The following is a 57,671-nucleotide window of genomic DNA, read 5'->3' on the forward strand; positions in this document are numbered from 1 at the left end:
GTATGGTTTCAGGATCTATTTCACTCCCTTATTCAGGGTTCTTTTCACCTTTCCCTCACGGTACTGGTTCACTATCGGTCTCTCAGGAGTATTTAGCCTTAGCGGATGGTCCCGCCAGATTCACACAGGGTTTCACGTGCCCCGCGCTACTCAGGATACTGCTATGATTTATACAACCTTACCTATACGGGACTATCACCCTCTACGGTACCTCTTTCCAAAGGTTTCTAATTCAGCGTACAATCAATATCGCAGTCCTACTACCCCATAATTGCCGTAACAACTATGGTTTGGGCTGCTCCGCGTTCGCTCGCCACTACTTACGGAATCACTCTTGTTTTCTTCTCCTACGGGTACTTAGATGTTTCAGTTCCCCGCGTTCGCCTCCCGATAAATATCGGGATACTATACCTTCAGTATAGTGGGTTGCCCCATTCGGATATCTGCGGATCAATTCGTATGTGCCGATCCCCGCAGCTTTTCGCAGCTTATCACGTCCTTCTTCGCCTCTGAGAGCCTAGGCATTCCCCATACGCCCTTACATAACTTATAATACCTTTAATCAGATATGAGAAGACAGATATTAGACCTTAGAATATATTAAATACTCCTATACTCCTAATCCCTACACTCTCAAATCCAAATTCTAATTTGCTCTTTTACTTTAATTCTATCTACAAGATTTTCATCTTGCTCGTATTTGCTTTATCTCAATATGTCAATGAACTTTTCGGCAAGTCGTCACAGATAAGTGTTTGCACTTATGCTGCTTCGACCTTTGGCCTCGTGGAGAATATCGGAGTCGAACCGATGACCTTCCCGACTGCATGTCGGGACGATCCAGCCCCTAATGGCTGATTTCCTTCAATCTTATATGAACTTTCATCTCTTATGTGGAGAATATCGGAGTCGAACCGATGACCTCCTGCGTGCAAGGCAGGCGCTCTAGCCAGCTGAGCTAATTCCCCTCTTGAATCCCGAATGTCGAACTCAGAATCTTGAATGTAGAATTCTCAACTTCCAGAATTTCCTAACAATATATAATCTATGAACTTTCTTTACCGCGCTAAAAAAACGTGGCACCGATACGCAGTCCTACTTCTAACTTCCTACTTCTATCTCCGTACCGCTAATTTCCCGTAGTCTCGGGCAGGCTCCCTTCGATATCCCGATAACTATCGGGACCAGGATAAACCTCTCTCCTCCCTCGACTTGTAGTCTCGGGCAGGCTCGAACTGCCGACCTCTACATTATCAGTGTAGCGCTCTAACCAGCTGAGCTACGAGACTGTCTCTAAAATTACAAGTCTCCGCTACCTCTTACAGACTTTTTCAACCTGTAACTTGCAACATGCAACCTGCAATTGCTTTTTTTTATTGACAGCATAAGCAAAATTATTCCTTTCAAATTCGCTCGTATCGAACATCCCGTTTCTCTAGAAAGGAGGTGTTCCAGCCGCACCTTCCGGTACGGCTACCTTGTTACGACTTAGCCCCAGTTACCAGTTTTACCCTAGGCAGCTCCTTGCGGTCACCGACTTCAGGTACCCCCAGCTTCCATGGCTTGACGGGCGGTGTGTACAAGGCCCGGGAACGTATTCACCGGATCATGGCTGATATCCGATTACTAGCGATTCCAGCTTCACGGAGTCGAGTTGCAGACTCCGATCCGAACTGTGATCGGTTTTATAGATTCGCGCCTGGTCACCCAGTGGCTGCTCTCTGTACCGACCATTGTAGCACGTGTGTAGCCCAAGACGTAAGGGCCGTGATGATTTGACGTCATCCCCACCTTCCTCACGGTTTGCACCGGCAGTCTGGTTAGAGTCCCCGACATTACTCGCTGGTAACTAACCACAGGGGTTGCGCTCGTTATAGGACTTAACCTGACACCTCACGGCACGAGCTGACGACAACCATGCAGCACCTTGTGAATTGTCCGAAGAAATAACTGTTTCCAATTACGTCAATCCACATTTAAGCCTTGGTAAGGTTCCTCGCGTATCATCGAATTAAACCACATGCTCCACCGCTTGTGCGGGCCCCCGTCAATTCCTTTGAGTTTCATTCTTGCGAACGTACTCCCCAGGTGGGATACTTATCACTTTCGCTTAGCCACTGATCCTTGCGAACCAACAGCTAGTATCCATCGTTTACGGCGTGGACTACCAGGGTATCTAATCCTGTTCGCTACCCACGCTTTCGTCCATCAGCGTCAATGATGTGTTAGTGACCTGCCTTCGCAATCGGTATTCTATGTAATATCTATGCATTTCACCGCTACACTACATATTCTAATCACTTCACACATATTCAAGACCGCCAGTATCAAAGGCAATTTTACCGTTAAGCGGCAAACTTTCACCCCTGACTTAACAGCCCGCCTACGGACCCTTTAAACCCAATGATTCCGGATAACGCTTGCACCCTCCGTATTACCGCGGCTGCTGGCACGGAGTTAGCCGGTGCTTATTCCTACGATACCGTCATCAAGGTACGCGTACCTCTTATTCTTCTCGTAGAAAAGCAGTTTACAACCCATAGGGCAGTCTTCCTGCACGCGGCATGGCTGGATCAGTCTCCCGACCATTGTCCAATATTCCTCACTGCTGCCTCCCGTAGGAGTCTGGTCCGTGTCTCAGTACCAGTGTGGGGGATCTCCCTCTCAGGACCCCTACCCATCGTTGCCTTGGTATGCCGTTACCATACCAACTAGCTAATGGGACGCATGCTCATCTTATGCCGCCTCAACTTTAAGATAAAATAGATGCCTATTCTATATACCATGGGGCATTAATCCAAATTTCTTCGGGCTATTCCCCTGCATAAGGTAGATTGCATACGCGTTACGCACCCGTGCGCCGGTCTCTAAGGAGCAAGCTCCTTATACCCCTCGACTTGCATGTGTTAGGCCTGCCGCTAGCGTTCATCCTGAGCCAGGATCAAACTCTTCATCGTTTATTCTTAAATATCTATTTAGAACATCCGATACATAAAGCATTTCCTACTCAAAATAATTTTGCTTAAATCTTCCTAATGATCAAAACTTACTCTCGTAAATTTTATCCTTAGTGCTGTCAACAATATTTCAAGGAACTTTCCTAAATTCTTCTTATCTTTTCGCTCTCTAATAAAGCGGCTGCAAAAGTAAAACGTTTTTTTAAACTCACCAACTTTTTTGCCTACTTTTTTTAAAGAACTTTCCGCTTCATCCCTCATCATCTCTCCTGTTCAAAGCGGCTGCAAAAGTAATCCGTTTTTTCAAACACACAAACTTTTTACAACATTTTTTAAAAGAACTTTTTCTCGCTTTTCAACTACCAAATCATCTCCCTCAAAGCGGGTGCAAATATAAAACCACTTCCCTGCCAAATCCAAATATTTTTAAACCTTTTTAGCCCTTTTTTACATCTATATTGAAGATGAATTAGTTAGGAAACAAAAACAGGTATGAAATTCCCGGATCCTTTTAATTTTTACCTTTTCAGGTTTAAGAGACTGTCTAGAAATCTACCTGAAGAAATTCCAAACCAACCCGAAACGCACTATAAAATCACGATAAGGGTAATTCGGGGCGGAATAATAATTATACCCGGTCAACGAAGAATTGAAGTGTTCCGCCTTAAAATATATACGGGTTTGCCTTACCCGGGCGTTGACAAAAAAGTCCAATAATGGAAAACCTCCTATTTTTTCCCGGGTTTGTGTGTAAAATTCGCCTAACAACGGATTGAATCCATCGGCATAATATTCGGTAAAATATTTGAAGGTGACTCCCGTTTGCAGGAACATCGCCTTTTTAAATACGTGGTTAGAGTAGTATAAGGTATTCCTGGTAATGAGCTCGGGGGTATTCATCACCAAATCATCCTGTGTTACATTTTGATACATTATAGTATTGCGCAAGGCAAATTTCCCGAACCGGAACTCATTTTCTCCCTTAATTTTAAGATAATTTACGGTGCCGCTATATTGTGCAGGTCGCGAAAGCACCAAATTGGGCTGCTCTCCGGCATCGGCAGTTTCATAAAAATAGGTGTAATTATCTATGGTGGAATAACTGGCCGTAACACTTCCCCACTTCTTCGACTTCAGGGTTCCCCCGAGAGTATATACTTTTTCGGTACCAAAATCATCATCGTTCTGCCAATTGTAGTTTTGATACTGGCTCATATAGAGCAGAAAATTGAAATTAGGCATACGCGCTACGGAAGAGATAAATCCGGAGAGCTTCAGATCGTCATTAATATCGTATGAGGCACTTCCGTTAAAGATATTACCACTCAGGTTTCCTACCATATTTACTTCCAGATCCGCATTCAGATTAACTCTTCCTATGGTCTTTGTCCATTCTCCCCCTATGGCAATTTCATTTCCCTTCAACTGATTCCCTATGATACCATCTTCGGTGTAAAGTATGGTTTTAAAGTAATAATTATAATTGTACAGACTTGCTTTGAATTTCAGATCTCCAAATATCCTGTCTCCGTAATTAAGACTCAGGCGATTATACATGGTCTTTAACCTCGCCCTGTCCTCAATATCGGATGTTTGGTAAGCATCTCCGAAATAATTCTCTTTAACGGAATTCTGAAGGAACTTATAAAATTTTGTTTCATACTGAAACTCATGTCCGAATGACAATTTGGAGAAAGCCTGTCCCGGACGTACTAAAAAATATTCCTGGTCCAGAAAGTAACGTTTACCTATCAGAAGATTTTCCGCATCCTCAAAAAAAACGGCCATACGGGCACGATCCGAAAACTCAGGGTCACCGGTCTCAAATTGCCCCCTGTTAGAGATACCTCCGTTCTCCTGGTTCAGAATATCCTGAGAGGTGAAATGCGCCCTCATTCTGTATTTTTCATTCTCTGTGGTATAATTGGCCGTAAGACGAAAATTCCCGGTACTCGACAGTGTATGTTGATACTTTCCTAAAGAACGCAAACCTTTATAGGCAATGGAAAGGTTAAATCGCCTGGATGTATTCATCGTAATAAAAGCATCTAGCAATTGCCCCTGTTCCATTGTGGTTTTGAAAAACAGGTCGGTAGTAGGTGTAGGCACACTATAATAGCTTATGTCTTCGGCCTCCATATAATTAAAATGCTTGGAACGGGCACCGAGTTGCGGATACAAACCGGTTGTCCTGAAATTACGCACCAGGGAATTATAAGTCTGCCCAACATTGGAAAAAGGGAGGAGTTCGAAATTATCTTTTCTCAGATAGTTGTACATGTACTCCTTCTGAAGAGTCAATGAAGTATCCAGATATGTGGTATCTCTTCTGTATGAAATGATTTTGTAGTCCGTTATAGATGGTAAGGTATCCCCCGGAGATTTTGGTTTTGATCTCAGCGAACGGGAAACGGTATCCTTTTCTCTCCCGGGAGTGCTTTCTTCCTGTCCTCTAACCACCAGGCTGAAAAGCATCAGGATATATACAAAAAAAATATGCTTCATTGAAAACGGGTTCCTTAATGTACAGAATAACGCCTGTTTAACCATGTTCTTGTATTGCACCAGAGAAACTATAGCCGCGCATAAGGACAAAGGTAAATTTTTTGGCAGAATAAGGAAGTGATTTAAGAAACTAAAAAAAGGTTAAACCGGATCCCGGATTTCCGGAAACAAAAAGCCGCCGTAAATTTTATTCCGGTGGCTTTTTTTAAATGAGTTCAATTGTATTCCCGGAAGAACCCGGGGCTTCCCACTATCCGACTAAGGATACACACATCCACACCCCGTTTCTCCGGGTTGGCAGATCCGAATCGGTTCGTTGCATCCGGGGCCTCCGGGACCTCCGGTATCATCGCACTCGCATATACCGTTAACACAGGTAGATCCGGCAGGACAACTGCCATCGGCTGCACAGAAAGAAGCATTACATCCCCCTGAAGCTCCCAAAATCCTTTTTTGATTTTCTTTACTGACTTCCCGGATACCTTCCAGGTTTAAAATATTTTTCAACATAATATTACTATTTTTAGTAAGATCTTTTTTAAAAGAATCACTCAGCGCCCGTTCCACATGCATCTACATGGATAAGGCAATCCGTTCTGCCACAGGGTGACCCTTGTAAAGGTTCCAGACAACATCCACTATACCCGTTCCAGGTATACGGATAGGTTCCGTCAGGGCAAAGTGTTCCACCAGATCCCTTTATAAATCTTTGTTGGTCCCGGTCAATTTCCCGGACTCCGTTTAATTGTAAAAGTTGTTTCAACATAATTATTCATTTTAGGTTAAACATAAAATATGGATTGATAATTCGAATACATAAAATGAAGACTTAAGAACTTCATTTCCCCAAATAACTATTAAGCACAAGGAGAGTCCATAGGGAGACGACATAACGGATCGCCCCATTCTCCTCCACAAATAAGACATTGTTCTTCGGTATTAGGCCAGATGGAAGTTCCTTTACCGGCTATGGATCTTTGCTCACTGGTGCCCAACATTCCCCAAGAATGGGAATTCAGAAGTTTTTTTAACATAAGTAGTGTTTTTAAGTTTCATAAAAAGCTTATGGTATACATGTATTTTTTCGGGGAGATCGTATAAAATAAACTATGCGCCAGAACATGCCGGATGTGTTGGCAACACACACATGCCTCTACAACAAACATGATTCGGAACCTCACAATAAAAAGAATCGGGCTCTTCACATAGGTTCCCTCCTCCTCTTCCTATGATTTTCAATTGTTCCTCACGATTCAGCACGCTGAAGGTTTTAATGTCCAGGATTTTCATAGTGTTCTTGTCTGTTTTAAAAGAAATAAAATTTTCGTCTTTTTAAAGATACGATTTTTTTCCTTTTACGCCTATCATTCAACTACATAAACTCTCAATGATCGCCTTCAAGAAAGAATTTCAAATCCTTAATTGCAAAATCTGCCGGATATATACAGCCATGAAAGACAGTAGCCGGAGTATAATTTATCTTGTTTTCCTTACACCAGTGATAATGTCTGTAGACCTGTTGCCTGTACTTATAAACATCTTCATTGCTCACTTTCCCATATTTATCCTGCCATTCCTTAAGATCAAAGCCCGACATATACCACTCATTCAATGCTATTAATACCTTTTGCCTTTCGTTCTTTTCATACATTTCCAAAACCCTGTAACATATGTCCAGGTATGGGTTTTTGTCATTTTCCGGATTCACATTAAAAAGTACAGCGCACTCCAGGCCCTTCGGGGATTCCCGGATCAGGTCCAGGTAGTTGAGAAATGCACTTTTACAATGTATGCAGGAAGGACTCAGTATTCCATATATAACTTCACCTGTATTTTCTTCTCCCAGCTTTAAGACCTCTAAACTCTCCAATGAAGCCTGATCTACTTTATCTCCGTCTTCCAGAACCGCCCGAAATACTTTTCTGTTCCTTTTGAATTTTAAGAACTCGACTTCCACATTTTCCAGCTCTCTTAATTTAACCAATTTTTCTTTGCTCCATATCCATCCCAATGCAGTCAACGCCAATGTTAAAATAAGGAAGGATAAGGAAGCAACATCGAATGTATAATAAGAGGAAAGCAAAAGTACTCCCAACTGTACGTATAACAGCAGGCTAATTCCCAGACAAAGCATACACCATTTTTTAATTACGACAGCCTGGTAATAGATCGAGTATAATGAAAACAGAACTCCTCCCAAGACGATGAAAAAGGTCCATACAGAAGTAAAACTCTCAGGAACAGCAAGAGAGGTAAGGACAAAAGAGACAAAATATATCAAACACAAATCGCTTAACGTAACAGAACCCAATATTTTTGCCGCGCGCGAAGACAATACTTCTTCACAGCTTGTCTTGTTCCCGGCATTACATATTTTATGTACTGTTCCGGAAAAAAATCCGAGTGTTTCCCTTATGGCGAGTATACTAATAAAAACACCCATTCCGCTTATCAACAGAAATGCTATTGCCGGTAGTGTGTAATTACCGGTCATTAATCGCAGTATTACCGCAAACAGGGCGGTAAAAAGAAAAACATAAGACAAGCCGGAAACAGAAAGCCTGAATCTGCTCCCTTTAATTTCATTGGGTTCAACAGCCAGGATTATTCCGGACCACAATTCCAGAAACTCATCTACTCCTATTTCCTCTTTATTCTTTTCCTCATAAATCCTGATTTTATCCCCGGATTTCCGGGCATAAACTATATTCTGATCCCCATCTTCACCGGTAACGGCTATAAAACTTTCCGGAAGTTGATGGAGTTCTTCTTTCGGAACCCTGACCACCACATTCTCTATTTTCCAATAATGCAAGGAATCCGAAATAGCATACAGGCTGGGATAATCCGGATGAGAGGTCAGTTGTTTCGTAAATTCATCAAAAGTTACCTGGTAGTTATTGTCCCGGATAAAACGGAAGATGTGGTGGAAGGTTTGCTTCATGTTTTGGTAAAGATCGTTTTTGAAAAACACAGTGAGAATAAAAAAGAAAATTACCTCTTTTCTACCAAAAAACAAAATAGCAAAAAATATCATGAGATCAGCATCCTTATCGCTTTTTTTAGGAAATTAATGGGCTGACCGCTCACATAACTTAAAAATGAAAAAGTCCGTATACGGATTACCAGTTAATGGTCTCTATGTTTCAAAAGCAAGAAAGCCCTGTTTCTTACGAAACAGGGCTTTCTTGCTTTTAAATTTTTAACATCTATTAGTATCCAGGATTCTGTACCAAGTTAGGATTTCTTGCCAACATTTGTTGAAAGAATGGTAATTGCCACCTAAAGTTACCTGCTTCAAGCAATAATGCAGCTGAGGGAGTCCCACTTCCATCGATTAACTCACCTGTGGATTCTCTTACTACATCATCTCCCCATCTTTTTAAATCAAAAAATCTCTGATACTCAAAAGCGAACTCAAGACGCCTCTCCAACTTAATTGCATCAAGTAGGTTTTCCCCAGATTCTCCTCCCGTATAAGTATTATATCTCTCATCCCTTAATTCATCGAGAGTACTTAAGGCTTCTGCCTCCATCCCCAAGAAAAACTGAGCCTCAGCTTTATTCAGTAATGCCTCCTCAGACCTCAAGAGTTTATAATTGACAATTCCATTGAACTGATTTGGTTTTCCAAACAATTTCTTTATTCCATTGTATGTCTGTCCCCCTCCGGATACTGTATGGATATAAGCCTCTTTTCTTATGTCGTCAGAAGCAAACTTATTCACAAACTCTAAAGTAACTGCATACTCTGGTACAATTCCATCTGTAGGACCTTGTCCCCAAGTAACTCCGATTTGATTATTAAGTTCTCCTGCACCCGGTAAGTTGGGAATATAAAAGATAAGCCCGGAATCACTCTCATCTGTCCATACTTCTTTAACATCATCTCTGGAAGCTATCGGTGTCGTTACTTCATTCGCATAATCAATAGATTTCTGGTAATTTTCATTTCCTCCCATATAAAGGTATACCCGTGACAACAATAATGCTATGGTTTCCTTATTAAACCTTCCTATTCCATTATCCGAATCTATATCATCATATGCCTCCAAAAGATCTGTCAAAATCTCGTTATAAGTCTCGGAAACAGTTAACCTTGCAGGAGTAATCCGAGGATCTGCTTCTTTAACATAACCTACGCCAAGAGACGCATTCGCATCCGAAGATTGTGTTGGTATTTTCCCATAGACCCTTACTAAATCAAAATGGGCAAATGCTCTCAAAGCCAATGCTTCTGCCCGGATATTTGCTCTGGATTCCCCTTGAAAATCGTTTGCTTCCAAATAATATAAAACCTGATTTGCTGAGTAGACAACATTATACGCATCATTATACAAAAAAGTAATAATCGCCCCCTGATTGTACGTATACTCGTGAAGGTTTCGTTTAGTAAACCTCCCTCTTTGAGTCATTATAACATTATCGGAAAGAACATCCGGAATAGACAACATTGATCCTTGATCTGCACTTCCATAATACCCCGCTAATGTCAGGGCATAATACGCTCCTCTAATACCATTCTCAAAATCGGATGCCGTAATAAAGGCATTATCCGTCTGAAGAGAATCATACGGCAATTGGTCCAATTCACTATCACAGGATCCTAGCAGAAGTATTGAAAACGCCAGAAGCCATAAGTTTACTATATAGTTTTTCATCATTTATTTTTTTAATTATAAACTAATATCAATTCCAAAAGTATACATTCTCCTTTGCGGATAACTATAAAGAGTCACCTCTCCTGGTGCTACTGTATTTTCATAACTAACGCTCTCCCCGGATGAAATACCTACCTCAGGATCTCCGAAAAAGTTAGTGAATGTTAGTAAATTTTGTCCCTGTACATAAAACCTAACCGACTTGAAGGGAGTTCTTTCAAGCACATTTTCACTAAGATTATAGGATAAAGTAATATTCCGCATACGAATGTAATCTCCTTTTTGTAACCACCTATCCGAAGTTTGTCTGGCTTCAGCAGCATACAAAGGACTGGGATTAACATTGGTATCTCCTGGTTGCTTCCAATAATTAAACGCCTCTTCAGCCTGATTAACTCTCGGAGTGAATCCATCATTCACCAGGTTAGCTCTAACCTGATTATAAATATAGTTTCCCGATCTATAAACAAAATCCGCTCTTAGACCAAAACCTTTATAATTAAAATCGGTATAAAATCCTCCCTCGAAATCTGCTATGGTAGACTTACCGGTCATGACACGATTATCTCCTTCAGGCATATCCTCCCAATAATAAGTATTACCGTCAGCACCATAATATAGGGGACGACCATTATCCGAATCTACCCCGGCATATCTTATCAGATAAAATTCATTAATAGGGCTTCCTTCCTTCCAGTTAATATAAAAAGCATCCGTCGGTTCAATATCATTACTTTCACCCGGTGTTTCTGCTTCAGGCAACCTGACTATCTTATTATCCAAAAAAGAAATATTTGCCCCTATCGCCCAACGCATGTCATTTTTTCTAATTATATCTCCCGACAGATCAATCTCAAGACCACTGTTTTGTATCTCCCCTACATTACTATTAATAAATTGTAAACCACTTTCGTATGGTGTAGGCACTCTGAACAGAAGATTATCTGTAGTTTTTTTATAGTAATCTATTGCCCCTTTTAATCTATAGTTGAATAAACTAAATTCCATACCTATATCGCTCATTGCCGAAGATTCCCATTGCAGATCAGGATTTCCTATATTATCAGGTCTCGTAGCCTGTCCACCGGGATAACCGGATTCATATGAAACCGTATTCTGGTTAGCATATCTTCCGATATTCCTATTTCCCGTGGTACCATAGGATACCCTGAGTTTTAAATCATTAATAGCATCTACATTAAAAAAGTCTTCTTTAGCAATATTCCAAGCTCCACTGACGGAATAGAAAAGTCCCCATTGCTTATCCTGACCAAAGTTAGAAGAACCATCATAACGAAGTGATCCTCCTACTATGTATTTTTGTTTGTAATCATAGTTTGCAAATAACCCATAAGAAACTAAAGCCAATCTGTTTCTTTCCGTATAAGCATCATTAATTCTCCCAGCATTGGATACTGTAGATAATTCTGCTGAAGGGTAACCCGCTGAACTCATAAAGCCCCGGTTAAATTCGTTGAAGTTAAATTCATATAACCCGGAAGCCTCTAAATCGTGATCTTCCGTTTGCAATCTATAGGTTAGTAAATTTGACAATGTATAATCAACACGGCGAGTATTTCTATCGGTTTTGCTCCCAGGGAATTCAGAATCTCCAATAAGCTGGTCAAGCCTATTTCCCGGCAACATTTGCGTCTCACGAACTTCATTCTGACTATTAACCGCTCCACTAAAACGATAGTTCCAGTTATCATTAAACTTAATATTAGCTGCAAGATTGGCCAATGTTATATTATTGACAACCATTTCCAGGTTAGTCTGTACATATTCAATAGGATTTAATGATGTACTAGTCCAATTCCATTGCGGGTTCCCATTAGCATCCAAAACTACATTCCCATCGGCATCAAGCTGATACATAGTTTCGTATCCGTTTATATCATAGGCTGCTCTAAAAGGATTTTGTGCATTATTCCTGTCTCTGGTTGCATCAGCTAAACTCCTTGAATGACCTACTCCAACACTAATATCCAACCAATCATTAGCCTGAAACTTAGTATTTGCACGGGCATTTGTACGTTCAAAACCAAATACATGATCTAATATCCCCGTGTCTCTATCGTGACTTAAGGAAACGAAATAATCTACTTTTTCTTCACCTCCGGAAATAGAGATATTATTAGATTGTACAATTCCCTGCCTTAAAACTTCATCTCTCCAATCTATTCCATTTGCTATTAATCTAGCCCTTTCTTGTGGAGTTGCTGTATAACCCGGTAAACTTTGTGCTGCCGTTACTCCCAAGTCTCCTAATTCCTTTTCAAAATTCAACTTAGAGGTTGCATTCATTATGTCAAAATTCAATGGTATTTCGTCTGTAAAACCATATCTCGAATTCAACCTAATAGTCGCATCCTGGTTTTTTCTTCCGCTTTTAGTAGTAATAATAACTACCCCGTTGGCTCCCCTGGACCCATAAACCGCAGTTGTTGCCGCGTCTTTTAGTATCTTCACAGACTCTATATCATTACCAGAAATGGCATTTAACTGGTCTTCTCTCAATGGAGCACCATCCACTATATATAAAGGATCCGCCCCTCCCTGAGTTAAGGAACCTTGCCCCCTAATCCTCACAAAAGCATTTTGTCCTGGTTTACCATTAGCTCCTATTACAGACACCCCCGGAGCCTTACCCTGCAACATATTATCTACGTTTGTGGTTGGCACCATCCGTTCAATTTCCTCACTACTAACCGTGGAGACGGCCGACGCAAGCTGTTCCTGCCTTTTAAAAGAGTACCCCGTAACTACCACCTCTTCCAAAGCTTGAGTGTCTTCTGTCATTTCCACATTAATAACCATTCCGCTACCTACAGTTTTTCTGGTAGCAGTCATACCTATATAGGTAAATACCAACACCTGTCCTTGGTTGACGGTAATACTATAGTTCCCGTCAAAATCAGTCTGGGTACCTGTATTACTACCGTCAACCACAATATTCACACCGGGCAATGGCATTCCTGTCTCATCAGTAACCTTACCCGTGATTGTTTTCTCCTGTGCAAAGGAGACATGTACGACGAACGCTAATAAAAGCGTCAAAATCTGAGTAATTTTTGATCTCATATTACATATATTTGATTTAGCTTAATAGCAAATATCTTAAAATATATTTAAAAATAACAAAAAATTAACAAAACTGAGTCTTGATTTTTTTAAGACTTAATTGTCACAAATTAAAAAGGAACTTTCTTATTTCCACTATAACACTGAACCTCAGAATAATGAAAAAAAATTAAGATTTTCATTGTTCAGAAATAAAATCCAAATTATATGTTAAACAAATATCTACATAAAATACTCGAGGCCGGGACGGATGAGGCAGGACGAGGATGCCTTGCGGGGCCGGTAACAGCTGCAGCAGTGATATTACCGGAGACGTTTACTAATGATATCTTAAATGACTCCAAGCAGTTATCCATCCTTCGCAGGGACTTACTCCGGCCCGTCCTGGAGCAACAGTCATTATGCTATGGGGTCTGTCATGTATTTGAAGAGGAAATAGACGAGATCAATATTCTCAACGCTTCCATAACGGGAATGCACCGGGCTATTGCACAACTTTCGGTTGTTCCGGAATTTATTCTTGTAGACGGCAACCGTTTTAAACCTTACGGAAAAATTCCGCATGAGTGTATTATTAAAGGAGATAGCAAGTATATGAGTATTGCCGCGGCGTCCGTACTGGCCAAAACCTACCGGGATGCTTATATGGATAAAATCCATGAGGAGTTTCCCATGTATAACTGGAAGAAAAACAAAGGTTACCCCACTAAAGAACACCGGGAGGCAATCCGGAAATACGGGATAACCAGGTATCACCGGAAAAGCTTTCGCCTATTGCCTGAGCAGCTCAAGCTGGACCTGTAAAACGACAAAACCCGGACTCCTTATATATGGAACCCGGGTTCTGATCTAACAATTAACACAACAAAGGTCGTGTATTACCATATTTTTACTCTTTTCTCCGGCTCCAGGTACATTCCGTCTCCTTCTTTTATATTAAATGCTTCGTAAAAAGCATCTACATTGAGAAGAGGCTGCGTAGCCCTGTATTGCGCGGGAGAGTGCGGGTCTGTTTTAATCTGGTTTTTCAATCCTTCCTCCCTTATTTTGGACCTCCATACGGTTGCCCAGGACATAAAGAAGCGTTGTTCCGGGGTATATCCGTCTATCGGTCCCGGGTTGCCATGCTCTTTCAGGTATAGCTGCAGTCCGTCATAAGCGGCATTCACACCACCGAGATCTCCTATATTTTCACCAAGTGTAAATTTACCGTTTATAAATATTTCGGGTAACACTTCTATACTGCTGTATTGCTCTGCCAGATCATTCCCAAGTCCCTGAAACTGTTCGAGATCCTTATCCGTCCACCAGTTTTCCAGGTTTCCGTCGGCATCGTATTTAGCGCCCTGATCATCAAAGCTATGGGATATCTCATGGCCGATAACTGCTCCTATTCCTCCGTAATTCACGGCCGCATCGGCAGTAAAGTTAAAGAACGGAGGTTGCAGAATGGCAGCCGGGAATACAATTTCATTATAGGAAGGATTAAAATAAGCATTCACTATCTGTGGCGCCATATACCATTCGCTCTTATCCACGGGTTTCCCCAGTTTTTCTATACTCCTTTTAAAATTCCAGTTAGAAACATTCTGCATATTCTCCATATAAGTCCCCCCGTCGTCAGCAGTTTTCACCTCGAGTTCGGAATAATCCTTCCACTTATCCGGGTACCCTATTTTTACGGTTGTCTTATTGAGCTTTTCAATGGCCTTCGCCTTGGTTTCTTCGTCCATCCAGGGCAATGACTGTATACGCGACTCATAGGCGCGGATCACATTGGCGATCATCTCTTCGGCCTGAGCTTTGGCTTCGGGCGGGAATTTCTTTTCTACGTACAATTTCCCAAGGGCTTCACCCATGGTACGGTTAATGACCTGCAAAGCTCTTTCATCACGGGGTTCCTGTTCTTTGGTTCCCTGTAATGTTTTTCCGTAGAATTCCCAGTCTGCGGTCTCTATTTCTTCCGACAATCTTCCAGCAGCACGGTTCAGGGCTGTCCATCGCAGGTATGCTTTCCAGTCTTCCAGGTTGTTTTTTGCCAGGTATCCGGGTAACTGTTTAAAGTATTTCACTTCGCTGATGATCACAGTATCCACATTAACGCCAAGCGAAGAAAGATAATCATCCCAGTTTATCACGGAAGCCATCTTTTTAAGATCGGTGACGGAAGTGGGATTGTACCTCTTTTCCGGTTTTCTGCGTTCTACTTTATCCAGTCGCGGTTCGGCCATACCGGTCTCAAAAGCCAGTATCCTTTCGGCTTCTTTATTTGCCGTTTCTTCATTGTAATCTATGAACCGGAGCATCCGGGCTATGTGTACTTTATACTTTTCCCTTTTTTCTTTGGAATCCGCATCGTCACCTACATAATAGTCTCTATCGGGCAATCCCAGGGTTCCCGCACCGAGATAAGCTACATTTTTATTACTGTCTTTGGCATCTGCCCTTACTCCTATACCAAAGAAACCTGCACCTCCGTAAGGCTCCATTTCCTGGAGATAAGCCTGAAGTTCTTCTACGGATCCAATGGCGTCTATCTTTTCCAGATATGGTTTAAGCGGCGCTACACCCTGAGCATTTCTAGAGTCCATGTCCATTATGGTCTCATAGAGATAAACGGCTTTGGCCTGGTCAGAACCGGCATCGAGAGTGGTGTCGTTTACCGCTTCCTTCAATATTCCCAGGGCATCGCCATTTGTCTTTTCCCTGAGTTCAAGAAAACTTCCCCACCGCGTTTTATCGGCCGGAATTTCCGTGGAATCCAGCCATTTGCCATTTACAAAACGGAAAAAATCATTTTTAGGCGCAACCGTGGTATCCATATATTCCAGCCTTATACCCGGAATCTTCTCCACTTCCGCCGTTTCTTCTTTCTTCTCCTGCTTACAGGAAGCAACGAGGCCTAAGGTCAAAGCCCCCAGGAGTATACGATTAGTATATGTTTTTCTCATTTATGATACTTTTTTTGATTAAGCACCAGCAAGTTAATAAAAAAACATTTTACACGCTCTTTTGTTACATTATTAACCAGGGCAAACACATTATGTATGAGAGGAGCGGTAATTGGTAATCCGCAAGCGGTAACCGTGTTATAGTTCGGGGTTGAGGAGTTAGAGGGATTATTTCTTTGTTACAGGTTACAGGTTGGGCAGGTTCCAGTTACAGGTTCAGTTTTAGGCAAAAAACAAAGCGAGGTGGCTGAGTGTCCCGGCTCTGCCGGGATGTATCGAAGCCACCGGGATTCCAGGTTGTCCTCCATTATTAACATTTTGCCTTCCTCTATCCTTTCTGCCTTAAACTATCCATCAGTTTGTCATCCGTATCTTTTTTGATCTCTATCAATTGCGGAATATCATCATTTGGCACGGCAATGGAAAGGACATAATGCCGTATTTTCCAATCCCCGTCCTGTTTAACCAGCACCCCGGAACCCCGGCATATTTTCATTTGGGTATCGAGAAGTTCATCGAACCATGCCGTTGTTTCGCCCGCTCCTACGTAAACATTCCGTTCCAGGGCAGTAAAGTTCCAGGCCTTTCCTCTCTCAAAATAAGGTCTTGCAAAGTCCCGGAATTCCTTTCCTTTCCAGTTTTCCGTAGCATCCGTCCCTATGAACACCGCATCAGAAGTCATATAACCGAAATACCTGTCGAAATCCACATCTGCCGCGGCTTTATGCCATGCATCCAGCAACGTATTTATGTCTTTTGTATCCTGGTTCTGAGCATGTACTCCGCAAACCAGGAATATCCCGGCCAGAACAATTATTAGTCTTCTCATTTTTTACTCCTGTTTTTTATTCTTTTATTCCGGTACTATCCACCTGTATACTGTCCACCCGCACACTGTCCAATCTTAAGGAATCTCTTTTCGCCAGGGGTTTATTGGACATTTCAGTGAGAAATTCATCGGTTATACTACCTCTCATCATTACATTTAATTGCCGGTCGAAGTCATTAAATGCTTCCAGTATCTTCAGTTTTTGTTTCATCAGGTACTCTTCGGGGACGGGGTCGGGGGCTTCCAGCCGGGTCTGCAACAGATAAGTTTTCACCACGCTCAGCCTGCTTCGAACCGAAGGATTATCAAATTTCTCCGGGAAATCGCCATCCGCAAGTTCCTTTTCTTTTTTCAGAAGATCATCCAATTGCAATACCACATCCCCGCCTTTCTCTTCTCTAAACTCACGTATAGCCTTATTCAATTCTACATATTGCGCCCATTCGTTTATTTCTTCTGATTTTTCTCCTTCAAACTGCCTCAATTCCGGAAGGTTTATGTGAAGCTCTGTTTTTTCTTCCTGGCCGGCATCTTTGTTTTCTTTCTTTTCTTCTTTGCATGAAACCACCATAAACACGGCAAACACCCAATAAAATTGTCTTGTCATTTTCATCGTATACGGATACATTATACGAAGATAAGGCATCCTAAAAACATATGGCGGATTTATATGCTTTTTGAAGCAAAAGTTTTTGGCTAAATAGTATCTTTGGCCTGAAACTTAATTTCGATTTTTATGACTCCGAAAATCCTGATTATAGGTGCATGCGGGCAAATAGGCTCCGAATTAACCCTGGCTCTCAGGGAATTACACGGAAGCGAACAGGTTATCGCAAGCGACATACGCGAAGGCAACGAAGAACTGATGCGATCCGGATCTTTTGAGGTTCTCGATGCCACCAACAAAAATGCCATAACCTCATGTGTACGAAAACACAAAATAACAGATGTGTACCTGATGGCGGCGATGCTTTCCGCTACGGCAGAGAAATATCCGGACAAAGCCTGGAACCTGAACATGAATTCCCTTTTTCATGTGTTAGACCTCGCCCGGGACAAGGAAATCCAAAAAGTATTCTGGCCGAGTTCGATAGCTGTCTTCGGGCCTTCCACTCCCAAACAGGACACACCGCAGCAAACGGTAATGGAACCTTCTACGGTATATGGCATCAGCAAGCTCTCCGGGGAACGCTGGTGCGAATATTACTTCAAAAATTACGGTGTGGATGTGAGGAGCATACGCTACCCGGGACTTATCAGCTGGAAAACCAGTCCCGGAGGAGGAACAACGGATTATGCCATTGAGATTTACCACAAAGCACTGCAACAAGGAACTTACGAATGCTTCCTCGGCAAAGATACCGTGCTTCCCATGATGTATATGGAAGATGCGATAAGAGCCACCATATCCATAATGCAGGCCGATCCGGAATCTATCCGTGTAAGATCGTCCTACAACCTTGCCGCCATCAGTTTTAACCCGGAGGAAATGGCAGCAACCATAAAGAAACATATTCCGGATTTCACCATCAGCTATGCGCCGGATTTCCGTCAGAAAATCGCGGATACCTGGCCGCAAAGCATCGACGATTCCAATGCCCGAAAAGACTGGGACTGGAAAGCCCGGTACGACCTTAAAACCATAACTGCGGAAATGTTATCTAATTTGCAGAGCCTGGTGTAAAAAGACTTAAGCCCTAAAAACTACTTAACCTAAACCGCCAAAAATGATAGTTAAAGAAGAGAAAAGGATCCGCCCGCTGATCGGTGTATTGCTTTTCGCCATATCTATTGTATTATTTATCACCACATGTCCCATAGGGTTGTTATACGGGCTTTTTCATACTGCCATACGCAATTCCTTAAGGGGCATTGGTGAATATGCTTTAAAAATGGCTATTTCTATAGATCAGTTGGGAAATGTAGTCATGCAGCACATTCTCAACCTGCTGCTCATAAAAAAGGGAGGATATAAATTCGGCAACCGGGACGAGACCATTTCCAGTGCCATAGGAAAGAATATCCAGCTGGACACTCTTTCCGGCTTCGGGAAATTTATAGACAAGATACTGGATTTCATCGATCCCGATCACTCCCTGAACTCCATTGACTATCATATAGAACCCAGGGAGAGGGCCTTCAAGCAATAGTAACATCTACGCTCCCCTGCCCTTCAGGAGCCGGGCAAATACCCTTGTCTTTAAAGCTTCGTATTTTCGAAGGTGCCCCGTATAAGAACTCCTGTTTTTCTCATGGTTGTTCAGGTAAAAAGCATCGCACTCCATATTATCGCATTCAAGAGCGTTCATCAGGCTGTGCTCATACCTGCAAAGTGCCGCCATGTGCAATGTATTTTCCCTGCGTATGGTATAAAGCTCGCGGGACAACTGGTCATTTCCGGGCGTCCTGCTTTCCAGCGGAATAAGATATTCTATCTCCCGGCCTATAAATTCAAGGTGTTCCAGCCAGTTACCAACCTCTACCTTGTCTTTTTTCTTTAAGATAAGCCTGTCATCTTCGTGTGTATAGAATGGTTTCGAATACATAAATATAAATTTTAAAAACTGTCGTTTATCCGAACCGCATCCCCGGGGAGCATTCCGCTTTAACTCGCTCCCTGTCACTGATACGGGGCAACAGGGACAAATACGAATTTTCCATGTTCACTCTTTGCGGCAAGAAAAGGGCTTTTCCCCGGGTAACGGTCGGTCCTGAAAACAAAAATCTTAAGATACTACAGGCATATCAGCTGTTTTTACCTTGTTCCACTTCCTCAATGGTAAGGGACCGGGGACCGGCCGGGAACTCCCACATGAGGGAGTCTCCGGCAGCATATCCCATAACAGCCGCTCCCATAGGCGTTAGTATGGAAATCTTATCCTTCTTAATATCGCTGTCATTGGGCAATACCAGTTGGAAGCGCTTCTTCCAGCCTTCTTCGGATGTTACGGAAACAAAAGAATTGAAGCGAATAACATCGCCCGGCATCTGATCCTCATCGCAGACACGCGCGGAAAGAAGTTCATCTCTCAGGTGTTTTACGGAACTTTTAAAAACGTTATCTCCGTAATATCCGGACAATTGCAGCAGTTGTTTTAACAACACATACTCTCTCTTTTCAATAATCAGGTTTTCGTATTTCATGTCATATAGTTAAATCATCACATCTTTTCCGGCGAGGGCTTGTTTTCCGGTACGGAAAACTACGGGAATATCCCCCTTTGCCTGTATGCCTGTTCCAGTCGTTCAATAGCAATCATAAAAGCGGCCGTACGCATATCCGTTTTCTTGTCGCCGGTAACTTTCATTACCCGGTCAAAAGATTCACGGAGTTTCTTCCGGAGTTTTTCCATAACCTCTTCGAGTTGCCATATCTCTCCGTTACGGTTTTGCAGCCATTCGAAATAACTGCCTATTACCCCTCCGGAATTACAAAGGATATCGGGAATTATAGCCACTCCCCTTTCCAGAAGAATTTCTTCCGCTGCCACATCCGTCGGACCGTTTGCTCCTTCGGCAATAACCAGCGCTTTTATATCTCCCGCATTCTTCTCTGTTACCTGGTTACCCAGGGCGGCAGGTATACATATATCACAATCCAGTGCAAAAAACGCTTCATTGTGCAAAGGTTTGGCATTCGGAAAACCTGCAATGGCATTGTTATTACCGGCCATATATCCGAACAATGTATCTACCGCAATACCATCCTGGTTAACTATACTTCCGGAAGCATCCTGCACCGCGATAAGCAAAGCGCCTTCTTCTTCCAGAAAACGGGAGGCCCAGTAACCTACGTTACCAAATCCCTGAACAATGAATTTCCGCCCTTTCAGGTCAATATCATTGTGCTCTGCCCAGAACTTTACGCACAGGTATACGCCGTACCCGGTAGCTCTGTCTCTTCCTTCCGATCCTCCGGCTCCAACCGGTTTTCCCGTTACCACATGTAAATTGGTGGATCTCTCGTTGGGGGATTTTGTAGACATATAGGTATCCAGTATCCAGGCCATGGTCTGCGGATTGGTATTGACATCCGGCGCGGGAATATCGAGTTCGGGACCTATATTATCTCCCAGCGCATAGGTAAACCTCCGGGTAATACGCTCCAGTTCCGCTGCCGAATATCGCGAAGGATCGATCTGTATACCTCCTTTGGCACCTCCCAGGGGCAGTCCCGCCAGAGAAGTCTTCCAGGTCATCCACATGGCCAACGCCCGGGCGGCATCAAGGTCTACCGTAGGGTGATAACGCAGTCCTCCTTTATACGGCCCGAGGGCATTATTGTGCTGTACCCTGTAGCCGGTAAAAACCTCTACCTTTCCGTTATCCATTTTCACAGGAAAATGAACCACCAGTTCGTTATTGGTGATCCCAAGTATCTTGTGTATATCGGGATCTAACCCAAGCATGTCGGATGCGTGATTAAATTGTCGCAGGACATTTTCCAGCATGCCCTGTTTCCCTGTTTTTTGTCGTTTTTCTTTTTCCTCTTGTGCTATCATTGTGTTTGTGTGTAATTATGGATGGATACATCAGTTAAACATACCCGAGGGTTCTGACCTTTTTTCGCGTTAACGCATGATCATACTCACTGCATGAAGTCACCAGAGACTTCTCCGCGGTGAGCACACACGTAGCCAGGTACCTGCAGGTAGCGCAAATGCTTGTCCCGTATTTTTCCATTTCTGTTTAGTGTTAAAGTTGCTACCGGTAAGACAATAGCTATGCCGCAATAGAGGAGCATATCCCCAAAAACACATAACACATTAAAAAACAATTGATTACCAAAGAAACAAGAATTATATGGTAAAAGTATACCGGGGAATATTTCCCTGGGAGAGGAAAATATCCCCGCTACATTAAAGGGGAGTATTGAATGTAAAAGTTACGGACTCTTCCTCCGGCAGACAAGATTTTTTTAGTTGGGAGTTCTGAGTTATTTCAACGTGATAATTCTGTTTTTTCTTTGCGCTCCAGGTCAGAGCCTGGCCCATTGAAGGCCTCTCTGGGGGGATGACGACGACCTGCCTTGTTTATTGCAACTTGTTCCGCAGTGTTTTGCGGTCTATCCCCAGAATTTCGGATGCTTTGGTTTTATTGTCATCAACAGCCCGGAGTACCTTTTGGATATACTGCTTTTCCATTTCAGACAGGGACACAAAGGCATCTTCGGGAAAATCGATATTGTATTTCAGGCTATCGGGAATATCTTTCAGTTCAATACGCGTATCGCACATAATCACCGCTCTCTGCACAATATTTTCCAGTTCCCTTATATTGCCCGGCCAGTCGTATCGCAACAAAACTTCCATCACTTCCGGTGTTACGGACAGCAAACGGTCTTTATATTCCACCCCGTATTTTCGTATGTATTTCTCCATCAGAAGCGGAATATCCGATTTCCGCTTACGCAGCGGCGGAACATCAATTTCCACTACGGTCAGCCGGTAATACAGGTCTTCCCGGAACTTTTTCTGCCGTACAAGTTCGCGCAGATTGCTATTGGTTGCGGCAATAACCCTCAGTTCCACTTTCTGAGGCTTTCGGGACCCCACACGTGTCACTTCTTTTTCCTGCAAAACACGGAGTAACCCGTTTTGTACCTGGAAAGATGCGTTCCCTATCTCATCGAGGAAAATAGTTCCTTTGTCCGCTGCCTGGAAAAAACCCATCCGGCTTTCCGCCGCCCCGGTAAACGCTCCTTTCTCATACCCGAAAAGTTCGGATTCCAGCAAACTCTCCGGGATAGCCCCGCAGTTTACGGCGATAAAAGGTTCCTTCGAGAACTTACCATTGTAATGAATGGCCCTCGCTATCAATTCTTTCCCGGTGCCGCTTTCTCCCTGTATAAGTATGGTGGCCCGGTTGTCTTTGACCCTTCCGATGATGTCTTTGACCTTTTCCAGTTCGTCCGAATTGCCTATCAATTCCCCGAACGAAGCATGGTCCGGTTTTCCGGGATCACTTTTCTTTTGTTTTTGACCATTCTTCTTCGCCCCGTCCAGGGACTTGGTTACCGCATTACGGAGTTCATCCCGGGTGAAGGGCTTTATCAAATAATCCACAACCCCCGATTTGCCTATGTTAAGTGCATTTTTGGTGGAAATATAGCCGGTTACCACCAGTACAGGCATCTCCGGGTGATGCTCGGAGGCGTATTGTATTAATTCAAAACCATCTACACCAGGCATTTTCAGGTCGGTCACCAGGAGATCCACGGGAGAATCCCTGAGGATAGAAACGGCTTCTTTTACGGAAACTGCCTTATACGTATGATAGTCCATAGATTGCAGATGTCGCTGTACCAGTTCCAGGATATGCACATCATCGTCCACTATCAGAATATTTTCCTTTCGATAACTCATGATTATTTTTTTGGAAACTTTATTACAAACACGGTTCCTCCCACATTACTCGGCCGATGGTAAATCTGCCCTCCGTGCCCGGTGATTATACCGTGGACCACACTCAATCCGAGCCCGGTGCCTTCGCCGGTAGGCTTGGTCGTAAAGAAAGGCTCAAAGACCTTATCTCCTATATTATCCGGAATTCCGCGTCCTTCATCGGCAATCTCCATAGTTACATTTTTCTGACTTTCCCGGACATCTATTGTTATTTTACCCTTTACTGGAGAATAATACACCGCATTCATAATCAGGTTAAAAAGTACCTGTGTCATCTGTATCTCGTCTACCCGTACCGTTATGTTTTTATTTCCGAAGGACACCGCATGTGTCAATTGCCGGTTTTGAAAGGTGGGCTTTAACAGTTGCAGTACATTTTCCACTACCGGTTTAAGCGTGACCTCCTTCCGGGTTTGCGGGACTTCACAAGTAAAAAACATCAGTTTCTTTACCACCTCACGACAAAATATGGCGCTTTCCTTTATCTTGTTCAGATCATCCGCCTCGTCACTGTTTGCCATGCTGCTTTCCAGTAATTCCGCGAAGCCGAGAATATTGGTAAGGGGTGTGTTGAGCTCATGTGCAATTCCCGCGGTGATCTCCCCGAGAATATTAAGCCGGTCCGCCCGCTCCATTTGTCGCTTTATAGCGAGCTCGCTTTCCCGTATGCGTTTTCTCTCCAGGAGATTGCCCACTTCCAGTCCAACGTTGTCCAGAAGCTTTCGTTCTTCTTCCAGGAAATCGGTCAAAGCATACTTATCCGCAGGGTATCCGACCTCTATAAATCCTTCTTCCCGGTTAAATACTTTTATGACCGATCTGATCGAAACCAGCTCTTCTTCGCACACCACATCTCCCAACAGGTACTCCCCGGTTTTGATAACAACCCGGGTATCTTCCTCAAATAACCATGCTTTTTTAAGACAATGCACAATCGCCTCCAGCGAAATTTCCGGATGGTCGTAATCACAGTTAACGATAATGGAAGTAATCTCGTATAAACAGGTGAGTTCCTTTATGCGTTCCCTAAGTTTTTCTTCAATAGTTTCCATAGACAGATTGTACTTGTTCAAAAGTAAAATTTAAATCGCTGATAACTAAAATTTGATAAGTTTATCTATTAGAAAGAAGGTGTATTAAGGAAAATTAAAAAAGATCCTTTCCAGCAAAAGATTGCTAATTGGCTGTTGCTAGAGTATAGTGTTCTCTTCCAGCTCTCCTTGCCTTTCTTTGACGAAATCGGCATGCTCCTGCCCCCATTGGTCAATTTTTGATAGCAGCGGGAGAAGTCCTTTCCCGAATTCCGTAAGTTCGTATTCGGTCTTCCTGGGATATACATCTTCCGCATGCCGGTCTATTACACCGAAAAAATACAGTTCTGCCAATTGCATTTCAATAACTCTCAATGTGGAGCCCTGAATATTCTTGTGGATATCGGCCGGGCGAACTATTCCCCGGTTAATGGCATCAATAATGCACAGTTTCCACTTCCCTCCAAAAATTTTTAAAGCGACACGGATACCGCAATCCAGATCTTCCTCTATTTTTCTTTTGTACATATGTTTCGCTTTTCAATGGGGCATCCACTTTTCAACCGGTATAATGTCCTCATAAAATTATATTCTTAGTATATGACAAAATTCAATTCCGCCTTTATAATTCGCATTCAAAATGCAACGGGTTATAAAATTTTATGTAAGATATGAAATTATCCATTGCATAGTCGCACCACTACTATGCCCGGGAACAAACTTGTTCAGAAAACTATACAGAATTAAGAAACTGTTTAAAACATATCACAACATTTTCATACCGAATCTTTTTTCGGTTATTGTCTGCATTGACCCTTTAACGGAACTTTGTCGTGACAATAAAAAGTTAGTATCATGAAAACAGCAAAGAAAACAATTAAAAAAGTATCCTTAATAGGTTTGGGACAAATGGGAAAAAAACTGGCCCAAATGTATATGGATTCGGGGTACGAGATTACCGTATGGAACCGTACCCGTGAAAAGACCAGGGAATTTGAAGATGTGAATATAGCCGAACATGCGCAAGAAGCCATTGCACGCAGTCCGTTTATTATTATCTGTGTTTACGATAATTCCGCAACCCTGAGTATACTTAACAGCCTGGCCGATCAAGATGTCTTAGAAGGCAAAACCATCGTCAATTTAACTACAGGTGGTCCTGACGAAACGAGTGAAATTGAGAAAATCATTTCCACTCAAAAAGGAAACTATATAAACGGAGCTATCCAGGTTGCCCCGGACCAAATGGGATTGGAAAGTACAACCGTACTCCTCTCCGGGAACAAAAAAGCTTATGACTATCAAAAGCCCGCGTTCGATGTTTTAGGTGGTAACTTAAAATACCTCGGAGAAAAGGCAGCCGCATCATCCGCTATGGACCTGGCTACACTTACCTGGCTTTACGGTTCTTATATCGGTTTGATATACGGGGTAAGCCTCGGTCAGAAATACGGGTTAAACCTGGAAGACTACAGCCAGATCATAGGTGAAATTACCCCCGGGTTTACCGAGTTTTTCCAGTATGAAATTGATGTTATTAACCGCGGTGATTATCGTATAACGCAGAGCCCCCTTCCTATCAGTATAGCAGCAACCCAGCGGATTGCAGACAGTTTTAAGGAACTGGATGTTCTCCGGGAATTCCCGGAAGCCGTTAAAAATATACTTAAACATGCCGGGGAGAAAGGCCTGGGCAACGAAGAACTGGCCGCTATTGTAAAAGTGATCAACAAACAGGTATAATACTCAAACCGTTGCCTGTTTATAAGTTAAACAGGTAACGGTTAACCATTCCGAAAAACTCAGACAGTTTCTGAACCAGCTCAAACTTTTTTTGATCAAAGAAAAAGCAGAGATCAAATCAACAGTGATTTTTGTTTAAACCACAATTTTTGAGATGGATCTAAAAAAATCCGAATCTAAAATGCATTTCGTAAATGGTAAGATGACGGATGATTTGCATGGGCGGGAAATATTATTTAAGGTTATGTTTTTCCTTACCCAGACTCTAAAGGGTGGGAAAGACAGAAATATTTAATGAGTTAATGTGGTATTGAATTCTTAAGCCTTAAGTAAAGCAAAAATTGTCTTAAACATAATATTTAAGGCGATTTTCAGTAACCGACACCGAACAAATCCCGAAACATTTCATTGAAGATCCGGAGCGATTGGAGACATTGAATTCGGAAATTAAAATTCTGTGATTGTTAAGTAATATATCATGTAGCCCCATTTTCTGCCTTTGCAAAAACATCTTCTTGTCCATACAAAAAAGAGAAGAAAGTACTAATTTGAAATTTGCTTTTCATTGGTTAATCTAAAGATGTAATGATTTCATTATTCTTTTTGGCTTCCATATATTCTTCATGTAACGATTTTTTAATGTTGGGGCCAATTTTAATATTTCTACCTTTTATAAAACCATCGTAAATGATTTGACCTTTAAATGCAAGAATATTCAACTCAACAATAGCAGGATAATCAGGAACCAAATGCTCAAAAGAGTCGCTCAGTGGCTTGACAGCATAAAATTTATTGTCGTCAACACTTTTAAAAATGGTGTGTTTTTTAAGGCATTTCAGTAAAACAAATTGTCCGTATTTACTTTTTTTGAATCCTGACAAAACTTCGAGTTGTTCCTTTGGTATTTCGGTACAGCAACCAACATATTCGTCAAGTAAATTTTCATCCTCAAGCAAAGCATCACGGCATACTGACTTCACTTCAATACCGGTTTTCAGGAAATCTTCAAACTCCATTTCTTCTTCCAGAATTCCTGTATAATACCCTGCGAAATACAGTAAATTAAGATGAGTATTCAAATATTCGAAATAATCCTCAGACAACATGATCTCATTTATTAAAACTTTTATACCAATAGAAAAATGCTTCCGGATTGGTCTTTTTTAACTTGTTGTAAGCTTAATCACTAATAATTCTTTACTCATCCCTCAAACTATCCACCGGATTGGCCACTGCAGCCTTAATGGCTTGCCAACTCACCGTCAGGATGGTAATCAACGCCGCCAGCACCCCTGTCAGGGCAAATACCCACCATTCGATACCGATTCGGTACGAATAACTGGCTAACCACTTGTTCATGGCATACCAGGCGATAGGGGAAGCGATGACAAACGATAACATCACCAGTTTCAGAAAATCCTTAGACAATAACCGCGTAACGCTCCATACCGATGCGCCAAGCACCTTCCGTACCCCGATCTCTTTGGTACGGCTCTCTGCCATGTAAGCCGCTAACCCGAACAGGCCCAGGCATGATATTATAATAGTAAGTATAGCAAACAGTCCGGCCAACTTTCCCGAACGCTCGGCGCTCTTGAACTTCTGTGCATAATTTTCATCGGCAAATACATACTCAAACGGATATTGCGGATTGTATGTCTTGAAAATATTTTCCATCCGGGCGAGGTTGTCGGTTGTGCTGTTATCCGGGTTCAACTTCACGTGCAGGATGTTCGGCGAGTACCCGGCAGGCCCGTTTATCATCATCGGGCTGATAGTTTGCTCGAAAGGTGACTGCAGGATGAAATCCTTGATGACCCCAACCACGTGGAAGTACTCGGTCGTCCCCACCCATTTCATACGTGTGCCGATGGGATCCTTAAGTCGCATGGCCCTCACAGCAGCCTCATTCAAGAGAATTGCCATACTATCGGTGGGATACTGGTACACATCGATATCGCGGCCTTCAACCAATTCGATGCCAAACGTCTTGGTGAAACCGGCATCTGTACCCATCCGCACGAATTCCAGTTTTTCATCCGCCTTTGTGCTACCTTCCCAATGGAATCCCCAACTGTCGCTCCACTGTTGTGTAATGGGGTTGGCCGAAAGGGAGACGGATGTCGCGGCATTGCTTCCGAGTAATTCGTTTTTAATGGAGGTATAATTCTTATCCATATCCCCCTGAAAAAAGAGGTATACCAGATTATTCCGGTTATACCCGGCATCCCGGTCCAGCCCATATTCGATCTGGCGGTAAACGATGATGGTGGCGATAATCAGGATAATGGCAAAGGTAAACTGGATAGTGACCAGTATTTTTCGTGGAGCGATCAGGGTATTTTCCTTCTTGAAGGTTCCTTTGAGTACACTTACCGGATTGAATGAGGAGAGGTAAAAGGCCGGATAGCTGCCCGCAACCAAACCGGTGAGCAGGATAAACCCGAGGGCAGATAGCCAGAAAAGCGGATTGTCATAGGGAACGAACAATTCTTTCCCGACCAACTGGTTGAAACCACCCAAGCTCAATTGAACGATTAACAGCGCTACGAAGAACGAAAAGACACTCAACAGGATGCTTTCAATGAGAAACTGGGTAATCAATAGGGTCTTGCTCACACCAACGACCTTTCGTATGCCCACTTCCTTCGCACGCCGTTCGCTCCGTGCGGTGCTTAGGTTCATGAAGTTGATGCAAGCGATCAGCAAAATGAATGCGGCAAGCACGACAAATAGCCTTACGGTGACCAGGTTGCCCGCTACCAATATGCCGTTTTCCGACTTGTTGTACAGGTAATAGCGGTTCAGCGGCTGCGTAAACACCTCGGTTGTGGATGCGGTTGCCGTCTCTTTCATATGGTCTATCGTGATGGTCCTTACTTTCCGGTCAAAAGCCTCCTGGCTTGCCCCCGGTTTCAGCAGCGTATATGTTTTGACCGAGTTGTTGCCCCAAAACGTATCGTTCCAGCCCAACCGTTCCATATGTTCCCAGGGGAGCAGGTAATCGAACGCCAATAGTGTATTGTTTGGCAGGTCTTCTAGGATACCGGTTACCGTGACGTTGCGATTGCCATCAATGCGGATCGTCTTGCCCATGGCATCCGTATTGCCAAAAAGGGTTTTAGCGAATTGCCCGGTCAGGACGATACCGTGTCCATCTGCCAATGCCCTGGAGGCCTCTCCTCGTATCAACGGAAAACTGAAGACGTTGAGAAAACCACTATCCGTAAAGGCTCCTCTGGCATTCAGGTTTTTATCTCCAACCGTGAATAGGAACGTGATGTTATTGAACCGAACGGCATCCTCCACCTCCGGATAGTCGGCTTTCAGGGTTGGGGCCAGTATTTTGGGGGTATTGTTCCATGCCCAGCGATTGCCCTCCGGATCAGCATCGCGGTTGTACATAACATAGATACGTTCTTCCTTTTCGTGGAACCGCTCCATACCCAGTTCATTCCGGATCCAAAGGATAATCAACAATGCGGCAGCCATGCCCACGGATAACCCGGTCAGGTTGATCAACGAATGGGCCTTGTTTTTAGCGAAGTTCCGGAATAATGTACTTAAATAATTCCTGATCATATCTTTTTATGTTCTATAGCCGGGTTTCGGTATTTCGTAAGTCGGTTTATGGGTGCTGATTTACTTCTGCTAACAGCCACACTCCACCCTATTCTCATTGTCTGGTCTTAAATACTAAACATTAACTACGCCAAAAGTATAAATATCTGATTTTTTGAAATATACGCCAAAAAAGACACATCAAAAGTGTTCGGCACCGGACACTTTCTGTTCGTATGCGGACAGGTTGCGGCGTGTTACCCGTGTAAATTCTGATGTTCAACATCAAAATAGAATATGCCCGGATATCCGGAAGATAAGACAATCATCGCCCAACCAAGCTATCGGAGGACAATCCGTTATAATGCAGACCAATAGTTTTGTTTACAAAAACTGTAAGCAAATAGCTTTGTTTACATAAAGCACGGAAAAATTGCAAACAAATAAATACTGTTTATACAAAACGGAAAGAAATTATAAAACAAAGGCGGGGTACGGATATACTAATAATGTTTTGAATATGCTTTAGAAGTACCCATATAAAGGAGAATCCTAAGGGTGTCATTAGTTCGAGGTTCTCCAAAAAATCGAATTTGACGGAATGCAATATCGAACCGCCCGGATCCACGTCATTACTCATCATATCCTTTAGGTAAACAACAAGTTACAAAAAAAACAGGAGAAAAGATTATTGTATAAATCTGGGCCAACACTTGAAAAAACTGATTGCAGAGCGCAACTTAGATCCCCGGACAGTGACTTCCATGGCTAATATTGAGAGTAAGCAGGCTATAGGATTAACAGTACCGAAAACGAGCCAAAAGTAGCTTTTCTACTTCCAATTGCCAGGGCCTCGGGTGTTCATGTTAAAGTATTAAAGGCCATTATAATTTTCCTGCTTTTGACGGCGGGATAAACAGTTTCAAAAAACACCCAAATATGCCCTCCATTCCCGGAACGGGAACGTTCGAGATAAGCCGGAATATCAAAATCCTCGCATACCGAAAGAGCCCTTTTCGACTGTTTCTGCCAGCCTTCTTTGTCAAAATCGGCCACGATAAACCTTGAAGTATTGTCCTTCAATAATGGGTATATACCGATCGCTTGCCTGCCTTCGAGGTGTTTTGTGATTTGAAAAGACATCGAGCTTTAAATAGGTTTTGTCTTTATAGTCTTTAAAGGTACCACCTCGTTGTTTGTGAAGCCGGTACATACACGGGTCATATGAATAAACCGGCATATAACCACTTTTGCCCGGCTTCTCCCAACGCAACGCAAATACATCTTCACGACCTTTGAACAGGGATTGATAAAGTGGTAGTTTATTTGAATGCGGTTGCATTTTTCCGTTTTTGTCAGCTTTCCAATATCTTATACCAATAGTAAAACGCTTCAGGGTTGTGTTTTTTCAGCTTGTTCAGGGCATTATAGTTTGGGTCTTCTATCACCATGAGCTTCACATCTGCGGAAGGTTTGTCAAACCTGTGTATGTCAGAAAGTCCCCTTTCTACCTGTTTTGCAATGTATGCGGCCTTGGAAACAGCTATTTGGGCCTGGGCTTCTTTAAATTTTTCACCATAAATATAATCATCCAGACGACTTACCCCGGAACGCATGGCATCAAAAGCATTTTTATCGATACGGCCGTGTACACAAAAATTATAGGAAGCGCGAATAATGTCATTAATGACAATTTGATGATTTTCAGATGTAAACTCCCTGTATATGAGCTCCCTTCGGGCTATTCTAATGAAATTCTCTTTGACCTTTTCCAGCGAACCCAACCTGTCCATAATCCCGGAAATGTCATATATCTGCTTCATCACCTCCATTGGTTTTGTAAGGGGAACTCCCGTGGTTTCCGGGCCATAAGCGGTTAATTTATCCCCAAGCATCGCGTTCAATGTTGGCGTAATAACACACACTGGCTCCCCTTCTTCTGCCAGTAAAAAATGGGAAACGGGGGTTTCCTGGGTTTCGAAATAGGGATCGGTTTCAAAAACAATATCGAGAAGGATATAATTAAGGTTGCCTTTCATCATTGTTTTCGGCTCATAGAACAATTTGAAGTGCCTCTTCTTTATGGAAGAAGTTGTGTCCCTTCGTTGTTCCCTCCACGATGTGAAATGGGTTCTTGCCACTATACCATCCAAAACAGATCCGATATCCTGTTCTTTGTTTTCAACAATAATATCCACGTCTATGGAAAATCTCCTGGGTTCCTGTATCATCAACATCAATGCCGTCCCACCTTTAAAAATAAAGTCAAAGTCGGCCTGTTTAAGGGCTTGCAATAGAACTAAAGCCCCAATTACTTTTTCAATGATAACAGGATTACCCCTGAACTCTTCTTTTTTGGCCATGATCCATGCAGGCGTCAGGCTTTCCGGTGAGATCATTTAAAGTATTTTTTTGATCGTTTGTTCTACAATTTCTTTTTTTCCCCTCCGGGCAGCATAGCGGAACAGCCTGTCCCTGTTAATGGAAAGGAATTCAAAAGCATTTTCAATAATGCTTTCCAGATCGCGTCCCTGGTAGGCGGCAAACAATTCGTTGTCCACGATAAGGTCCACAAGTATTTTCTCAATACCCGGTACCTGAATCTCGTCAACTTTTTGGAGTGGTGCGCCCGTTACCAGGTTTTTGACGACTACAAGGTCATTGCCATCTTTGGCATATTTTACCAGTAAATCCCTTGAAGGGTTTAAAAAGACATTGTCCCGGAAATCGGATAGAAAATAAAACACACTATCTTCAGCTTCTTTTTCTACCTCGATAAAAACCTCGTATTTCCCCGGGATATGTAACATCCAGGGCACAACCCATTCGGTGGACCATATAGAGATATCCAAAAAAGGATACTCTTCTTTAAGTTTCAAATACAAGGATTTGATTTCCTCAGATATGGGTGGAATGAAGTCCTTTTGGTTGCCAAGCCTGTATTTTCCCCGTCCAATTCGTTGTATAACACCTGTTTCAACCAATTTATGTATGCGCCAGTTAGCCGTTGTCTTTTTAACGGTACGCTCCAGGTTTTTATAAAACTCAAAAATCTCTTTTACCGATATGGTATTGGAATTTCTGAATTTATCCTTGAATACTGTAATATGTAGTTTACTTGTGTCGATCTGGATCTTATTTTACCACAAATATACGAACTATATTTTGTCAGTAAAATGCATTTATTGTCAAAATATAGTTCAATGCTATAGACCTTCTCTACTCAAAGAGGATTGGAATTTGACCTTGATTGTCCTTCCTCATCAATAGAATCCGTGGATGCAGTGCCGTATGGTATCATCATAATCGCCAGCACACGACAAATAAGGCCCCTTGATGCCATAATACCGAGGCTCCCTATCTTTATATCTATTTTTAGCATAGCAGGTAAAATGCAGGGATGCACGAGAAGAAAGAAATAAAAAAAATCCCATCAGGGAAACCACAGAACTTTTTCGTAAGGGGTATTGAGCTTGATCTATAAAAAATTCCAAATCTAAAATGCATTTCGTCAAGGATAAGATGGCGAATGATTTGCAATGGGCGTACAATATTATTCAGGCTGTGTTTTTCTCTTCCCCGGCCTAAAGGGTGGGAAAAACGGAAGTGGTTAATAAATTAATGCGGTATTTAGTTATTGAACTCATCAGGCCTAAAAAGAAAAAATCGCCTTAAAAACAATATTTTAAGACGATTTTCAGTAGCCTCGCCAAGAATCGAACTTGGATCTAAAGTTTAGGAAACTTCTATTCTATCCGTTGAACTACGAGGCCATCCGTATATAATACGATTTGACAAATAATTCATCTAAAACAAAAAAGCAACCGTAAGTTGCTTTAGTTTCGCTTTGCTCCCCCTCTTGGGCTTCCTTCGACAATGCTCAGGATAAACTTCTCGCCCAACAGCGTTTTGCTCCCCCTCTTGGGCTCGAACCAAGGACCCTCTGATTAACAGTCAGATGCTCTAACCAACTGAGCTAAGGAGGAATAATTTAATTGTACTTCTCTTTTAACCTTTCTGCTATCTCCGGATAAAGTTTAAGATTTTTAATATAAATCACACTCTTCATCCTTTTGATATGCTTCTCTATCTGTTTTGCTTGAGTTTTACTTTCACAACTAATCGTAAAAAACAATTTCCAATTCTGAGCTTTTTTAGTATATGACCTTGTATAAATCCCTTCATTATGTTCAACTAATCGCTTGTTTAAATCGATAGTTTCTCCAACATAAAATCTATTTAAACTTTCTGAAAAGATTATATACACATAATGCATCCCTAAAAAGCTTTTCCTTTATCTCCTCTAACCCTCCCGACAACTGTCAGTACGAACCAAGAAGAAACAATTTATTCGTAAAAACTCAATAATAAGAACGTAAATTCCCGTGCTTTACAGCACTTTGCTCCCCCTCTTGGGCTTCCTTCGACAATGCTCAGGATAAACTTCTCGCCCAACAGCGTTCGCTTTGCTCCCCCTCTTGGGCTTCCTTCGACAATGCTCAGGATAAACTTCTCGCCCAACAGCGTTCGCTTTGCTCCCCCTCTTGGGCTCGAACCAAGGACCCTCTGATTAACAGTCAGATGCTCTAACCAACTGAGCTAAGGAGGAAGGTATTTTCAATATTTTACGTCTAAGAACATTTTATTTCCATCTCTCTAACTCGAGCTAATCCTGAGAACTATCGGACTCTGATTAACTGTCAAATGCTCTAACCTCCCGATAATTATCGGGATGAGCTAAGGAGGAATTTCTGCACTTTATTTCAAAAATCATTTCGCCCGAAAACTTTATATCTTAAGGCTGCATGGTATTGCTTTTCACCAGGCGGGTGCAAATATATATATTATTTTTATTTTTCGCACCAAATAAAAAAGGTTTTTTACAAGGAAAAATTACTTGAATAACCACCTGTAAATGTCGTTACCATTGGCAAACAACACCAGGGCCATAAGTAAAAAGAACCCAACAATTTGCGCGTATTCCAGGAACTTGTCACTCGGCTTTCTTCCGGATACAATTTCATAGAGCAGGAACATCACATGTCCGCCGTCCAGTGCCGGAATAGGCAACAGGTTCAGCACACCGAGCATTATAGACAAAAGAGCGGTAATTTCCCAAAATGCCTGCCAACTCCAGTTTTGGGGGAAGAGGTCAAATATAGCCTTAAACCCTCCCACACCTTTATAAGCACCGGTTTCGGGGGTAAAGATCATTTTCAGTTGTTTACCATAACTCAACACGCGGTTTTTCCCCCTGCTTATCCCTTCGGGGATAGACTCCATAAAACTGTATTCTTCCCTGCTTACCTTGTATACACCCAATCGTTCCAGGTCCTGGAATCCGAGTCTGGTCGCATAGGCTATTTCCATCTTTCCTTCTTCACTGATCTTAAGGTCTATATTTTCTTCTTTGTCCTTTCGAAGTACCACCGCAGGTACCGTTTGCCCTTTCATTCCCTCTAATTCTCCGATGACTTCATCCGCATACGAAATTTTCTTCCCGTTAAGCTCCACCAGGATATCCCTCGGTTTTAAAACCCCGGTATTGAGAGAATCTTCGGGAACCTGTGCCACAACAAACGGGATACGCAAACTAAGTACCGGAGCGCGTCCCTCTTCTTCCCTGCTCTGCATCAGGCGATCTATAAAATCCACCGGCATGGTTATCGTTTTCTGACTTCCGTCCCGTTCTACGGTCACTTCCTTACCGAGCAGAAAACTCTCCGTAGACCCGTAGAAATCCTCTACCGGTTTACCGTCTATAGACACCAGCTTATCCCCGGTGCGGAACCCTACATCTTCCAGGGCACTGTTAGTAACCCAGATACCGTCTTTTACATCGCTGTTTTTAATATAGTAATCGCCATAAGCATAGGTTATACCTATATATATGATAAATGCCAGGATAAAATTCACCGTAACCCCGCCCAGCATAATTATGAGTCGCTGCCAGGCCGGTTTGGATCGGAACTCCCACGGTTGTGCCGGTTGCGCCATCTGCTCTTTATCCATACTCTCGTCGATCATACCGGATATTTTTACATATCCTCCCAGGGGCAGCCAGCCGATACCGTAAACCGTATCTCCTATTTTCTTCTTAAAAAGGGCAAAATTCACATCAAAGAACAAAAAGAATTTCTCCACCCGTGTACCGAAAAGCCGCGCCGGGATAAAATGCCCGAACTCGTGCAACACAATCAAAAGGGAAAGGCTCAATAAAAACTGACTCAGTTTAATAACTATATCCATCGTATTATTTTAATCATCTAAAACGCACAAAAGTAATCTTTTCGGTTTACTTAATAAAACTTATTCCGTACAACCCCCGGGTTTTAAGAATGTTTTAGGTTTCATCCCCCGGCGAGTGGTCTAAAAGATTGAGTGGAGATTGATCCGGCTACGCCGGGAGATTGAAATGCTTAAAATCAATCTTCTTCAATCTCTTATAAAAAAGTTGATAAAATATGGATAATTTTGTGGCACACATCCGTATAATGCATTATCCGGTTTTATACTTTTGACCTTTAGTATATGACGAAATTTGTTTTTCGATGAATTGTCGGAAAATCAGCTCTACCCCTCCCGATAATCCCGATAGCTATCGGGATCGGGACTAAAGGGAGCCTGATTTTCCTCTATTTCTCCCCTGCCTTTGCCGGCAGGCAGGCTTTAGGGATAGGGGTGAAATCCCGAAAGTTTTCGGGAGAGGGAAATCTATCCGAATTGAATATTGTCATGTACTAAAACTTTTAACATCGAAATTATATTTTTAATATGAAGCAATATCATCAACTGTTACATCATATATTAGAGCACGGAAACGATAAAGGAGACCGTACCGGCACCGGGACCCGGAGTGTTTTCGGGTACCAGATGCGATTTGACCTCAGTGAAGGCTTTCCCCTGGTAACCACTAAAAAACTACATCTCAAGTCCATTATCTACGAACTTTTATGGTTTCTTAAAGGCGACACAAACATCAACTACCTGCAGGAGAACGGGGTACGCATCTGGAATGAGTGGGCAGATGATAAGGGCGACCTGGGGCCGGTATACGGACACCAGTGGCGCAACTGGAACAGTAAAGATATCGACCAGATCTCCGAGATCATAGAGACCCTGAAAAACAACCCGGACAGCCGCCGTATGATCGTAACCGCCTGGAACCCGGAAGTACTGCCGGATACCTCGGTATCTTTTGCCGAAAACGTCGCCCACGGTAAAGCCGCGCTACCTCCCTGCCATGCGTTCTTCCAGTTCTATGTGGCAGACGGGAAACTTTCGTGCCAGCTCTATCAACGCAGTGCCGATGTCTTTCTCGGGGTACCTTTTAATATCGCTTCCTATGCGCTGTTCACCATGATGATGGCCCAGGTATGTGGATACGAAGCCGGGGATTTTATCCACACTTTCGGAGACGTGCATATATACAACAACCATATGGAGCAGGTAAAACTGCAGTTGAGCAGGGAACCGAGGCCATTGCCCGGAATGATACTGAATCCCGATGTTAAAAACATCTTCGATTTCCGCTTCGAAGACTTCACCCTTACGGATTACGACCCGCATCCGCATATCAAAGGAGCGGTCGCTATATGAGGAGTTTGGGAGTTTGGGAGTTTGGGAGTTGTTAGTTTTGGAGTTGTTAGCCCCGGTATATAACAGGATGGAGTTGGTTAGGGAAGACGCATAAATCCTATAATTGACGAGCACTGAAGTGCATGGATTTGACTTCTACGGAAACTATTACGATAACATGGAGGTATCCGGAGTGTAATGCATAATATTATTACACAGAGAAGCTCGGAGAATTCACAGAGAGACACGGAGCCGGAACTTTTCGGAAGAAATATTTCCCCGTTTCGGGGACATGTTTTGAAGGTTTGTTTTTAATAAATGACCAAAATTGTTTTAACCTGGTTGCTCGGAAAATCAGTTTTACCCCAGCCATTTCGACTTGGCTCAATGCAACGCCTAAAGGGAGCCTGATTTCCCTCGGTCTATCTTTAGGCGATGTATGGATCCAGATAATTATCGGGATTAAAGGGCAATGTTATTTCGTTAAGCAGATTTGTTCGTTTTTTTGGCCGTTTTTAGGGCTCTCCTCTTGTGATGAACCTGCCTGACAGGCTGGGAGGGGTGGAGCGCTTTACGGGGCGGGGAGTTTTGACCAACCCGAACTTTAGCGTATATACTCAAACATTTGCGCTTACCCTACGGCCTGGGATTTCAAACCCTCCGTCTCATCATAGATGAGCCACCTCCCTTCATCTGAAGGGAGGAGCCTTTTTGGTTTTTAATAGGGTATAGAACATACATTTCTTCAGACTATATGATATTACCTAAAGGGAGCCTGATTTTCCTTGAAATTGAATAGTTATCAGGTACGAAGGTTTTGTTTATTAATAAGGACAAATAGTAATTATCAGGTATCACTACAAACCCATTTATCCGCTTCATTAATCTTACCCACCCACGGTTTAGGATTTTTCAATCAAAAAATGTGTAAATTTGTTATACGCATAAGAGTAATGGTCAAGCCCTGAGACCGGTCCCTTTTGCTACCGGTGACATGTTTTATTCTGTGGTTCTCTGTGAATGCTTTGTGCAACCCTGCCTATGCCGGCAGGCAGGTTTGTGTAATAATTATTTCACAGAGATACACAAAAGAACCACAGAGTTTCACAAAAATGTTATTGTCAATTTATGCGGTTGTCCGAATGTTTTCGCTACCCATGACGCATTTTTGTAAAAAATTGAATTTCAAACACATAAACAACTGTCAGGTCGAGCGGAGTCGAGACCTCTTTGAGAGACCATTCGAACTAAAAAGCCCTCGACTACGCTCGGGCTGACAGATACGTCATTTCAATTTATGCGGTTGCCAAAACGTTAGTTCTCGCAGTGACGTTTTTGGACTATCGGACTTATATCAGATCATCTTATAAAACTATAATGCTTATGTTATTCGGAAAAAAGAAAACCAAAAGGGTAGACGAGGATCAGTACGAGCTTCTCAGGAATGCGGAAGCCAGGATACGCCAGAAAAGGAGATTGTATTACCACTTTGTCATTTTTCTCATAGGCAGCGTTTTCCTTATCATCGTCAACAAAATACTGAAGTACGGGGAACAATACAACTGGTTTGTCTGGGCCATTACGCTTTGGGCATTTTTGTTTGTAATCCATTTCTTTAATGTGTTTGTCACCAACCGGTTTATGGGAAAGGAATGGGAAAAAATACAGCGTGAAAAGCTGATCCTGAAACAAAAAGAGCGAATAGCCCGGCTGGAAAAAGACGTCGAACAGGAATTCCTCAACTCCGACCTCGACAAAACGGATTAAGAAACCGGTTAAAATTCCGGAGTGCGGTTATAAAGTTATCGGGTTATTTAATCAATACGTATTCCCGACAACTCCAAAACTCATCAACTAAAAAACTACCGAACTAAAATATGGTAACCATCATAGCTGCCGCGGCAGAAAACAACGCCTTAGGAAAAGATAACGACCTCGTATGGCACCTGCCAGACGACTTTAAACGCTTCAAGACCCTTACTACCGGGCATCACATTATCATGGGGCGCAAAACCTTTGAAAGTTTCCCCAAGCCCCTGCCAAATCGTGTTCATATTGTAGTGACCAGGCAAAAAGATTACAAAAAAGAAGGGTGCATTACAGTGCACTCCATTGAAGAAGCCTTGGAACTTGCCAAAGAAGACAACCAGCCTTTTATTATAGGCGGCGGGGAAATTTACCGTCTCGGGATGCCCTATACGGACAAAATAGAACTAACCAGGGTACACGGTGAATTTGAAGCGGATACTTTTTTCCCCGGGATCAATCCGGACCAATGGGAACTGATCGCTTCCGAATATCATCCCAGGGACGAAAGACATACTTCCGATTTCACCTATCTAACCTATGTAAGCAAGAAACCTTAGAAGACACCAAACACTCTGGTGTCTCTATTCTACGGTTACAGATTTGGCCAGGTTTCTCGGTTGGTCCACATTACATCCGCGCATCACGGCTATGTGGTAACTCAGCAACTGCAAAGGAATGGTCGTGATTAAGGGACTCAGGGCCTCCGTGGTCTCCGGAACTTCGATAACATGATCTGCCAGTTCCTTTACCGTGGTATCGCCTTCCATCACTACCGCGATGATCTTCCCTTTCCTGGACTTTATCTCCTGGATATTGCTCACCACTTTGTCGTAGTGCCCGTTCTTCGTAGCAATGATCACCACAGGCATATGTTCGTCGATCAGGGCTATGGGACCGTGCTTCATCTCCGCAGCAGGATATCCCTCCGCGTGGATATACGAGATCTCCTTTAATTTCAATGCACCTTCCAAAGCCACCGGGAAATTATACCCCCTGCCCAGGTACAGGCAATTGGGCGCTTCCTTATACAGGGAAGCAATATATTGGATATGATTATTTGCTGTGAGACTGGCTTCCACTTTCCCGGGAATGGCTTCCATTTCGGCCAGGTGCTGCTGCAATTCTGTCCTGGAAATCGCTCCTTTGGCAAAGGCCAGCTTCAGGGCCATTAATGTCAGTACCGTGATCTGTGTGGTAAAGGCTTTGGTTGATGCCACCCCGATTTCCGGGCCTGCATGTGTATACGCTCCCGCATGGGCTTCCCGCGCTATCGACGACCCCACTACATTACAAACCCCGAACACGAACGCTCCTTTTTCCTTGGCTAGTTTTATCGCGGCCAAAGTATCGGCCGTCTCCCCGGACTGGGATATCACGATCAGTACATCCCTTTCCGTTATAACAGGATTGCGATACCGGAATTCCGAAGCGTATTCCACTTCTACGGGAATCCTGGCCAGGTCTTCGAAAATATATTCCGCTACCAACCCGGCATGCCATGAAGTTCCGCATGCCGCTATCAAAATACGGTCGGCCTGAAGGAATTTCTCCAGGTTGTCTTCCATACCCGCCATTTTTATAATCCCGTCATCTACCCGTAAACGTCCCCTATAGGTATCGCGGATAGCCTCCGGCTGCTCATAGATCTCCTTGAGCATAAAATGATCGTACCCGCCTTTTTCAATCTGTTCCAGGTTCAATTGAAGTTCCTGTACATAAGGATCTACCAGCGAATCGTCTTTAATTTTTCTAACCTTTATTTTCTTACCTCTCCTTAAAATCGCCATTTCTTCATCTTCCAGGTAAATGGCATTGTTCGTATATTCAATAAACGGGGAGGCATCCGAAGCGACAAAAAATTCATTTTCTCCCACACCGATGGCCAACGGGCTTCCCAGCTTTGCCGCTACTATTTCATTGGGCTTTGTCCTGTCAAATACCACGATGGCATAAGCCCCGTGCACCTGGTTCAATGCTATCTGTACAGCTTTCCCCAGTTTAAGATCGTGGTTCTTCTTCACATCCTCGATCAGGTTCACCAGCACTTCGGTATCCGTATCGGAGGTAAAGGTATACCCCCGTTTGGTCAACTCCCGGCGCAGCGGTTCGTAGTTTTCGATAATACCATTATGGATGATCACCAGGTCTCCCGAATTGGAATAATGCGGGTGCGAATTCACATCATTGGGCTCTCCGTGGGTAGCCCAGCGGGTATGGCCTATCCCGAGCGTACCTACAAGGGCTATTTCTCCTTTGGCCTTTTTATCCAGGTCCGCTACTTTTCCCCGGGTCTTGGACAATTGAATATCCTTCTCGTCATACAATGCTATTCCCGCACTGTCATAACCACGGTACTCCAATCGCTGAAGCCCCTTAATGATTACAGGGTATGCTTCCCTGTAACCGATATAACCTACAATACCACACATGTTTGTCTTGTTTTATGTTGATTTGAGTATAACCTGATTCCGATTGCTATATACCTCAGATTCCAGGCTTCTATTCATACTCCTACCCCAAACGGCACAGGAATACTTTTTATTGCCCCGTACCTTTACAAACAAAACCCAAAAAAGGAAACCTAAAATTTTACCCACTATACTTCTTCATCATCTTCTTCCACCACGGTTTCACTTCCTGTCCATAACCATAGCCGTAACCATAGCCATAACCTTTTTTGGAATCGGAGTCATTGATAAGCATCGCCATATTAGGCAAACGTCTTTCTTTGTACAGGTTTTCCGGGATTACCAGTAAGCGCTTGTCCAGGTAGCCTGCACGGCATACGTAGACAAAAAGGTCCGCATATTTACTGATAAGCAAGGTATCCGTCACCAGGCTTACCGGGGCGGTATCTACCACGATATAGTCGTATTTATCTTCCAGTTCCGCAAACAGGGCGCCTATCTTATCACTCATCAACAGTTCCGCAGGATTAGGTGGTATGGCGCCGGAAGTAAGAATATCCATATGGTCAAAACCTTCTTTTTGATATTTAAAGATCATTTCGTCCAGGGACTGCCCCCCGTTGGTCAGGTAATTCGTTAGCCCCCTGGGATGCGGCAGGTCTACATATTCCGTAAGCTTGGGATTACGGACATCCATACCGATAAGTAACACCCTTTTCCCGGAAAGCGCCAAAGTTCCGGCCAGGTTCATGGACACAAATGTTTTTCCTTCTCCACTTACCGTAGAGGTAATAAATATTTTCTTAGCCTTGCCTCCGTCCACATTGGCCAGCATAAAGTCCAGGTTGGTCCGTAGGATCCGGAAAGCCTCTGCCGCACTGCTTCGGCTGTCCATGGAAATGGTCTGGTCATTGGACAGGGATTTCGGAATATCTCCCAAAAATGGCACAGACAATTTTCCTTCTATATCTTTCCTGCCCTGAACCTTGGTGTCCAGTAAATCTTTTAAATATATCACCCCGAAAGGAATCAAAAGTCCTAAAATAAAGGACGCCAATAAAACTATTTTCTTTTTAGGGGCCACCGGTTCTTCCGAACCATAAGCACTATCTATGATCTTGGAATTCGGTGCGGTCACCTCCAGCGAAATTGCTGTCTCCTCTTTTTTCTGTAATAAGTACAGGTAAAGCGTTTCCTTGATCTGCTGCTGTCGTTGTATCCCCCGGTATCGTCTTTCCTGCCCGGGCACATTGGATATTTTAGAGTTTAACAGGTTTTCCTGCCGCCTCAGGTCATTCAAAGCTATGGTCTGGGAGGTTTTCAGGTTGGCCAGGGTTTGTTTTATGGATTGCCGCAGTCCGGAGATCTGGCTGTCCAGGTTTACGATTATCGGGTTGTTTTCCGTAGACCCCCGCATCAAACGGCTCCGCTCCTGTACCAGTTTGTTGTATTCCACTATAGAAGGCCCTATATTGCTATCTTCCGTTCCGACATTTGCCGGTATAAGACTGTTATTATCCGGTATATCCGCCAGGTAACTAATCAAAAAGTCCGTGAGTTGCAACCGGGTTTCCGTTTCCACAATCCGCTTGGCATAATCACTTGCACTCCCCAGGGCGATTTCGGCCTCCGAGGTGATATCCGTCAGCCGATTGGTTTCCTTAAAACTTTCCGCACTTTGCTCCACTTCTCCCAGTTCGGACTCTATAAGTTCCAAACGCTTTTCGATAAACCTGGCCGTATTGGCGGAAACCAGGTTTTTATCTGCCACCACGTCTATATTATATTGCTCTATAAGCGTATTGAGAATATCTTCCCCCTTTTGCCTAACCGCAGTGTTAAGATTTAATTTTATAACACTAGTGTTTTTATCCACCACAGAAATCTGAACCTGTTCCCGGTAACCGAGGGTCACCATGGCCAAAGGTTTTATCACCACCTCAACATCACGATTGTTAAGATCTTCCACATTGTCAAATGCCGGTAATACCGTCATTTTCCCGCCACTAAAAGTCACATGTTCCCCAAAGCCGTGATCTCCTTTTTTTTCACCATCTCCATCCAATAAAGTGAAGCGGGTGGCAGAATCTATCCGTACTGTAAAGGTGGTATCCGTCTTGTGTAAAACAGAATCCTGTAGTGAAAAATTAATACGTACCGGCGTATTCTTATATGCTTCCGAAGTCCGGATATTTCCCTTCGTATAATAAGAGACATTCAGCCCTAATTTTCGTACTACATTCTCCATCAGGGTCCGGGATTTCAACACTTCTATCTCATTATCCACACTATTGGTCATATTCCCGAAGAGACCGATATCCTGGAAGGCCGAAAACTCGGAAGTTATCCCTCCTTTTTTATCATCCTTGATCATAATAGTGGCGGAAACACTATACTGCGGAGTCGCGTAGCGAAGGTATATAAATGCCAGTGCCACACAGACAATGGCACTGATCACAAACCATTTCCAATGAGCAAGATAAGCTTCTAACTGGTCTCTCAGGTTCATCTCTTCCTCCCCTGCGGGCCGGATAGGATGTATTTGCTGGTCCGATTGCATTATCTGTAAAAATTATTAACGGGTTAATACTGAGATCAGGGCAATAATCACCGAAGCTATGGAGATCACCACGGTAGCATTCCGGTTATAGGTGGAGGATTGCACCTGCGCCTTGTTGGGCTCCACATAGATCACATCGTTCTGTTGCAGGTAGAAATACGGGGATTCGAGGATATCTTTTTTGGTGATATCCACCCGGGTATAGGTTTTTTCCCCGTTCTTGTCCCGAATGATAAGAATGTTGTCCCGCTTGCCATATACGGTAAGGTCTCCCGCCAGCCCCAGGGCTTCCGGGATGGTAATACGTTCGTTAGGAATGGTATAAGACCCCGGTTTGGCCACTTCTCCAAGTACCGTCACCCGGTAATTCATGATCCGTATATTTATCACCGGGTTCTTTACATAATGCGATATTTCTTTCCGGAGCAGGTCTACCGCTTCACTACGGGTCAGGCCTCCCAGTTGTATCCTCCCGATCACCGGGAATTCCAGGTTGCCCTGGTTGTCCAGCAAATAGGTCTGCAGTTGCGGCGTACCGCTGGCCCGTTGCCCGGTATCCATATAGGCTACTACCGGCAGGTTAAAGGGCATCACCGTTTCCATATTTAAAGCGGAAACCGTAATCGTCAGAAGATCATCCGGTTGCAATACAGGGTCGTAAATAACCCGGCTGGCCAGTTTATCAATCTCTTCTATATCCTGGAAATACACCAGGTTCTTACGGGAAGCACAGGAGGTTATTAAAACAATGCTGAACAGCATCAGGAGAAAAGCAGGGGTATGGTAAGGTACTAAACGTTTTACTTTCATCATCTGTCGTTTATATCACTTCACTTTTTTAACGGTTAAACAGGGCAAAGCGTATATTATTTGCTGCAAATATAATATTTGCGAATTAAATTCTTCCAGGGATATAATAATTTTCCTTATTTCTTCCCTATGGACTCGTAATAGTGTAAAATGCGACCTGCCCTGCCGTTTCTACTCGGCTGCATGTTATGTCTAAAGGACAATACGGAAGAGGAACTATCACATCTCATATTTATATTTATTTCATTGTTGAACAGAAAGTTTGTCTGAAATTCCGTTACCCCTCCCGATAGTTATCGGGACTAAAGGGAGCGGAATTTCAAGCTTGGGCCGTCTGCCCTCCATTCCCTGCCTAAAGGGTAATGTCATTTAGTTAAGCCAATTTGTTTGTTTTTTGGCTTTTTTTAAAGCATCCCTCTTCATCACAAGGGAGGAGCCTTTTGTTTTTTTCTTCCTCAGCTGCCCCGTTATAACTCAACAGGACTCCCCGCTTCATCCCGATCCCGATAATTATCGGGATTATCGGGAGAAGAGGGGTGGACCGCTTTGCGGGACGGGGAGTTTGACAAGCCCGAACTTTAGCGTATATACTCAAACATTTGCGCTTACCCTATGATCCGGGATGTCAAACCCTCCCCCCGTTGCTGCGCTCGGGTACCTCCCTTCATCACAAGGGAGGAGCCTTTTGTCTTTTTCTTTTATATCTGCCCCGTTATAACTCAAGAGGGGTGGACCGCTTTGCGGGACGGGGAGTTTGACAAGCCCGAACTTTAGCGTATATACTCAAACATTTGCGCTTATCCTATGGTCCGGGATTTCAAACCCTCCCCCCGTTGCTGCGCTCGGGTACCTCCCTTCATCTGAAGGGAGGAGCTTTTTTGGTTTTTTCCTCTACAGCTACCCCGTTATAACCCAACCAGGCTCCCCTCTTTAGATAAAGAGGGGTGGACCGCTCGCGGGACGGGGAGTTTGACAAGCCCGAACTTTAGCGGTATATACTCAAACATTTGCGTTCAGCCTGTGGCCTGGAATATCAAACCCTCCGTCTCATCATAGATGAGCCTCCTCCTTTCTCCCGATAATTATCGGGATCGGGATGAAGGGAGCAGCTTTTTTGTTTTTCTAATAAAATATAGAACATTCCTCTTATACCTCTTTTTCAGAGTACTATAACACTAACTAAATGACATTGCCCCAAAGGGTGGAACGGAAGGAGATCCGTATGGTCACATATTCATTTCCAAAAAAAATTTTTACGATGTTATCTGAAAAAACAGGATAGTACGTTAAAAAAAGAAAATTATCCCGGGAAACTTACCCGGCGTTTTCCGGTCCCGTATACTTCCTTTTCCTCCTTTTCGGAGATGGTTGCGGGAAGGCCGTTTTCACCTGGTGCAGGCCCGGAAGTACCACTATCCAGGGATTCGAACAGGGAATTCATACTTTTGTATTCCGGGACCAGGTTTTTCATCAGTTTTACGGTTTTGTCATTTTTATATTTTCTCGCTACTTCGTAGATGGAGAGTATCGCTTTCTTTACATATTCGTAATCATCGATGGTCTCCGTGGCGATCATTATTTTTTCGTGGTGTGTGGGGAGCGTTTTTGCCTTATCGCTAAGCAATTCCTCATAAAGCTTTTCTCCCGGTCTAAGCCCCGTTACTTCAATCGCTATATCCTCTTCCGGGATAAAACCGGCCAGGCGGATCATTTTCGTGGCCAGGTCCATGATCTTAACAGCCTCACCCATATCAAAGATAAAGATCTCCCCGCCTTTTCCCATGGCCCCGGCTTCCAGCACCAGGCGACAGGCCTCCGGAATAGTCATAAAATAACGGATAATATCCGGGTGGGTAATGGTCAGCGGCCCTCCTTTGGCTATTTGTTCCTTAAACAGGGGCACTACCGAACCGTTGGAGCCCAGTACATTGCCAAAACGAGTGGTGATAAACCGTGTTGTTTTCTTTTTCTTCTCTTTATTAGAAAAGTAGAGGGATTGCACATACATCTCCGCAATACGTTTGGAAGCACCCATTACATTACTCGGGTTTACAGCCTTATCGGTAGATACCATAACAAACTTCTCCGTCTTGTGTTCCACGGCCAGGTCTGCCATGTTCTTAGTCCCCATAATATTCACAAAAACCGCCTCCGAAGGGTTTTCCTCCATAAGCGGCACGTGTTTATAGGCGGCCGCGTGATAGACTACCTGGGGAGCAAAAGCTTCAAAAACACGGTTCATCCGTTCATAATTACGTACATCGGCTATTACCGTCTCGTACTGCACCTTTCCGGACAGGTTATTCAGTTCCAGCCGTAATTGATGTAAAGGAGTTTCGGCCTGGTCTACGATAATAAGTAATTCCGGATTGTATTTCAGCACCTGCCGTACGATCTCACTCCCTATAGAACCGGCAGCCCCCGTAACCAGCACCCTTTTTCCTTTCAGTTCTTTGGAGATACCTTTATTATCCAGGACTATGGGTTTTCGCTCCAGCAGATCTTCAATCTGTATATTCTTGATCTGCCCGGAAAAGTCCTGTTCGTTTTCCCAATCGGATATCAGCGGGGCCGTGAACACTTTATACCCGCTTTCCAGGCAATCGTCTACCAATTCTATTTTTTCGGCCTTGGTCAGGTGTTTGTCCGCAAGGATTACCCCCTGGGCACCGTGCGCCCTCAGGAGTACGGATATCCGTTTGTTTTTGCTGAGTATAGGCAGGTCTAGGATGCGTTTAGTGGTATTGTGGTTGCTCTTATCCACAAATCCCAGGATCTTAAACCGGACCGGCTGCTCCGTACGGATGGCATTCGCCACCGATATGGCGTTGGAATCCGCCCCGAAAATAAGCACCTTCGTCTTTTCTTCTTTTCTTGTCTCCCCGAAAAAAGCGTGGAATACCTGCTTTACGACCACCCGGAACAGGAACAGGAAAGCAAAAGAAATAATAAAATACATGAATAACCCGGGGACCAGGAAAAGCTTTTCCCCGGTGATAAAATAACTGGTATAACTAATCCCCGCCAAGGTAACAAAAGAAGCAAATGTAGAAAATAACAGTTTTAAACCGTCTATATACGAAGAGTACCGTATCAGGCCGGCATAGGTGCGAAACAGGAGAAAATACACGATATTTACCCCCACCACCATAAGCAATTCTTCCAGGCGGGTAAGGCGGGTGTAAAAACTGAGCGTGAGCCCCTGGAGCAATACATAGGTTACTATAGCCGAAAACACCAGTATGGAGATGTCGATCGCCAGGATGATCCATCTCGGCAGGTAGCCTATGTTCTTTAAGTCCAGTTTTCTCTTCCCGGGTTGAAACACCAGTTTCATCCCTCGTCTCAACTTATCCCAACTTATTTTTTTCATATATTACGAAAATTGCCCGGTAAAGCTCAAAAAACAAGTACTTTTTGACCTTCACAATGAATAAAGATATTAAAAAAATACCTGTTTTGTTAAAATTAATCTAAAAATCAAATAGAAAACCTTATAAAAAGGGAAAAACACCCTTTTAAACATGTTGTATTTTCCTTCAATTACACACCTTATTTCCTGCTAAAATAAGGTTTTTTTTCTTTATATACGTTTAGATAAGGTGAATTAGGTGTTATGAAATCGCATACCACATATTTCTTCCCTACTGTTAAATATCCAACCAAATATCGGTAGTTTCCCGGAAGAGATCATTTCAACACTGCTTATTCTCTGTTTTTTTAGGTCAATTGCAGTAAATATCGATAATCTCCATCCTGTTATCCGGAACCGGCAAAACACATCAAGCCTATCCCGAATATAAAAACGTCTCATACTAAAAAAATTGCTCTATGCTCTATAAATATCCTACAATTCTAATAGCATCATTCATTTCTATACCAAGGGGATAATAAAAAATATTTGTAGTTGCTCGGAAAATCGGCCCCACCCCTATAGGGAGCCTGATTTTCCTCGTCCCGATTTTATCGGGAGGGGTAACAATTCCGAAAGCCTGCCGGCAAAGGTAGACTTTCGGGAGAGGAATTATCAAAATTCAATTTTTGTCATCTACTAAGAAAACCTCCTTTCTATCAGGGGGTATTCCAATAGCAATCTGCACTATACCCCTATCCAGGTCCTCATTTCAATCCCGGATCCGTATATCGCAAAATCCTAAAGCAAATAAGCGGAAGGTCAATCGGTATAGTCCTATATACTTAGAAATTTTGTAATTGCCGAATGAATACGTCCCCTGTCCGTATCCGTAAGATTAGAGCCTGAAGGCAGACACAGGCCCTTGTCAAAAATAGCTTCGGCAACCCGCCCCCCATAATAAGGAGCCTTCTTAAAAATCGGTTGCAAGTGCATGGGTTTCCATACCGGCCGGCTTTCTATGTTATCTTCCTCAAGGGCCAAACGTAAGGCTTCACGTTGTTCAAAGCTTTTTGTCAGGATCGCCGTCAACCAGTGGTTACAGAAGTAATCTGTATCCGGTTCTTTCAAAAGCGTAATTCCATCCACCCCTGAGAATATTTCTGTATAGAAAGCATGCATCCCACGCCGTTGCGCTACCCGCTCTTCCAACACTTCCATTTGTCCCCGGCCTATCCCGGCGCAAATATTGCTCATCCTGTAGTTATACCCTATATGGCTGTGCTGGTAATGCGGCGCCTGGTCCCTGGCCTGTGTGGCCAGGAACACCGCTTTTTTCTTCAGATCTTCATCAGGGCATACCAAAGCCCCTCCACCCGAGGTGGTAATGATCTTATTTCCATTAAATGACAAAATTGCCATTGACGCGAAAGTCCCACAGTTTTGCCCCTTGTAATGACTCCCCAGAGCTTCCGCCGCATCTTCTATTACGGGTATATCATATTTGCCGGCAACCGCATGTATCTCTTCCACTTTATAAGGCATCCCGTAAAGGTGCACTGCAATAATAGCCTTGGGTTTCTTCCCAAGAGCTATTCTGTCTTTTATGGCATCTTCCAAAGCACCGGGACATAAATTCCAGGTATCGGGTTCACTATCCACAAAAACAGGAGTAGCTCCCTGGTATACAATAGGGTTGGCAGAAGCTGAAAAGGTCAGGCTCTGGCAGATCACTTCATCACCGGCCTCAACCCCCGAAAGGATCAGGGCTAAATGCAAAGCCGCGGTACCGGCACTTACCGCCGCTACCTTTTTATCTTTCCCCAGGAAGCTTTCCAGGTCAGTTTCCAGACCAGTGACATTAGGTCCCAATGGGGCTATCCAATTATTGTCAAATGCGTCTTTTATATATTTTTGCTCTGCGCCCCCCATGTGAGGGGAGGAAAGCCATATTTTACGTTTATCACTCATTGTCAGCACTTATTTCTTTTTTCCTTAAATAATAACTACCCGTATTTTTAATTTCCTATAATCCTGCCAGGGTTTCCCACCACCGTTACTCCATCCGGAATATCCTTAATGACTACAGTACCGGCTCCGATCGTACACCACTTTCCAATTTTTACTCCGGGAATAACACTAGCTCCTGTTCCGACATGAGTACCTTCACCTATAGTAACTCCCCCTGCCAAGGCAGCAGCCGGGGATATATGCACAAAATCATCCAGATTACAATTATGCTCTATTACGGCACTAGTATTAATAATACAATGCTCCCCTATACAGGCCTCTGCATTAATAACCGCATTGGCCATCACCACAGTTCCATTTCCAAAAGTTGCAGAAGTCGAAAGTACTGCGGTGGGATACCGTAAAACAGGAGCGATGCCGTGCAATCTTTGCGAAATTAGTTTACGTACTTTATTATTCCCTATGGCAATGATCACAGGATATTTTGCCAGTTTTATCTCATCCGGCAATATCACCGGGTATTTTCCCAAAATTCGTTCCTCGATCTCGGTTTCATCAAAAACAAAACCTATACCGGTATCGATATTACACTCCGCAATCTCAATAATAACCCTGGCATGCCCGCCCGCACCAAAAATATTTATCAAACGCTTATCCATTACCTGTGAATCGTTCGGCAGTAGCCTGCCCTTCCGCAGAAATCCCTTCGGAAACAAAGACTTTTTTTACTGTCTTAAACAATATTTTACAATCAAGGCCAAAATTCAAATGATCCACATACCATACATCCAATGCAAACTTTTCCTGCCAGGAAATGGCATTTCTCCCATTGACCTGCGCCCAGCCCGTAATTCCGGGCCGCACTTTATGGCGCTTTTTTTGTTCTTTATTATACAAAGGTAAATATTCAGTTAAGAGGGGACGGGGCCCTACCAGACTCATATCACCTTTTAATACATTGATCAACTGTGGAATTTCATCTAAAGAGGTCTTCCTTACAAAGCTGCCAATCCCCGTAAGACGTTCTGCGTCTGGTAAAAACTCCTTATTTTCGTCCCTTTTGTCGTTCATGGTCTTAAACTTGATGATCTTGAAAACCTTATCTTCTTTTCCCGGTCGCGCCTGAAAAAAGAAAGGTTTACCCCGATTAGCAAAGAAAAGACCAATTGTTACTATGATAAAAATAGGCGATAGCATCAGTAGCCCCATAAGTGCTGCCAAAAAATCAAATAAACGTTTGAAGAAATTTTTATACATTTTGACTTTCTATTACCTCCACGAATTGTTTACACAACAAAGATTTATCATATTTATTTTCGGCTAATCCACGAGAATTCAATCCCATTGCCCGTATCTTTTCCGGATGTAACTGCAAATGCCTTATTCTATCTACCAACTCCTGCGGTTTTTTCGGATTTACATAATAACCGCATTGATTTTCCTCCACAAGGCTTTTCGTCCACCCCGCCGAATTAACAATGATAGGTTTACCAGCAGATAAAGAATCAAACAGTTTATTCGGTGAATTTGTGTACAGTATAGGCAAATCTTTAAACGATACTAAAGACACATCACACAGATTGACCATTTCGGAAGTTTCTTTCATAGGAAACCTTCCTAAAAATTTCACATTCGTCAATTGATGTTTTTTACATTCTTCTTTTAGTTTACCTTCGGTTGAGCCTCCACCTACAAATAAAAACTCCACGGAATTATCATCTTTTAATAGTTTAGCTGATTCAATAATAGTTTCGGCACCGTTAGCCAATCCCAACGAACCAAAATGAACGATTTTAAAGCTATTTGAATTTAAGCCTAATTTTTGTTCTACTTCACTGTTTTTTTCCCTTGGCCAAAATTCTTCTACTTTCGCCATATTGGGAATCATGGAGGTTTTCTCTTTCGGAATATACTTTACAACTCCGTCTTGCATTCCCGGAGAAAGTGCAATAACGTGTCGGGCATTTTTGTATATGGTTTTTTCAAACCAACGGGTTAGCTTTACAATAAATGGACTCTTAAAAGCCCCCATTTGGATAGGTACTTCCGGCCATAAATCACGCACTTCAAAAACATAGGGTACTTTCTTAAACCACTTCATATACAAAGCTGTAATGCCCACCGTAAGAGGAGTAGAAGTAGCAATAACCAAATCCATATCTTTTTGTTTTCGGGCTTCGGAAATACTTTTCCACACAAAGCCTAAGAATGATTTTAGCCTAACTGCAATAGACATACTTTGGTTATAAGCTTCCTTTAAATAGATAACATTAATGCCATCTACCTCTACCTCTCTTCTTTGTTGGGTTGCTTTTGGGTCGGCAGTAATCATCGTAACCTGATGTCCGTTTTTTATTAATTCTTGCGCAATCCAATACGAGCGGGTTCCACCCGGTTCTTTAGGGGTTTTAAAATATTGGTGGATGTATAGGATTTTCATATTAATTTCTTGTTAATTGAGCTAATTTAATTTCCTTTAAACACATGCCTAAGAATAAATAAAACATTAATGATAAATGCCATGCTATAAATGTTGAGGCACTACCCGATGACAACAAAAACAGTACAACTATGGCAATCATAGATTTTGCCCCTAAGTTCTTTTTATTTTTGAACAAAAATACTAACAATATAAAAATAGTAAGTGCATAGAACAAAAGTCCTATTATTCCCATTTTCACTAAAATAGTAAGAAATTCATTATCAATAATATTCAAGTCGGTATCTTTTCCTGGACCAATCCCTACTAATTGTTGCAATGAAGAAAAATCATTAAATTGATTGAGTGCATTTTCCCACATTATTTGTCTATCTCCCAAGGATTTTATCTGACTTATATCCATATCATTATCAAACATCATTAACAATTGCGCTATATAAGGATATTCATACTGATACATATATAACAAGGTAATTCCTGCATACCCCCCCAACAATAAAGATATAATAAAAAGGGCTATGTTTTTAAAACTGAATTTTGCCTTAATAAGAAAAAAATTTACACAAACAATAATCAAAAAAGCTATCAGTCCGGTTTTAGAACTTGTAAAAAGAATGATTCCGAATATCACCAATCCAAATATAATTTTTTGAATGGTTTTGATTCTAAAAAAAATATACGAGTATGAAGCTACGCAAAAAACTGACAATATATTTGGGTTTGCAAATGAACCTGTTCGCCGTAAATCCCAGATTCGCTCCGTGTTCCATATAATCCCCATGATTCTATTGACACTATCATTTCCTTGTAAAAAACAGAAGATAAGCTGTAATAATAAAAATAGTTTTAAAAACAACACAATTTTTTTATTCCACTTCTCTGTATAGCCCACATACATTAAGTAAAAAATCCCCCCCCCCCCTATTAATCGTAAAAACTCATTAAAGTCTTGTAAAGAGCCAAAGTTCATCCCAGAGAATAACAAAGATATCAACAAGAGAATAAAACTAATTAGGATGAAATGGAAAACACTTTTGGACAAATAATCAATCTCTAATTTGTTTTTAAAAACTCCATAGAGCACTACTCCAACAGCAACTGCATACCACAGCTGAAACCCACCGATTGCAGATGCCGACGGAATGAAAAACACCAAAAAGAATACTAACAAATAAATAAGCATACTTGTGTTTTTATTTTCTACCATAGTTTATTTTACAGTCTCTATTCTTTATTCTCTTTTAAAATAATAACCTCCCAAGGCTTTATCTTTGTAAAAGTTAGTGTATTATTCTTTTTTGTTATACTCATTTTACGGGTTTGCCCCCAAGGTTGCAAACTTTTAGCATTTAGAATCCCCTTGTCTTTTATTGCTATATTCCTATTTTTATTTGATGAATTAATAATAATAAAATACGATGTATTTGCATTGCTCCAGCGACTGTATAAATAACCATCAGATTTATGCTTTGCAATATTCTTAAATTCACTATTTTGTATCTTAACCTTGTCCGTAAAATTCACTAATTCACTCAAAATAGGACTTGCTACTTTGTTTGACCAATCAGAATTAATCATTTTATGGCGTGCATAAGAATAGAATGCCATACCATTTACACCTTGAGATAGTGTCGAAAAACACAAATATCTAAATTCCTCAAAATTGGGGTAATGAAGTTTGTTTACCCCATAGCCTCTTAAACTTGCAGTTTGAGGTTTTGCCATACTTTTCCAACTAAAGAACTGAAGTACTGGAATTACCAAATCTCCTTTTCCCTGATTTACCGCAGCACTTGTAAAATTTGTTTGGTTTTCTAGTTTTGCGTTTGGAAATTCCGCGCCACTTACTGGATAAATATCATGCAACAAAACATCCTGAACTCCGCTATATTTGTACCAATTCGTAGTCCAAGCATGACACATAGCTATCGGAATATTGGGCGACTCCGCCTTTATCATTTCATAAAAGGGTTGCAAGTTTTTTACTGTAACTTTTTTATTATCAGGCTCATCAAATAAATACCAATAACCTACTGCTGGATGTTTTTTAAATCTTTGAACAATTACTTTCATTTCGTCTATTTTTCCATTCGACACACGATTAGCCCCGTCTAAATCAACCATTACCTTTAATTTATACTTAGCAGCCAAATCAAGGTATTTTTGAATTTTTTCTAACTTTTCTTTTGTTAAGGTACCCGATGTTAATCCATATTGATGTACGTAATTAATTCCCCACGAACGAACTTCTTTAAAATTGCTGTCCGTTGCCGGTACCGCATACATAATCATTGGAAATTTTGACTGATTATAGCCCAACGAACAACTAGCTGCAAATACATTTTGTGATAATACAAAGTATACCAACCCTATTAAAAAAATTACATATAAGAATTTCTTATTCATTAACTGTTTTTTAAACTAATTAAAAAATGTTTAGAAATAGCCATTATCCTGTTTATATATAAAGAAAAACTATATTGAGAGCTATTTCTGAAATATACTTTGCTAAAATTATTTATGTTTTGAACCAATACTTTAAAACTGGCAGATACGCTTACTTTTTTTCTGGAAGCTGAAGCTTTTCTGATTCTTCTATAATAAGCAACTTCCAAAGGAAGAAAAGACATTCCCTTTATGTTCTTACTTATCTCAAACATGAACAACGCATCTTCACTTATTTTAACATATTCTTTGAATCTACAATCGCCAATAACCTCCTTAGGAATTGCTTTTCCACAAGAAGACGATAATATTTTTCTATTTCTAACCAAAGAAAATACTTCTGTACTATTCCTTAGTTCTTCATAAAAACTTGTCATGTAATCATTTTCTATCCTATCCTCTTCATCATAATATCCGAAAAAGTTTGAAACCACTAAATTTAAAGGAACTTTGGTTATATGATTATACATTTCCTCTAAAAAAGTTTCTGCTATAAAATCATCGTCGTCAATAAAAACAATATGGCTTCCCTTTGCTATTTCTATACCTATATTGCGTGCTGTGGAAACACCTGCTATTGCCGTATTTATTATTTTAAAATTGTCGTATTCTTTAATATAATTTTCTATATTTGTATAATATGGCTCTTTATCGCCATTCAATACGATAATCACTTCAAATAATTTTTTGGTCAATGTTTGCTTTTGCAAACTATCAATACATTCAAAAATATAGCTTTGAGGCTTATATGTAGGGATTACGATCGACAACTGATAATTATCCATTTTTCAAACCATTTAAAAGAAAATCTTTAGAAATCTCTATCTGTTTTTGTTTTAAAACCCTAACAGCATTATAATCAATTTTGTTTTTCAATAACTTGTTTAAGTTTTCTGGTGTATAATCAAATATTAGCCTTTCTTTTAGATTAAGTAACTCTAACAAAGATTCAAAACGGGAATACCCTCGTTTTTTATTGCCGACACAGATAAACTGTTTTTTAAACAAAATGGAAAACACCGTACCATGGAACGAATCGGTAATCACAAAATCGGCTTCCCTAAAATGATACAACCATTCAGCAATAGACGGGTTGGCACTGAATTTATAATCTGTCAGCTTAATTGTATCTACTTCTAAATTCAACGATTTGCTTGTATGTGTAATAGCTTCTTTTACAAAATCGCTGTTGTCTAAAACATAGCTAAACAATCTTACTTTTTTTTGTATTTTTTCTTTATCAATAAGATTGTTATAAAAACTTACCTCCGGCAAAAAGGTGGGGTCTAAAACATGAACAGCGTTTTGACAATTGAATGTTTTTTTACAAATCTCTAATCCTGATTTTTCTCTTACTGAAACTGTGCTGAATTGATTAAGTAAACTTTCTACTTTTTGAACCGTTTCTTGATTACCTTCCCATTGATCTACACCAAAAGAAGCCGCATAAGCTATTTTTTTTGTTTTTGACGGTAAATAATCTAAGAAATAATATCTGTAGTTTTTCCCTACATATTTATATCTCCACACTTGATCGCTTCCTACTATTACTGCATCAAGGTTTTGTACACTTTTTTGATATTGTTCTTTATTAAAGGACAAAGTGGTTTTGTTGGTAAAAAACTGTTCTACAAATGATTGCAATTTAGAAGATTGTTTTTCTCGTTTTGTAAGATTTTTATAATCATACAAGAAATATAGAGGATTATGTGAAAGTATATATCTAAATATACGCTTTGATAAACTTTCATCGTATTTTTTTCTTATTAAATAAGGTGTATAGCCATTGCTCTCCAAAAAAGCGTATAAAGCTGCTATCTGTACAATACCCCCGTAATTTTCTTTTACCGGCATTGTTAATAATCCTGTTTTTTTCATTTTAAATAATTTTTAAAACTTCGTCAATTGTCCTTCTTTCTGATAAACAAACTCTTATATCATCAACAGCTTTACCAATCGGAATTAAACAAATGATTTTTTCATTCTCTTTTAAATCAATAACTTTTCGTGCTAATCTATCATCTTTTACTGTTTTCCCCCAATTTGCAGGGCAGTTTGCAATTTTATAAAAATGCAAAGCATATAAAAGATTCATCAAAAAAATACCTCCATCAATATATAATTGATTTCGCTCTCCAACGGTGTAAAAATAATTTCGGTCTGCCGTTAAAACCAACAATTGCTTAACATTTTCACTATACCCTCTAAAACCAGCTTGAATTTTCAAAATCTCATCTATTTTTACTTTGTCTTGTAATAGATGTACCTTTGCAGATTGTCTATTACAAACTGAAGGACTATTTAGTGCTAAAGTTACAGCCGCTTTTATTTGTTGCTCATCGATTAATTCTCCTGTAAAATCTCTAACAGATCTTCTAGAGTTGGAAAAATCTAAAAAATTTGAATCTATATCTGAATAAAATTCATCAAAGGTGAATTTCTTTATACCGTTAAAATTTTGAGAATAATAATTACTTAATATCCCTTTATAAAACAAATAATCTTTTTCCGAAAAATAGCTTTCTATCTCTATATCTTTTTCCTTATGGAATTCATAATACCTACAAACAAC

43 protein-coding genes, 5 tRNA genes and 2 rRNA genes (2 of these 50 running past the window's edge) are annotated in these 57,671 nt (G+C 42.0%); 7 read left to right on the top strand and 43 right to left on the bottom strand.

Going from position 1 to position 57,671, the window contains the following annotated elements; genetic code table 11:
* The 10 genes from ACVBDU_RS21790 to ACVBDU_RS21835 all read right to left on the bottom strand — a co-directional run.
* Window positions 1-553, bottom strand: a 23S ribosomal RNA gene (locus tag ACVBDU_RS21790) (it extends 2,278 nt beyond the left edge of the window).
* Between the two features lie 341 nt (window positions 554-894).
* Window positions 895-968 (bottom strand) — tRNA-Ala (locus ACVBDU_RS21795).
* Between the two features lie 247 nt (window positions 969-1,215).
* Window positions 1,216-1,289 (bottom strand) — tRNA-Ile (locus ACVBDU_RS21800).
* A gap of 150 nt (window positions 1,290-1,439) precedes the next feature.
* A 16S ribosomal RNA gene (locus ACVBDU_RS21805) occupies window positions 1,440-2,957 on the bottom strand.
* Together the 16S and 23S rRNA genes with 2 tRNA genes alongside form the textbook arrangement of a ribosomal RNA operon.
* Before the next feature lie 552 nt (window positions 2,958-3,509).
* Window positions 3,510-5,462, bottom strand: coding sequence for a putative porin (locus tag ACVBDU_RS21810; protein WP_447181797.1), 1,953 nt, complete (start codon window positions 5,460-5,462; stop codon window positions 3,510-3,512).
* Window positions 5,463-5,720: 258 nt separating this feature from the next.
* Window positions 5,721-5,972 carry a hypothetical protein gene (locus tag ACVBDU_RS21815; RefSeq protein ID WP_447181798.1) on the bottom strand — a complete coding sequence of 84 codons (252 nt, stop codon included), beginning with the start codon at window positions 5,970-5,972 and terminating at the stop codon, window positions 5,721-5,723.
* 347 nt (window positions 5,973-6,319) lie between these two features.
* Window positions 6,320-6,496: a hypothetical protein gene (locus ACVBDU_RS21820; protein WP_447181799.1), complete on the bottom strand. Its 177-nt coding sequence runs from the start codon at window positions 6,494-6,496 to the stop codon at window positions 6,320-6,322.
* Window positions 6,497-6,846: 350 nt separating this feature from the next.
* Window positions 6,847-8,406 (bottom strand): vitamin K epoxide reductase family protein, encoded by a 1,560-nt coding sequence (locus ACVBDU_RS21825; RefSeq protein ID WP_447181800.1) that lies wholly within the window; start codon window positions 8,404-8,406, stop codon window positions 6,847-6,849.
* 268 nt (window positions 8,407-8,674) lie between these two features.
* The gene (locus ACVBDU_RS21830) at window positions 8,675-10,123 is read right to left on the bottom strand and encodes a RagB/SusD family nutrient uptake outer membrane protein (protein ID WP_447181801.1); all 1,449 of its coding nucleotides are present in this window, start codon (window positions 10,121-10,123) and stop codon (window positions 8,675-8,677) included.
* A gap of 15 nt (window positions 10,124-10,138) precedes the next feature.
* A complete protein-coding gene (locus ACVBDU_RS21835; RefSeq protein ID WP_447181802.1) occupies window positions 10,139-13,207 on the bottom strand; it encodes a SusC/RagA family TonB-linked outer membrane protein in 3,069 nt (1,022 codons plus the stop codon).
* Window positions 13,208-13,414: 207 nt separating this feature from the next.
* Here ACVBDU_RS21835 and rnhB point away from each other — a divergent pair, with 207 nt between their 5' ends.
* Window positions 13,415-14,011: a ribonuclease HII gene (rnhB, locus tag ACVBDU_RS21840; protein ID WP_447181803.1), complete on the top strand. Its 597-nt coding sequence runs from the start codon at window positions 13,415-13,417 to the stop codon at window positions 14,009-14,011.
* Between the two features lie 74 nt (window positions 14,012-14,085).
* On the opposite strand, the gene ACVBDU_RS21845 is transcribed toward rnhB, so the two are convergent.
* The 3 genes from ACVBDU_RS21845 to ACVBDU_RS21855 all read right to left on the bottom strand — a co-directional run bounded on the left by ACVBDU_RS21845 (window position 14,086) and on the right by ACVBDU_RS21855 (window position 17,594).
* Complete coding sequence (locus ACVBDU_RS21845) at window positions 14,086-16,158, bottom strand: M13 family metallopeptidase (RefSeq protein ID WP_447181804.1); 2,073 nt, start codon at window positions 16,156-16,158, stop codon at window positions 14,086-14,088.
* 328 nt (window positions 16,159-16,486) lie between these two features.
* The gene (locus ACVBDU_RS21850) at window positions 16,487-16,987 is read right to left on the bottom strand and encodes a nuclear transport factor 2 family protein (RefSeq protein WP_447181805.1); all 501 of its coding nucleotides are present in this window, start codon (window positions 16,985-16,987) and stop codon (window positions 16,487-16,489) included.
* A gap of 16 nt (window positions 16,988-17,003) precedes the next feature.
* Entirely contained in the window at window positions 17,004-17,594 is a 591-nt protein-coding gene (locus ACVBDU_RS21855) for a hypothetical protein (RefSeq protein WP_447181806.1), read from the bottom strand.
* Between the two features lie 129 nt (window positions 17,595-17,723).
* Between ACVBDU_RS21855 and ACVBDU_RS21860 the strand changes: the two genes are divergently transcribed.
* Entirely contained in the window at window positions 17,724-18,671 is a 948-nt protein-coding gene (locus ACVBDU_RS21860) for an NAD-dependent epimerase/dehydratase family protein (protein ID WP_447181807.1), read from the top strand.
* 43 nt (window positions 18,672-18,714) lie between these two features.
* A complete protein-coding gene (locus ACVBDU_RS21865; RefSeq protein WP_447181808.1) occupies window positions 18,715-19,137 on the top strand; it encodes a hypothetical protein in 423 nt (140 codons plus the stop codon).
* Between the two features lie 6 nt (window positions 19,138-19,143).
* Here the strand turns inward: ACVBDU_RS21865 and ACVBDU_RS21870 are convergent, their stop codons facing one another.
* From ACVBDU_RS21870 to ACVBDU_RS21895, 6 genes are all read right to left on the bottom strand, one after another.
* Complete coding sequence (locus tag ACVBDU_RS21870) at window positions 19,144-19,533, bottom strand: hypothetical protein (RefSeq protein WP_447181809.1); 390 nt, start codon at window positions 19,531-19,533, stop codon at window positions 19,144-19,146.
* A gap of 199 nt (window positions 19,534-19,732) precedes the next feature.
* The gene (locus tag ACVBDU_RS21875; RefSeq protein WP_447181810.1) at window positions 19,733-20,131 is read right to left on the bottom strand and encodes a GreA/GreB family elongation factor; all 399 of its coding nucleotides are present in this window, start codon (window positions 20,129-20,131) and stop codon (window positions 19,733-19,735) included.
* Window positions 20,132-20,190: 59 nt separating this feature from the next.
* Window positions 20,191-21,489, bottom strand: coding sequence for a Glu/Leu/Phe/Val family dehydrogenase (locus ACVBDU_RS21880; protein WP_447181811.1), 1,299 nt, complete (start codon window positions 21,487-21,489; stop codon window positions 20,191-20,193).
* A 531-nt stretch (window positions 21,490-22,020) separates the two neighbouring features.
* On the bottom strand, window positions 22,021-23,352 hold the full coding sequence (locus tag ACVBDU_RS21885) for a sigma-54-dependent transcriptional regulator (RefSeq protein ID WP_447181812.1): 1,332 nt from the start codon (window positions 23,350-23,352) through the stop codon (window positions 22,021-22,023).
* Between the two features lie 2 nt (window positions 23,353-23,354).
* The gene (locus ACVBDU_RS21890; RefSeq protein ID WP_447181813.1) at window positions 23,355-24,464 is read right to left on the bottom strand and encodes a sensor histidine kinase; all 1,110 of its coding nucleotides are present in this window, start codon (window positions 24,462-24,464) and stop codon (window positions 23,355-23,357) included.
* A gap of 117 nt (window positions 24,465-24,581) precedes the next feature.
* Window positions 24,582-24,950 carry a winged helix-turn-helix transcriptional regulator gene (locus tag ACVBDU_RS21895; RefSeq protein WP_447181814.1) on the bottom strand — a complete coding sequence of 123 codons (369 nt, stop codon included), beginning with the start codon at window positions 24,948-24,950 and terminating at the stop codon, window positions 24,582-24,584.
* A gap of 327 nt (window positions 24,951-25,277) precedes the next feature.
* Here ACVBDU_RS21895 and ACVBDU_RS21900 point away from each other — a divergent pair, with 327 nt between their 5' ends.
* Window positions 25,278-26,165, top strand: a complete 888-nt coding sequence (locus ACVBDU_RS21900; protein WP_447181815.1) for an NAD(P)-dependent oxidoreductase — start codon at window positions 25,278-25,280, stop codon at window positions 26,163-26,165.
* 569 nt (window positions 26,166-26,734) lie between these two features.
* Here the strand turns inward: ACVBDU_RS21900 and ACVBDU_RS21905 are convergent.
* From ACVBDU_RS21905 to rseP, 11 genes are all read right to left on the bottom strand, one after another.
* Window positions 26,735-27,271 carry a hypothetical protein gene (locus ACVBDU_RS21905; RefSeq protein ID WP_447181816.1) on the bottom strand — a complete coding sequence of 179 codons (537 nt, stop codon included), beginning with the start codon at window positions 27,269-27,271 and terminating at the stop codon, window positions 26,735-26,737.
* A gap of 91 nt (window positions 27,272-27,362) precedes the next feature.
* The gene (locus ACVBDU_RS21910; protein WP_447181817.1) at window positions 27,363-29,747 is read right to left on the bottom strand and encodes an ABC transporter permease; all 2,385 of its coding nucleotides are present in this window, start codon (window positions 29,745-29,747) and stop codon (window positions 27,363-27,365) included.
* Window positions 29,748-30,587: 840 nt separating this feature from the next.
* Complete coding sequence (locus tag ACVBDU_RS21915) at window positions 30,588-30,869, bottom strand: TOTE conflict system archaeo-eukaryotic primase domain-containing protein (protein ID WP_447181818.1); 282 nt, start codon at window positions 30,867-30,869, stop codon at window positions 30,588-30,590.
* Window positions 30,769-31,068 carry a TOTE conflict system archaeo-eukaryotic primase domain-containing protein gene (locus ACVBDU_RS21920; protein ID WP_447181819.1) on the bottom strand — a complete coding sequence of 100 codons (300 nt, stop codon included), beginning with the start codon at window positions 31,066-31,068 and terminating at the stop codon, window positions 30,769-30,771. Before ACVBDU_RS21920 ends, ACVBDU_RS21915 begins: the two co-directional genes overlap by 101 nt.
* 13 nt (window positions 31,069-31,081) lie before the next feature.
* A complete protein-coding gene (locus ACVBDU_RS21925; RefSeq protein ID WP_447181820.1) occupies window positions 31,082-32,125 on the bottom strand; it encodes a nucleotidyl transferase AbiEii/AbiGii toxin family protein in 1,044 nt (347 codons plus the stop codon).
* Window positions 32,126-32,860 carry a DUF6577 family protein gene (locus ACVBDU_RS21930; RefSeq protein WP_447181842.1) on the bottom strand — a complete coding sequence of 245 codons (735 nt, stop codon included), beginning with the start codon at window positions 32,858-32,860 and terminating at the stop codon, window positions 32,126-32,128.
* A gap of 567 nt (window positions 32,861-33,427) precedes the next feature.
* Window positions 33,428-33,499: transfer RNA gene (locus ACVBDU_RS21935), tRNA-Arg, on the bottom strand.
* Between the two features lie 139 nt (window positions 33,500-33,638).
* Window positions 33,639-33,712: transfer RNA gene (locus ACVBDU_RS21940), tRNA-Asn, on the bottom strand.
* Between the two features lie 5 nt (window positions 33,713-33,717).
* Window positions 33,718-34,002, bottom strand: coding sequence for a GIY-YIG nuclease family protein (locus ACVBDU_RS21945; protein ID WP_447181821.1), 285 nt, complete (start codon window positions 34,000-34,002; stop codon window positions 33,718-33,720).
* 259 nt (window positions 34,003-34,261) lie between these two features.
* A tRNA-Asn gene (locus tag ACVBDU_RS21950) sits at window positions 34,262-34,335 on the bottom strand.
* A gap of 284 nt (window positions 34,336-34,619) precedes the next feature.
* The gene (rseP, locus tag ACVBDU_RS21955; RefSeq protein WP_447181822.1) at window positions 34,620-35,975 is read right to left on the bottom strand and encodes an RIP metalloprotease RseP; all 1,356 of its coding nucleotides are present in this window, start codon (window positions 35,973-35,975) and stop codon (window positions 34,620-34,622) included.
* A 525-nt stretch (window positions 35,976-36,500) separates the two neighbouring features.
* Between rseP and ACVBDU_RS21960 the strand changes: the two genes are divergently transcribed.
* From ACVBDU_RS21960 to ACVBDU_RS21970, 3 genes are all read left to right on the top strand, one after another.
* Entirely contained in the window at window positions 36,501-37,325 is an 825-nt protein-coding gene (locus tag ACVBDU_RS21960; protein WP_447181823.1) for a thymidylate synthase, read from the top strand.
* Between the two features lie 1,362 nt (window positions 37,326-38,687).
* On the top strand, window positions 38,688-39,071 hold the full coding sequence (locus tag ACVBDU_RS21965) for a 2TM domain-containing protein (protein ID WP_447181824.1): 384 nt from the start codon (window positions 38,688-38,690) through the stop codon (window positions 39,069-39,071).
* Window positions 39,072-39,181: 110 nt separating this feature from the next.
* On the top strand, window positions 39,182-39,670 hold the full coding sequence (locus ACVBDU_RS21970) for a dihydrofolate reductase (protein ID WP_447181825.1): 489 nt from the start codon (window positions 39,182-39,184) through the stop codon (window positions 39,668-39,670).
* Between the two features lie 24 nt (window positions 39,671-39,694).
* Here the strand turns inward: ACVBDU_RS21970 and glmS are convergent, their stop codons facing one another.
* The 13 genes from glmS to ACVBDU_RS22035 form a co-directional block, all read right to left on the bottom strand.
* Window positions 39,695-41,542 carry a glutamine--fructose-6-phosphate transaminase (isomerizing) gene (gene glmS / locus ACVBDU_RS21975; RefSeq protein WP_447181826.1) on the bottom strand — a complete coding sequence of 616 codons (1,848 nt, stop codon included), beginning with the start codon at window positions 41,540-41,542 and terminating at the stop codon, window positions 39,695-39,697.
* 160 nt (window positions 41,543-41,702) lie between these two features.
* Window positions 41,703-44,081 (bottom strand): GumC family protein, encoded by a 2,379-nt coding sequence (locus tag ACVBDU_RS21980; RefSeq protein WP_447181827.1) that lies wholly within the window; start codon window positions 44,079-44,081, stop codon window positions 41,703-41,705.
* Window positions 44,082-44,096: 15 nt separating this feature from the next.
* A complete protein-coding gene (locus ACVBDU_RS21985; RefSeq protein ID WP_447181828.1) occupies window positions 44,097-44,894 on the bottom strand; it encodes a polysaccharide biosynthesis/export family protein in 798 nt (265 codons plus the stop codon).
* Between the two features lie 1,297 nt (window positions 44,895-46,191).
* A complete protein-coding gene (locus tag ACVBDU_RS21990; RefSeq protein WP_447181829.1) occupies window positions 46,192-48,264 on the bottom strand; it encodes a polysaccharide biosynthesis protein in 2,073 nt (690 codons plus the stop codon).
* Between the two features lie 816 nt (window positions 48,265-49,080).
* A complete protein-coding gene (locus tag ACVBDU_RS21995) occupies window positions 49,081-50,214 on the bottom strand; it encodes a DegT/DnrJ/EryC1/StrS family aminotransferase (RefSeq protein ID WP_447181830.1) in 1,134 nt (377 codons plus the stop codon).
* Between the two features lie 47 nt (window positions 50,215-50,261).
* Window positions 50,262-50,873 (bottom strand): acetyltransferase, encoded by a 612-nt coding sequence (locus ACVBDU_RS22000; RefSeq protein WP_447181831.1) that lies wholly within the window; start codon window positions 50,871-50,873, stop codon window positions 50,262-50,264.
* Window positions 50,866-51,471: a sugar transferase gene (locus ACVBDU_RS22005; protein WP_447181832.1), complete on the bottom strand. Its 606-nt coding sequence runs from the start codon at window positions 51,469-51,471 to the stop codon at window positions 50,866-50,868. The genes ACVBDU_RS22000 and ACVBDU_RS22005 overlap by 8 nt, the downstream gene beginning before the upstream one ends.
* Window positions 51,464-52,654: a glycosyltransferase family 4 protein gene (locus tag ACVBDU_RS22010; protein WP_447181833.1), complete on the bottom strand. Its 1,191-nt coding sequence runs from the start codon at window positions 52,652-52,654 to the stop codon at window positions 51,464-51,466. Before ACVBDU_RS22010 ends, ACVBDU_RS22005 begins: the two co-directional genes overlap by 8 nt.
* Window position 52,655: 1 nt before the next feature.
* A complete protein-coding gene (locus ACVBDU_RS22015) occupies window positions 52,656-53,861 on the bottom strand; it encodes an O-antigen ligase family protein (protein WP_447181834.1) in 1,206 nt (401 codons plus the stop codon).
* 17 nt (window positions 53,862-53,878) lie between these two features.
* Window positions 53,879-55,060, bottom strand: coding sequence for a hypothetical protein (locus tag ACVBDU_RS22020; protein ID WP_447181835.1), 1,182 nt, complete (start codon window positions 55,058-55,060; stop codon window positions 53,879-53,881).
* A complete protein-coding gene (locus tag ACVBDU_RS22025) occupies window positions 55,060-55,884 on the bottom strand; it encodes a glycosyltransferase family 2 protein (protein ID WP_447181836.1) in 825 nt (274 codons plus the stop codon). Before ACVBDU_RS22025 ends, ACVBDU_RS22020 begins: the two co-directional genes overlap by 1 nt.
* Entirely contained in the window at window positions 55,877-56,977 is a 1,101-nt protein-coding gene (locus ACVBDU_RS22030) for a polysaccharide pyruvyl transferase family protein (RefSeq protein WP_447181837.1), read from the bottom strand. Before ACVBDU_RS22030 ends, ACVBDU_RS22025 begins: the two co-directional genes overlap by 8 nt.
* A 1-nt stretch (window position 56,978) precedes the next feature.
* Window positions 56,979-57,671, bottom strand: partial view of a nitroreductase family protein gene (locus ACVBDU_RS22035; protein ID WP_447181838.1) — the 3' portion only. 333 nt of this gene lie beyond the right edge of the window; only the last 693 of its 1,026 coding nucleotides appear in the window; the start codon falls outside the window, past its right edge — the gene reads right to left on this strand; the stop codon is at window positions 56,979-56,981.

The sequence above is a fragment of the Sinomicrobium endophyticum genome (assembly GCF_052983315.1).

Coding starts and splice junctions, on each gene's coding strand:
- ACVBDU_RS21810 (WP_447181797.1), bottom strand. CDS start 5,462: ATGAAGCATATTTTTTTTGTATATATCCTGATGCTTTTCAGCCTGGTG.
- ACVBDU_RS21815 (WP_447181798.1), bottom strand. CDS start 5,972: ATGTTGAAAAATATTTTAAACCTGGAAGGTATCCGGGAAGTCAGTAAA.
- ACVBDU_RS21820 (WP_447181799.1), bottom strand. CDS start 6,496: ATGTTAAAAAAACTTCTGAATTCCCATTCTTGGGGAATGTTGGGCACC.
- ACVBDU_RS21825 (WP_447181800.1), bottom strand. CDS start 8,406: ATGAAGCAAACCTTCCACCACATCTTCCGTTTTATCCGGGACAATAAC.
- ACVBDU_RS21830 (WP_447181801.1), bottom strand. CDS start 10,123: ATGAAAAACTATATAGTAAACTTATGGCTTCTGGCGTTTTCAATACTT.
- ACVBDU_RS21835 (WP_447181802.1), bottom strand. CDS start 13,207: ATGAGATCAAAAATTACTCAGATTTTGACGCTTTTATTAGCGTTCGTC.
- rnhB (WP_447181803.1), top strand. CDS start 13,415: ATGTTAAACAAATATCTACATAAAATACTCGAGGCCGGGACGGATGAG.
- ACVBDU_RS21845 (WP_447181804.1), bottom strand. CDS start 16,158: ATGAGAAAAACATATACTAATCGTATACTCCTGGGGGCTTTGACCTTA.
- ACVBDU_RS21850 (WP_447181805.1), bottom strand. CDS start 16,987: ATGAGAAGACTAATAATTGTTCTGGCCGGGATATTCCTGGTTTGCGGA.
- ACVBDU_RS21855 (WP_447181806.1), bottom strand. CDS start 17,594: ATGACAAGACAATTTTATTGGGTGTTTGCCGTGTTTATGGTGGTTTCA.
- ACVBDU_RS21860 (WP_447181807.1), top strand. CDS start 17,724: ATGACTCCGAAAATCCTGATTATAGGTGCATGCGGGCAAATAGGCTCC.
- ACVBDU_RS21865 (WP_447181808.1), top strand. CDS start 18,715: ATGATAGTTAAAGAAGAGAAAAGGATCCGCCCGCTGATCGGTGTATTG.
- ACVBDU_RS21870 (WP_447181809.1), bottom strand. CDS start 19,533: ATGTATTCGAAACCATTCTATACACACGAAGATGACAGGCTTATCTTA.
- ACVBDU_RS21875 (WP_447181810.1), bottom strand. CDS start 20,131: ATGAAATACGAAAACCTGATTATTGAAAAGAGAGAGTATGTGTTGTTA.
- ACVBDU_RS21880 (WP_447181811.1), bottom strand. CDS start 21,489: ATGATAGCACAAGAGGAAAAAGAAAAACGACAAAAAACAGGGAAACAG.
- ACVBDU_RS21885 (WP_447181812.1), bottom strand. CDS start 23,352: ATGAGTTATCGAAAGGAAAATATTCTGATAGTGGACGATGATGTGCAT.
- ACVBDU_RS21895 (WP_447181814.1), bottom strand. CDS start 24,950: ATGTACAAAAGAAAAATAGAGGAAGATCTGGATTGCGGTATCCGTGTC.
- ACVBDU_RS21900 (WP_447181815.1), top strand. CDS start 25,278: ATGAAAACAGCAAAGAAAACAATTAAAAAAGTATCCTTAATAGGTTTG.
- ACVBDU_RS21905 (WP_447181816.1), bottom strand. CDS start 27,271: ATGTTGTCTGAGGATTATTTCGAATATTTGAATACTCATCTTAATTTA.
- ACVBDU_RS21910 (WP_447181817.1), bottom strand. CDS start 29,747: ATGATCAGGAATTATTTAAGTACATTATTCCGGAACTTCGCTAAAAAC.
- ACVBDU_RS21915 (WP_447181818.1), bottom strand. CDS start 30,869: ATGTCTTTTCAAATCACAAAACACCTCGAAGGCAGGCAAGCGATCGGT.
- ACVBDU_RS21920 (WP_447181819.1), bottom strand. CDS start 31,068: ATGCAACCGCATTCAAATAAACTACCACTTTATCAATCCCTGTTCAAA.
- ACVBDU_RS21925 (WP_447181820.1), bottom strand. CDS start 32,125: ATGATCTCACCGGAAAGCCTGACGCCTGCATGGATCATGGCCAAAAAA.
- ACVBDU_RS21945 (WP_447181821.1), bottom strand. CDS start 34,002: ATGCATTATGTGTATATAATCTTTTCAGAAAGTTTAAATAGATTTTAT.
- rseP (WP_447181822.1), bottom strand. CDS start 35,975: ATGGATATAGTTATTAAACTGAGTCAGTTTTTATTGAGCCTTTCCCTT.
- ACVBDU_RS21960 (WP_447181823.1), top strand. CDS start 36,501: ATGAAGCAATATCATCAACTGTTACATCATATATTAGAGCACGGAAAC.
- ACVBDU_RS21965 (WP_447181824.1), top strand. CDS start 38,688: ATGTTATTCGGAAAAAAGAAAACCAAAAGGGTAGACGAGGATCAGTAC.
- ACVBDU_RS21970 (WP_447181825.1), top strand. CDS start 39,182: ATGGTAACCATCATAGCTGCCGCGGCAGAAAACAACGCCTTAGGAAAA.
- glmS (WP_447181826.1), bottom strand. CDS start 41,542: ATGTGTGGTATTGTAGGTTATATCGGTTACAGGGAAGCATACCCTGTA.
- ACVBDU_RS21980 (WP_447181827.1), bottom strand. CDS start 44,081: ATGCAATCGGACCAGCAAATACATCCTATCCGGCCCGCAGGGGAGGAA.
- ACVBDU_RS21985 (WP_447181828.1), bottom strand. CDS start 44,894: ATGATGAAAGTAAAACGTTTAGTACCTTACCATACCCCTGCTTTTCTC.
- ACVBDU_RS21990 (WP_447181829.1), bottom strand. CDS start 48,264: ATGAAAAAAATAAGTTGGGATAAGTTGAGACGAGGGATGAAACTGGTG.
- ACVBDU_RS21995 (WP_447181830.1), bottom strand. CDS start 50,214: ATGAGTGATAAACGTAAAATATGGCTTTCCTCCCCTCACATGGGGGGC.
- ACVBDU_RS22000 (WP_447181831.1), bottom strand. CDS start 50,873: ATGGATAAGCGTTTGATAAATATTTTTGGTGCGGGCGGGCATGCCAGG.
- ACVBDU_RS22005 (WP_447181832.1), bottom strand. CDS start 51,471: ATGTATAAAAATTTCTTCAAACGTTTATTTGATTTTTTGGCAGCACTT.
- ACVBDU_RS22010 (WP_447181833.1), bottom strand. CDS start 52,654: ATGAAAATCCTATACATCCACCAATATTTTAAAACCCCTAAAGAACCG.
- ACVBDU_RS22015 (WP_447181834.1), bottom strand. CDS start 53,861: ATGGTAGAAAATAAAAACACAAGTATGCTTATTTATTTGTTAGTATTC.
- ACVBDU_RS22020 (WP_447181835.1), bottom strand. CDS start 55,060: ATGAATAAGAAATTCTTATATGTAATTTTTTTAATAGGGTTGGTATAC.
- ACVBDU_RS22025 (WP_447181836.1), bottom strand. CDS start 55,884: ATGGATAATTATCAGTTGTCGATCGTAATCCCTACATATAAGCCTCAA.
- ACVBDU_RS22030 (WP_447181837.1), bottom strand. CDS start 56,977: ATGAAAAAAACAGGATTATTAACAATGCCGGTAAAAGAAAATTACGGG.